This is a genomic window from Mucilaginibacter sp. P4_D1 (genome assembly GCF_056401935.1).
This window is the reverse complement of sequence record NZ_JBFUIJ010000018.1, coordinates 1-57,671: the sequence shown is the minus strand read 5'-3', so window position 1 is coordinate 57,671 and position 57,671 is coordinate 1. Positions and strand designations below refer to the sequence as shown.

Annotated in this window: 41 protein-coding genes (1 of these 41 running past the window's edge); 26 read left to right on the top strand and 15 right to left on the bottom strand. The window is 44.0% G+C overall.

The genetic code is table 11. The features are described from left to right. From fucP to AC1DV1_RS16915, 10 genes are all read left to right on the top strand, one after another. Positions 1-280, top strand: partial view of an L-fucose:H+ symporter permease gene (fucP, locus tag AC1DV1_RS16960; protein WP_477361278.1) — the 3' end only. 953 nt of this gene lie to the left of the window's left edge; only the last 280 of its 1,233 coding nucleotides appear in the window; its start codon lies beyond the left edge, outside the window; it ends in the stop codon at positions 278-280. A gap of 137 nt (positions 281-417) precedes the next feature. Next, a complete protein-coding gene (locus AC1DV1_RS16955; RefSeq protein ID WP_477361276.1) occupies positions 418-1,446 on the top strand; it encodes a LacI family DNA-binding transcriptional regulator in 1,029 nt (342 codons plus the stop codon). Positions 1,447-1,648: 202 nt separating this feature from the next. Beyond that, positions 1,649-4,006 carry an alpha-L-rhamnosidase-related protein gene (locus AC1DV1_RS16950; protein WP_477361274.1) on the top strand — a complete coding sequence of 786 codons (2,358 nt, stop codon included), beginning with the start codon at positions 1,649-1,651 and terminating at the stop codon, positions 4,004-4,006. Positions 4,007-4,293: 287 nt separating this feature from the next. Beyond that, the gene (locus tag AC1DV1_RS16945) at positions 4,294-5,241 is read left to right on the top strand and encodes a BT_3987 domain-containing protein (protein ID WP_477361272.1); all 948 of its coding nucleotides are present in this window, start codon (positions 4,294-4,296) and stop codon (positions 5,239-5,241) included. A gap of 246 nt (positions 5,242-5,487) precedes the next feature. Continuing rightward, a complete protein-coding gene (locus AC1DV1_RS16940) occupies positions 5,488-6,060 on the top strand; it encodes an RNA polymerase sigma-70 factor (RefSeq protein WP_477361270.1) in 573 nt (190 codons plus the stop codon). Between the two features lie 279 nt (positions 6,061-6,339). Then, on the top strand, positions 6,340-7,305 hold the full coding sequence (locus AC1DV1_RS16935) for a FecR family protein (RefSeq protein WP_477361268.1): 966 nt from the start codon (positions 6,340-6,342) through the stop codon (positions 7,303-7,305). 202 nt (positions 7,306-7,507) lie between these two features. Further along, on the top strand, positions 7,508-10,855 hold the full coding sequence (locus AC1DV1_RS16930; protein ID WP_477361266.1) for a SusC/RagA family TonB-linked outer membrane protein: 3,348 nt from the start codon (positions 7,508-7,510) through the stop codon (positions 10,853-10,855). A gap of 30 nt (positions 10,856-10,885) precedes the next feature. Then, the gene (locus AC1DV1_RS16925) at positions 10,886-12,700 is read left to right on the top strand and encodes a RagB/SusD family nutrient uptake outer membrane protein (protein ID WP_477361264.1); all 1,815 of its coding nucleotides are present in this window, start codon (positions 10,886-10,888) and stop codon (positions 12,698-12,700) included. A gap of 243 nt (positions 12,701-12,943) precedes the next feature. After that, positions 12,944-13,879, top strand: coding sequence for a hypothetical protein (locus AC1DV1_RS16920; protein ID WP_477361262.1), 936 nt, complete (start codon positions 12,944-12,946; stop codon positions 13,877-13,879). Between the two features lie 266 nt (positions 13,880-14,145). Then, positions 14,146-16,728 carry a BamA/TamA family outer membrane protein gene (locus AC1DV1_RS16915; RefSeq protein WP_477361260.1) on the top strand — a complete coding sequence of 861 codons (2,583 nt, stop codon included), beginning with the start codon at positions 14,146-14,148 and terminating at the stop codon, positions 16,726-16,728. Between the two features lie 216 nt (positions 16,729-16,944). Here AC1DV1_RS16915 and AC1DV1_RS16910 read toward each other — a convergent pair whose 3' ends face one another. The 4 genes from AC1DV1_RS16910 to AC1DV1_RS16895 form a co-directional block, all read right to left on the bottom strand. Continuing rightward, positions 16,945-17,988, bottom strand: coding sequence for an adenylate/guanylate cyclase domain-containing protein (locus tag AC1DV1_RS16910; protein WP_477361258.1), 1,044 nt, complete (start codon positions 17,986-17,988; stop codon positions 16,945-16,947). Then, a complete protein-coding gene (locus AC1DV1_RS16905) occupies positions 17,988-18,365 on the bottom strand; it encodes a response regulator (protein WP_477361256.1) in 378 nt (125 codons plus the stop codon). The genes AC1DV1_RS16910 and AC1DV1_RS16905 overlap by 1 nt, the downstream gene beginning before the upstream one ends. A gap of 80 nt (positions 18,366-18,445) precedes the next feature. Further along, the gene (locus AC1DV1_RS16900) at positions 18,446-19,816 is read right to left on the bottom strand and encodes a sensor histidine kinase (RefSeq protein ID WP_477361254.1); all 1,371 of its coding nucleotides are present in this window, start codon (positions 19,814-19,816) and stop codon (positions 18,446-18,448) included. Between the two features lie 104 nt (positions 19,817-19,920). After that, positions 19,921-20,796, bottom strand: a complete 876-nt coding sequence (locus AC1DV1_RS16895; protein WP_477361252.1) for a helix-turn-helix domain-containing protein — start codon at positions 20,794-20,796, stop codon at positions 19,921-19,923. Positions 20,797-20,940: 144 nt separating this feature from the next. On the opposite strand from AC1DV1_RS16895, the gene AC1DV1_RS16890 reads away from it, so the two are divergent. The 3 genes from AC1DV1_RS16890 (at position 20,941) to AC1DV1_RS16880 (ending at position 26,315) form a co-directional block, all read left to right on the top strand. Continuing rightward, positions 20,941-24,174: a DUF1553 domain-containing protein gene (locus AC1DV1_RS16890; RefSeq protein WP_477361250.1), complete on the top strand. Its 3,234-nt coding sequence runs from the start codon at positions 20,941-20,943 to the stop codon at positions 24,172-24,174. A 6-nt stretch (positions 24,175-24,180) separates the two neighbouring features. Further along, complete coding sequence (locus AC1DV1_RS16885; protein WP_477361248.1) at positions 24,181-25,683, top strand: DUF1501 domain-containing protein; 1,503 nt, start codon at positions 24,181-24,183, stop codon at positions 25,681-25,683. A gap of 146 nt (positions 25,684-25,829) precedes the next feature. Next, a complete protein-coding gene (locus tag AC1DV1_RS16880) occupies positions 25,830-26,315 on the top strand; it encodes a DUF4126 domain-containing protein (RefSeq protein WP_477361246.1) in 486 nt (161 codons plus the stop codon). Here the strand turns inward: AC1DV1_RS16880 and AC1DV1_RS16875 are convergent. Beyond that, positions 26,312-27,430, bottom strand: a complete 1,119-nt coding sequence (locus AC1DV1_RS16875; protein ID WP_477361244.1) for a mechanosensitive ion channel family protein — start codon at positions 27,428-27,430, stop codon at positions 26,312-26,314. The genes AC1DV1_RS16880 and AC1DV1_RS16875 overlap by 4 nt on opposite strands. A 171-nt stretch (positions 27,431-27,601) precedes the next feature. On the opposite strand from AC1DV1_RS16875, the gene AC1DV1_RS16870 reads away from it, so the two are divergent. Beyond that, entirely contained in the window at positions 27,602-28,222 is a 621-nt protein-coding gene (locus AC1DV1_RS16870) for a TetR/AcrR family transcriptional regulator (protein ID WP_477361242.1), read from the top strand. A 278-nt stretch (positions 28,223-28,500) separates the two neighbouring features. Here AC1DV1_RS16870 and treY read toward each other — a convergent pair whose 3' ends face one another. The 3 genes from treY to glgX are packed head-to-tail and all read right to left on the bottom strand — an operon-like array spanning position 28,501 to position 35,141. After that, positions 28,501-31,188: a malto-oligosyltrehalose synthase gene (gene treY, locus AC1DV1_RS16865; protein WP_477361240.1), complete on the bottom strand. Its 2,688-nt coding sequence runs from the start codon at positions 31,186-31,188 to the stop codon at positions 28,501-28,503. Then, complete coding sequence (gene treZ, locus AC1DV1_RS16860) at positions 31,181-33,016, bottom strand: malto-oligosyltrehalose trehalohydrolase (protein WP_477361238.1); 1,836 nt, start codon at positions 33,014-33,016, stop codon at positions 31,181-31,183. The genes treY and treZ overlap by 8 nt, the downstream gene beginning before the upstream one ends. Then, positions 32,994-35,141, bottom strand: a complete 2,148-nt coding sequence (gene glgX / locus AC1DV1_RS16855) for a glycogen debranching protein GlgX (RefSeq protein WP_477361236.1) — start codon at positions 35,139-35,141, stop codon at positions 32,994-32,996. Before glgX ends, treZ begins: the two co-directional genes overlap by 23 nt. Before the next feature lie 218 nt (positions 35,142-35,359). Here glgX and AC1DV1_RS16850 point away from each other — a divergent pair, with 218 nt between their 5' ends. Next, positions 35,360-35,725 (top strand): response regulator, encoded by a 366-nt coding sequence (locus AC1DV1_RS16850; RefSeq protein ID WP_477361234.1) that lies wholly within the window; start codon positions 35,360-35,362, stop codon positions 35,723-35,725. Positions 35,726-35,840: 115 nt separating this feature from the next. Here AC1DV1_RS16850 and AC1DV1_RS16845 read toward each other — a convergent pair whose 3' ends face one another. Further along, positions 35,841-36,449 (bottom strand): DUF2238 domain-containing protein, encoded by a 609-nt coding sequence (locus AC1DV1_RS16845; protein WP_477361232.1) that lies wholly within the window; start codon positions 36,447-36,449, stop codon positions 35,841-35,843. 114 nt (positions 36,450-36,563) lie between these two features. Here AC1DV1_RS16845 and AC1DV1_RS16840 point away from each other — a divergent pair, with 114 nt between their 5' ends. Continuing rightward, positions 36,564-36,770, top strand: coding sequence for a helix-hairpin-helix domain-containing protein (locus tag AC1DV1_RS16840; RefSeq protein ID WP_477361230.1), 207 nt, complete (start codon positions 36,564-36,566; stop codon positions 36,768-36,770). 9 nt (positions 36,771-36,779) lie between these two features. Here AC1DV1_RS16840 and AC1DV1_RS16835 read toward each other — a convergent pair whose 3' ends face one another. Next, entirely contained in the window at positions 36,780-37,298 is a 519-nt protein-coding gene (locus tag AC1DV1_RS16835) for a DUF2306 domain-containing protein (protein WP_477361228.1), read from the bottom strand. A 113-nt stretch (positions 37,299-37,411) separates the two neighbouring features. Next, a complete protein-coding gene (locus AC1DV1_RS16830) occupies positions 37,412-38,125 on the bottom strand; it encodes an SGNH/GDSL hydrolase family protein (protein ID WP_477361226.1) in 714 nt (237 codons plus the stop codon). A gap of 269 nt (positions 38,126-38,394) precedes the next feature. On the opposite strand from AC1DV1_RS16830, the gene AC1DV1_RS16825 reads away from it, so the two are divergent. Beyond that, a complete protein-coding gene (locus AC1DV1_RS16825; protein WP_477361224.1) occupies positions 38,395-38,706 on the top strand; it encodes a hypothetical protein in 312 nt (103 codons plus the stop codon). Positions 38,707-38,790: 84 nt separating this feature from the next. Here the strand turns inward: AC1DV1_RS16825 and AC1DV1_RS16820 are convergent, their stop codons facing one another. The 3 genes from AC1DV1_RS16820 to AC1DV1_RS16810 all read right to left on the bottom strand — a co-directional run bounded on the left by AC1DV1_RS16820 (position 38,791) and on the right by AC1DV1_RS16810 (position 41,386). Then, positions 38,791-39,543 carry a glucose 1-dehydrogenase gene (locus tag AC1DV1_RS16820; RefSeq protein WP_477361222.1) on the bottom strand — a complete coding sequence of 251 codons (753 nt, stop codon included), beginning with the start codon at positions 39,541-39,543 and terminating at the stop codon, positions 38,791-38,793. Positions 39,544-39,601: 58 nt separating this feature from the next. Then, positions 39,602-40,342 (bottom strand): SDR family oxidoreductase, encoded by a 741-nt coding sequence (locus tag AC1DV1_RS16815; protein ID WP_477361220.1) that lies wholly within the window; start codon positions 40,340-40,342, stop codon positions 39,602-39,604. A 108-nt stretch (positions 40,343-40,450) separates the two neighbouring features. Next, positions 40,451-41,386, bottom strand: a complete 936-nt coding sequence (locus AC1DV1_RS16810; protein WP_477361218.1) for a helix-turn-helix domain-containing protein — start codon at positions 41,384-41,386, stop codon at positions 40,451-40,453. Between the two features lie 167 nt (positions 41,387-41,553). Here AC1DV1_RS16810 and AC1DV1_RS16805 point away from each other — a divergent pair, with 167 nt between their 5' ends. The 9 genes from AC1DV1_RS16805 (at position 41,554) to AC1DV1_RS16765 (ending at position 57,413) form a co-directional block, all read left to right on the top strand. Further along, positions 41,554-42,180, top strand: a complete 627-nt coding sequence (locus AC1DV1_RS16805; RefSeq protein ID WP_477361216.1) for an RNA polymerase sigma factor — start codon at positions 41,554-41,556, stop codon at positions 42,178-42,180. Between the two features lie 73 nt (positions 42,181-42,253). Continuing rightward, positions 42,254-43,291: a FecR family protein gene (locus AC1DV1_RS16800; protein ID WP_477361214.1), complete on the top strand. Its 1,038-nt coding sequence runs from the start codon at positions 42,254-42,256 to the stop codon at positions 43,289-43,291. 18 nt (positions 43,292-43,309) lie between these two features. Then, the gene (locus tag AC1DV1_RS16795) at positions 43,310-46,759 is read left to right on the top strand and encodes a SusC/RagA family TonB-linked outer membrane protein (RefSeq protein WP_477361212.1); all 3,450 of its coding nucleotides are present in this window, start codon (positions 43,310-43,312) and stop codon (positions 46,757-46,759) included. A 17-nt stretch (positions 46,760-46,776) separates the two neighbouring features. Beyond that, a complete protein-coding gene (locus AC1DV1_RS16790; protein WP_477361210.1) occupies positions 46,777-48,306 on the top strand; it encodes a SusD/RagB family nutrient-binding outer membrane lipoprotein in 1,530 nt (509 codons plus the stop codon). A gap of 74 nt (positions 48,307-48,380) precedes the next feature. Then, positions 48,381-50,003 (top strand): alpha-L-fucosidase, encoded by a 1,623-nt coding sequence (locus AC1DV1_RS16785; RefSeq protein WP_477361208.1) that lies wholly within the window; start codon positions 48,381-48,383, stop codon positions 50,001-50,003. A 151-nt stretch (positions 50,004-50,154) separates the two neighbouring features. After that, positions 50,155-52,128: a sialate O-acetylesterase gene (locus tag AC1DV1_RS16780; RefSeq protein ID WP_477361206.1), complete on the top strand. Its 1,974-nt coding sequence runs from the start codon at positions 50,155-50,157 to the stop codon at positions 52,126-52,128. 488 nt (positions 52,129-52,616) lie between these two features. Next, positions 52,617-53,006 (top strand): BlaI/MecI/CopY family transcriptional regulator, encoded by a 390-nt coding sequence (locus AC1DV1_RS16775; RefSeq protein WP_147052007.1) that lies wholly within the window; start codon positions 52,617-52,619, stop codon positions 53,004-53,006. Between the two features lie 3 nt (positions 53,007-53,009). Beyond that, a complete protein-coding gene (locus AC1DV1_RS16770) occupies positions 53,010-54,731 on the top strand; it encodes a M56 family metallopeptidase (protein ID WP_477361204.1) in 1,722 nt (573 codons plus the stop codon). 243 nt (positions 54,732-54,974) lie between these two features. Beyond that, positions 54,975-57,413 carry a TonB-dependent receptor gene (locus tag AC1DV1_RS16765; RefSeq protein WP_477361202.1) on the top strand — a complete coding sequence of 813 codons (2,439 nt, stop codon included), beginning with the start codon at positions 54,975-54,977 and terminating at the stop codon, positions 57,411-57,413. A 142-nt stretch (positions 57,414-57,555) separates the two neighbouring features. Here the strand turns inward: AC1DV1_RS16765 and AC1DV1_RS16760 are convergent. Beyond that, the coding region (locus AC1DV1_RS16760) for a transposase (RefSeq protein WP_477361339.1) at positions 57,556-57,671 on the bottom strand (116 nt) is incomplete at its 5' end.

Below are 57,671 nucleotides of genomic sequence, written 5' to 3'. Positions count from 1 at the left end.
TGGCTGGCCATCGTTCATCGCATTGCTATTTATCAACTTCTTTTTTAGTATCATGTTCCCTACTATATTTAGTTTAGGACTTAAAGACCTGGGCGCTAAAACGAAACAAGGATCATCATTTATTGTGATGGGCGTTGTTGGCGGTGGTTTATTCCCACTGGCAATGGGCCTTATCGCCAACCACAACGTGGCTACTGCATATTATTTGCCTATTATTTGTTACCTTGTTATATTTGCGTTTGGTTTTAGCTATCCAAAATTAAATAAGCGGTCGGCATAGAGGCCAATTTCATTTGTACTTTTCGGGCAAATCCTTTTCAGTTAATCGATTTACTATCAAAATAAATCGATTAACTTTTGGCTATACTCTTATAATTTAATATATTCCCCGATATTTGAAATAACTAATATAAACGGGTGAAAAAGAAATTATCTATCGTTGATATCGCGAACGCGTTAAACGTATCAAAAACTACGATATCATTTATTTTAAACGGCCGGGCCCAGGAAAAACGTATAGGTGCCGACCTGGTTGAAAAAGTGATGAAATATGTGGCCGAAGTAGGGTATAAGCCAAACTCCCTGGCCAAAAGTTTACGAACCGGCAAATCAAATACCATTGGGTTGATGGTTGAAGATATCTCCAACCCCTTCTTTGCAAGTATAGCGCGCCTGATTGAAGACCGTGCCTACAAAAACGGCTACAAAATTATTTATTGCAGTACCGATAATGATACCAGCAAAACCCAGGACCTGATTAACATGTTTCGCGACAGGCATGTAGATGGCTATATCATGGCTCCGCCTGAAGGGATAGAAGAGGATATTGAATCGCTGATAAAAGATGGGATGCCCGTGGTTTTGTTCGACAGGCACCTGCCCGGAGTTAAAACCGATATTATTGAGGTTGATAATCTTTTCAGTACCTATAATGCCACCAGGCATTTAATGGATCAGGGATTTAAAAATATAGCCTTTGTAACCTTCGCATCGCACCAAACCCAAATGATGGATAGGGTAAGGGGTTACCAGGACGCTATGAAAAGCAACGGACTTAGGCCAACGATTGTGAAAGAGATCGTCTTTAACCAAGATGAAGAGCAGATTATGGGCCCGCTTCGCGACTTTTTTAAAGGCAATCCCGACGTAGACGCCATCCTTTTCGGCACCAACCACATCGGCACCTGCGGATTAAAGATCATGCACGAAATGGGCCTTAAAGCACCCACCGATATAGCTGTTATCTCCTTTGATGACTACGATGTGTTTAAACTCCACTCGCCGCCCATAACAGCAATAGCGCAACCCGTGGAGGAAATAGCGGATAATGTGATAACCGTGTTGTTAGAAAAGCTTAACGACCGCTCATCATCGCCTAAGCTGCAATCGATTATCCTGAAAACGGATTTAAAAATCAGGAACTCGTCGCTAAAAAACGCCGTCTGAATTTTACCGGCTCACCAACACAAAGGTTTTAAATGAAAGCCTTTGTGTTGGCTTTACGCCTGATTTAAACCGGTGCCGGGTAATTACCCTTTGTATTATGCAGTGGTTCTTCTTCCAAAAATATAATTTAATGCTAAAACGATTTATTTTGTTTTTTATGCAGTAAATGTATATTATTGTTCAATCAATCAGATAAACCATAATGAAACTTTTTTTTGTTACCATAGTATTTGCCCTGGGCTTATTGCCGGCAGAGTACGTCCATGCGCAATCGTCGGTTAGCAATGCCGCCCCAAGGCAATGGAATGCAGCCTGGATAGCTTTGCCTGGCGACAATGGTGTAAACTACGGCATTTATTACTTTCGTAAAACCATTGATGTTGCCGGTAAACCCGCAACTTTCATCGTGCACATATCGGCAGATAACCGTTATAAATTGTATGTTAATGGTAAGTTAATATCATTGGGGCCGGCACGGGGCGATACCTATTATTGGAATTATGAAACGGTTGATCTGGCACCGTACCTGTCGGCAGGAAAAAACACCGTAGCTGCGCTTGTTTGGAATGAGGCCCAATACAGCCCCGCGGCGCAAATAAGCGTACGCACAGGTTTTATTTTACAGGGTAATTCGACGAAGGAAGAGATATTAAACACCAACAATACCTGGAAATGCATGCGCGATATAGGGCATCAGCCTGTACCAGGGTATTTTTTTGCTGCCAGCAGGGGAGAGATGGTAGATATGCGGCAGGCCGTTAAAGGCGATTGGACGGCCACTGGTTACGATGACAGCGCCTGGTTTGCCGCCGGTAAAGTGGCCGACGGAAGGCTAAAAGGCACAGCCTGGGGCATAGAATGGGCATTGGTGCCATCGTCCCTGCCCCCAAGGGAAATGACCTACCAGCGCCTTGTTCAATTGCGAAGAGCAGACGGGGTAACCGTTGCGCCAGGCTTTCCGGAAAAAAAGACGCCGTTAACCATCCCCGCAAACACTACGGCTACGCTGGTGCTCGATCAAACTTTTGAAACCAATGCCTATGTAACGTTAAATTTTAGCGGCGGCAAGGATGCAGGCATATCGCTCGGTTACGCCGAATCGCTTTACGCAAAAGGCAGCAAGGGCGTTATTAAAGGTAACCGTAATGATGTGGAGGGCAAGGAGTTTGTAGCCAGGATAGACAGCCTGATTGGCGATGGCAGCCAGGGGCAGTCATTCACCACGCTGAATTTTCGCACGTATCGTTACATCAGGCTCATCGTACAAACCAAGAACGACCCATTGGTAGTTGATGACCTGTTCGGTACTTTCACGGGTTATCCTTTTAAACGCGCATCGGTATTGAATACGGATAATACCGAAATGAAGCAAATGCTGGATATTGGCTGGCGCACCGTAAGGCTTAATGCCTGGGAAACTTATACCGACTGCCCGTATTACGAGCAGTTGCAATACATTGGCGATACACGTATACAGGCCATGATATCGTACTACAACACCAGCGATAACCGGCTGGCGCGCAATGCACTTAACCAGATGGATCATTCCCGCTTACCCGAAGGTGTAACTGCCAGTTGCTATCCATCAAGAGGTACACAGGTTATATCTACGTTTTCGTTGTGGTATATCTGTATGCTGCATGATTACTGGATGTACCGTGGCGATAACGACTTTATTAAGAATAAGCTGCAGGGCGAAAGAGGCGTACTCGATTTTTTTAGTAAATACCAACAGGCCGATGGCTCGTTAAAAGACACCCCTTACTGGGCGTTTGTTGACTGGGCCGGTAACATGTGGGGCGAGGTGAAAGGCAAAGATGGCAGCGCCGCTATTTATGACCTGCAACTGCTATGGGCATACCAATGGGCGGCAGAAATGGAAGCCAAAATAGGTTTGCATGACTATGCCGTTTTATACAATAAAAAAGCCGCCCAGCTAAAGGCTACCATACAGCGTAAATACTGGGACGCCGGCAGAAAATTGTATGCCGATACCAGGGAAAGAAAAGGCTTTTCGCAGCATGTTAATGCTTTGGCCATACTTACCGGCATGGTGAGCAACGCCTACATACCTGCGGTGGCGAAAGGATTGCTTAAGGACACCAGTTTAACCCAATGTTCGGTTTACTTTAAATATTACCTTAACCAGGCGCTGGTAAAGGCAGGTTTGGGTAACGATTATATGAACTGGATGGGTATTTACCGGCAAAATATAGCCATGGGCCTTACTACCTGGGCCGAGTATTCTGATGTTAACACTACCCGTTCAGATTGTCACGCCTGGGGAGCAAGCCCCAATATTGAATTTTTCAGAACAGTTTTAGGTATTGATAGCTACGCACCGGGTTTTGCCAAAATAAAGATAGAACCCCATTTAGGCACTTTGAAGGATATCAGCGGCGAAATTCCCCATCCAAACGGAAAGGTTTTTGCCGGCTATAAATTTGAAAAGGGCCACTGGCAAATACATGTTAATTTACCGCATACAACCAGCGGCATACTGGTGTGGAAGGCAAAGCAATATATATTAAAAGCGGGCAATAATTCTTTTGTTATTTAATTGATAGGTGAGAAGGGCCTCTAATTTGGGGCTCTTCTTATTCAAACATTTGTAGTACGCTCCCGCGTACTTAGCGGCTTTTTATATTGCAAGCCTTAATTTCCGACATCCCACTATAGCCGTGTTCTTCTGCCGTCCGGGCATCCTTTTTACCTGCCGGGTGCGAATTTTCGATCCCGATAAATTATTTACAGCTTTTTGTTCAGGTAACTAAGGGTATAGGCCTGTTTAATGTACTCCCCTATAAATAAGGCAAATCACAAATCCATAAAATTTACAGTTAACCCATGAAAAAAAACTTTACTAAACTTTCTTTGGCCATTATGGTGCTTACGGTACTTTTAAATTCCTGCTCAAAAGTTGCAGATAATTACGATTATAAAAAGATGGCTACCTCAATAGAATTACCTATTGCTGCCCACGCCGGCCCTGCGTCATTCGAAAACGGGGGCTTTAAATACAATATTTCACAGTTCATCAGTTCAACGCCGCAGCCATTGGCTACCACCGTATTGGTATCGGCAGTAAAGCCTTTAACCAGCGCGGTAACAGTTACTATGGCTGTTGATAATTCGGTTGTAACGCAGTTAAATACGTTACACAGGTCGCTTTATATTGCCGATAGTACCGCGGCGGTAGCAAATGCCGGCAGCCTTCCCGATCCGTCTGAATCAAAATACGATACTTATGTACCGCTGCCCGCAGCCGACTTTACCATCCCCAGTAACACCGTTAATATCCCGGCGGGGCAACTGACGGCCAGTTATGTTATTAATGTTACCACTGCAAACCTGGTGTTGGGCACAAAATACATGTTGCCTGTGGCCATAAAAGATGCGCAGGGCCAGGCCATCAACTATTATAAAGCGGTATATTATATTATTAATGTAGCCAGCAAATACCAGGGCGATTACACAGCTAACGGCTCAATTGCATTCCCCAACCCGGCCAGCGACAGAACATGGAGCGCACGTGCCAAATCATTAACTACCATTGATGGCAATACTGTACGTTGCGAAGCTGCCGATTTGGGCGGCAGCAATTACTTTATGAATTTGAAAGTCAACAGCGATAATACAGTTACGGTAACATCTGCAGCCGGCGCGGCAAACCAAACCATCCAAAATAATGGCGTTTGCGTTTATGATCCCGCCACCAAAACGTTCACCTTAAACTATAAATATGTTGGCGGAACCGGCGACAGGCGAATTGCCGAAACCATTGCTTTAAACTAAACCAGTTAATAATAAGTTAATAGGCTGCCTTGTGGTATACAAGGTGGCTTTTTTACTTTATGGCCAATTGCAGTTTGTAACCGTGTTGGTATCAACATTAAAAAAACAGGCAAATAAAAGGGGTCGGGAATTTTTTGCAAATATTAAATGTTAAGCTTTTCGCGGTCAACCGATTGAAAAAACAAAAATTATGCGGTATTCTTAACAAATTATTAATAATTTAGGCAATAAGTTTGGTAACACGTAATGAACTCGACCATAGGTTTTGCTGATAATGAGTTGCTCAATCTTCTTGCCGAAGGTAAAGAGTTTGCATTTACTGAAATTTATAACCGCTACTGGAAACGTCTGGTTGCCCTGGCATATAGCTATACCAAAGATAAATATGCCGCTGAAGAAATTGTACAGGAGGTTTTTTTTAGTTTATGGAACCGCAAAGGCACCCTTAAAATAGAAACCTTAAGCTCATACCTGGCCACGGCAATCAAATTTTCGGTTTTTAAAAGTGTATATACCAGGAACCGGCAAGCCCAGATCATTGAAGGGATAGCCAAAACAATGATGGCCGACTTACCCGAAGATTTGGTGCATGCCAAATTTTTAGAAGAATACGTTAACGGCATAGTTGAGCAATTGCCCGAAAAATGCCGGCAGGTATATAAATACAGCCGCCAGCAAGGCCTGTCGGCCCAGGAAATAGCCGCCGAGATGAATATTGCCGAAAAAACGGTAGAAGCCCACCTTACAAAAGCCCTTAAGGTGCTGCGCTTAAATTTAAAGGAAATTATGCTGCTCATTATTTTCCTTAAGCACCATTAGTGTTAAGTTAATAGTACTAAGTCTTAAGTCAAAAGCCCAATTTATTCTTTTTGACTTAGAACTTAAAACTTTCAACTTCGGAATATCCGTCATTGCATGATTAACATAACACTAATTGTTCACTCACATTGCGCTTAATTACAATCATTTCAATTTGCCTTATGCGTTTACGCTGATTAGCCGCTGCTTTTTTATTTAAAAATGCTTTTTATCACTTTTTTTTAAATGCACTAAGGGTAAATGTCTTTTTAGTGTACTCCCTTTTAATTGCTGCTTAATATGGACGAGCTTTATCAGAAGTACTTAATAAAAAAATACCTTGACGGAACGGCTACACCAGCCGAGCGGGACGAATTGTTGCTGTGGTACCGGGCCAAAGGCGAGGAAGATTTTGAGTGGCCATATGAAAGCCAGCTGGAAGAGGATGAGGCCAAGGCACGGATATTTGACGGTTTACAGCAACGCATAAAGGCCGCCAAAGCTGCGGAACCAACAACGAGAAATTATTTTTATAAAATAGCCGCCGCAGCTTCTGTTATACTGGCCGTTTGCTTGGGGCTGCTTTGGAATAACAGCAGCAAGCCAGTAAAGCCGCAAAACAACACCGTATTTACCAAACCGGGCGAACGCAAAATAATTAACCTGGCAGACGGATCGGTGATTTGGTTGAGTTCCGGAAGCTCGGTTACTTATCCTGTGGCCTTTGTGGGCACAACCAGGGAGATTAGCTTTGAGGGTGAGGCCTTTTTTGATATCGCCAAAGATAAGCACCATCCGTTTATAGTACACACAGGCACAACAAGCACCAGGGTTTTAGGTACCACCTTTAATATCTCGTCATTTAAATCGCATAAAGAAATTGTGGTTGCATTGGTAACAGGTAAGGTTTCATTTACCGATGGTGGTTCGGGTGTTTTACTATCGCCTACTAACATGGTGGTGTATAATAAACTCAAAAAAACAACCAAAGTATTGCCAATTCCTGATTTGGCGGCGGTAATGGGCAGGCGCAACGGGTATTACGAATACCGCAATGTATTGGTGAAGGATATTGCAGAAGATGTGAGCAGAAACTTTAACATGAAAATACAGGTAGTTGGCAACGTGAAGAACACGCTGTTTTTTGGGCGGATAAAGCCGGGTGAAAGTCCTGTGCAGTTTTTAAAGAAAATGGCGCTGGTTGTTCACGCATCGCTCATCAGCAAAGATAATTTATGGATCATTAAAGGAGGAGGAGACATTTGAGTTAAAATTCTTACGCTCTATAAATCAGTAATGCCCCGGGCAAGGGGGCATTGTACTGATAATCAAAAAACGTCATAGTCAAAAGCATTACCCCATGGATTGGAAGCCCCGGAGGTACCTGCTGTTTTTTTAACATTTTTATTGAAGTGAATATATGAAAATTAATGTATCCCGCAATAGGGGACACAAGTATATGCTTTTTATGAGGATTAGCACAGTAATTATAGCGTTTTTGTGCAGCACAAGTTTATCAATGGCGGCAAGTTTTGCAAAAGGCCAGGATGTACTGAAGAAGCACGTAAGCGTCAATTTAAAAAATATTACATTAAGCAAAGCGCTTGATAATATTTCTGCTGCATCTGGTGTAAAGTTTACTTACAACGGCACAGTGGCTAATAGTAAAATGAAAATATCGGCAAAGGTATCTAACCAGGAGCTGGGCAAAGTGCTGGATAATGCACTAAAGCAAACACCCTATAAATACACGGTGCTTGGTGATGAGATATTAATAAGGTACGTGGAAATAACCCCCGAACCTATCCAGGCAGTACAGCGTATTTTAACAGGTAAGGTTGTTGACGAAAAAGGCGAACCRTTGCCCGGCGTAACCGTAAGGATTAAAGGGACCGACCGTGGCGGTATTACCGATAACAGCGGTAAATACCAGATACAGGTTAATAATGACGCCGAAATTGTGGTATTTGCATTTATTGGCTATCAAAACCAGGAAATAACGGCGAAGGACAGCAAAGTTATTGATGTTAAAATGGTACCTATGCCGCAAAACGAGTTAAAAGAAGTTGCGGTGGTTGCCTATGGTACACAGCGCAAGGTGAGTTTGGTTGGCGCGCAATCAACAGTTGATGTGGGCGAACTTAAACAACCGGTTGCCGATATCAGCACGATGCTGGCTGGCCGCCTATCGGGTATTGTTGGTGTTCAGCGTTCGGGCGAACCGGGTAGTAACCAGGCTGATATCTGGATTCGTGGTATATCTACGTTTACCAATAACAACACTGGGCCGCTGGTATTGGTTGATGGTGTTACCCGGTCAATCAATAACCTCGATCCGCAGGATATTCAATCATTTACCATCCTGAAAGATGCATCGGCAACAGCTGTATACGGTGTGCGTGGTGCAAACGGCGTTATTTTGGTGCAAACCAAAAGGGGCAAAGTTGGCAAGCCGAAGATAGATGCAGACTATTATGAAGGTTTTACCTCATTTACCCGCAAGCCCGAAATGGCCGATGGCATTACTTACATGAATGCTGTAAATGAAGCCAACATCACCAGGGGTGGCGTTGCCAAATACTCGCAGCAATATATTCAAAACACGCAAAACAATGTAGACCCATTGCTTTATCCCAACATCAACTGGATTGATGCTGTATTTAAAAATACCAGCCGTAACAGGCGGGCCAATGTGAACATGACAGGTGGCGGGCCAAATTCAAGGTATTACATATCTGCAAGTTATTACAACGAGGGCGGGCTTTTAAAAACAGATAAGCTATCTACCTATAATTCAAATATTGATTACAGCCGGTATAACTTTACCAGTAACGTTGATGTTGATATCACCAAAACCACCAAGGTGGCATTAGGCGTTCAGGGCTATGTAGGCAAGGGCAATTATCCTGCAATATCTGCAAGCGATATTTTTGGCCAGGCCATGATCGTATCGCCGGTAGTATTCCCTATTGAGTATCCGGGCGGCTATGTTCCGGGCGTAAATCCTAATGGCGACCAGCGTAACCCGTATGCCGATTTAACCAGGCGCGGATACAGCACCACTTTTACCAACCAGCTGTACTCCAACATTAGGCTTACACAGGATTTTGGCTTTTGGCTACCAGGTTTATCTTTCAACACTTTATTTGCGTTTGATGCCAGCAACAGCAACAGTATTTTACGCCAAAAACGCGAAGATACCTGGTACCCCGACCAAAATACGCCCTATAATGCCGATGGTACTTTAAACCTGGTACGCACCTATACAGGTAACGGAAATTACCTCAGCTACAACGCATCCAGCGGCGGATCAAATAAAATTTATACCGAGTCGTCTTTTAACTATGATCATGCCTTTGGCAAACATCGTGTAGGTGGCTTATTGTTATTTAACCAGGAAGACCGGTCGGATTTTCCTGCCGGTAGTTTTGCTACCTCAATTCCTTACCGCATCCGCAGTTTGGCGGCAAGGGCAACCTATTCATTTGCCGACAGGTATTTTGCCGAGTTTAATGTGGGGTACAACGGATCGGAAAACTTTGCGCCCGAAAAACGTTATGGGTACTTCCCCGCATTTGGTGTGGGATGGCTGGTGTCTGAAGAACACTTTTTTGAGCCTTTAAAGGACGCTATATCGTTCTTCAAATTCCGTTACAGCAACGGTATTGTGGGTAGTGGCGATATTGGTTTAGGCCGTCGTTTCGGTTATCTTACTTTGTTGTCTGATGGCTCATCGGGTTTCACGTACGGTTTGGGCAATACCAACGGTATAAGCGGTATCAGCATAACCGATTATGGAGTTGATGTAAGCTGGTCGCGGTCTCATAAACAAGATCTTGGTTTGGATATCCGCGCCCTGCACGATTCGTTTTCACTTACCTTCGATTTGTTTAAAGAGCACCGTACAGGTATCTTCTTACAAAGGGCTGCGGTACCCGGATATGTTGGTTTGTCATCGTCCCCCTACGCCAACCTTGGTATAGTTAATAACAAAGGCTTTGATGCAACCATCGAACAGCGCATTAACGTAGGTAAAGTTGTATTAAATTTACGCGGCAACATCACCTACAACAAAGATGTTGTAATTGAAAACGATCAGCCTACCCCCAAATATCCATGGAATGATCAGCGTGGTCATAACGTGCTGGCAGATTTTGGCTACATAGCCGAAGGTTTGTTTACCACCCAGCAAGAGATAAACAGCAGTGCTACCCCTGGCGCAAAAGCCAGCATTAAACCAGGCGATATCAAATACAAAGATTTAAATAACGATGGTATCATTAACGCTTATGATAAAACAGAAATAAGCAAAGGCGATGTTCCATTCCTTACCTATGGTTTAGGCTTTAACGTAGCTTACAAAGGCTTTAACCTGGGCGCGTTTTTTGTTGGAACCGGGCATGCATCGCGGTATATATCGGGTAATGCTATTCAGCCATTTTCAACCAATGGCGGCATCAGTAATGCCTATGCCAACATCACCGACAGGTGGACAGAAGCAAGCCCGCGCCAGGATGTATTTTATCCCCGCTTAGCTTATGGCGATGGCGACAATACCAACAACACGCAGCATAGCTCATGGTGGGTAAAAGATGTACAGTTTATCCGCCTTAAAACGCTTGATTTTGGTTACACCTTCTCCAAAGCTTCGCTGAGCAAAATTGGCATGAGCAACCCGCGTATTTATATTATGGGTTACAACCTGCTTACTTTCAGTAAGTTTAAACTTTGGGACCCCGAGTTGAATACGGGAAATGGTACTGCATATCCAAATGTTAAAACCATATCATTAGGCCTGAGCGCTCAATTTAATTAACAGAAGTAACATTTAATTCAAGATAATAAAATGAAACGAATTATAGTAGCCTTAACGCTGGCATGTATGTTAACTGTTAGCTCATCATGCAAAAAAGGCTTTTTAGACCAGGTGCCCGATGACAGGCTTACCCTTGATGAAACCTTTAAAAACCGTAACACAGCCGAGAAGTTTTTAGCCAACGTATACTCTGCCATACCCGATGAAGCATCACAACGTTTTCCCGGATCAGACAACAGCATTGGTGAATGGACAGGCGGATCTGACGAAGCGGAGTACGACTGGGGTTTTGTGGCCACCCAAAACATCAACAACGGTAATTACGATGCATCAAGCGGTTTTATAAGCGGTTTTTGGACAACCTATTACCGCGGTATCCGCTCGGCCGGTATCTTTATGGATAATGTAGATAAGGTTTCTGATATGCCTGCCTCGCTAAAAACGCAATACAAAGCCGAAGCAAGGGCGTTAAGGGCCATCTATTACTTTTGGCTGATGCGCATTTACGGCCCTGTTGTGATCACCGGCGATAAAACAATAGCCCCTGATGCTTCATTTGCCGATGTACAATTACCCCGCAACTCGTTTGATGAGTGCGTAACCTATGTTACCACCGAGCTTGACGCGGCCATTGCCGATTTACCTTTAAAAGCCGCAAATAACAATAACCTTGGCCGTATAAATAAAGCTTTTGCAACAGCAGTAAAATCGCAGGTGTTGTTGTATGCTGCCAGCCCGTTGTTTAACGGCAATACAGACTATGCCGGTATGGTAAATGCCGATGGTAAAAAGCTTATTAACCAAACTTATGATGCCACCAAATGGCAAAAAGCAGCCGATGCGGCAAAGGCTTTCCTTGATCAGTTTGTACCGGGCACCTTTGATTTGTACCGCGAAAACGATGCTTCGGGTAACTTTAGCCCATACCTGTCATGCCGTGACGTAATGCTGGTTGATTGGAACAAAGAGATTATTTACGCCCGGATTGATGCCGGTGTAACCAACAGGCAATATGAAACTACTCCTTACCACTCCGGTTATGCCGATGAGGTGAGGGGCAGTGGCGGCTTAGGCGCTACGCAAACCATGGTTGATGCATATTTTATGGCAAATGGCCGTTCAATAACCGATAACGGCTCGGGATATGTTACTTCGGGTTTCTCGAATTTTCAGGCCCCCTACGATAGCCAGGCCCGGAGTACCTATAACCAGTGGACAAACCGCGAGCCGCGCTTTTATGTAGGCATTACCTATAACGGCAGCAAATGGCTAAACAGCAACAGCGGTGAGGTTATTACCCAAACCTATAACACCGGTAACTCGGGCAAGCAAACAGGTGGTAATGATTATTCGCCAACGGGCTATATTGTGCGCAAAAACGAGCCGATAGGCGATTGGCGCACAGGCGGCCGCTCATGGGTAATGTTAAGGCTGGCCGAAATTTATCTGAACTATGCCGAGGCCTTAAATGAAGCATCGCCAGGCAATGCCGATATTTTAAAATATGTTAACCTGATCAGGAACCGTGCAGGCATCCCCGAATACGGTAGCCCAACCCTGCCGGCACCGGCAGGGCAGGCTGCCGTTAGGGAAGCCATCAGGAAAGAGCGCCGTGTGGAGCTTGCTTTTGAAAATACCCGTTTCTTTGATACCCGTCGTTGGAAAATTGCCGAAACAACCGATAACGGTCCGTTTAAGGCGTTAAACATCAGCACCAATCCGCCCGAGTTTTATAACGTGGTAACTTTTGAAAACCGTGTTTTTGAAAAAAGGAATTACCTTTACCCCATACCGCAAAATGATGTGGATAGCGATAAGCAACTGGTACAAAATACCGGTTGGTAACCGCACCTAAGATTTTTTCTATACCTATGAATCCGGGGCCGGCTGTAATGGCTGGTCCCATTTTTTAATCCTTGTATCTGCCTTTATATAAGGCCTAGGTGTTTATAAAGTTCTTGTGGTTCTTAATCTCTTGTAAACATAAACTACTGTTAATTTAATAGTACTAAGTCTTAAGGTAAATTTATTCTCTTCTGACTTAGAACTTAAGACTTTCGACTAAAGACTCCCCTTCATTACACTACTATGAAATTTAAAAAAATAATACTGCTATGCACGTTAATAACGGCAGCCACGGTGCATAATTCGTGCGGTAAATCAAAAAACAATGCCGTCCCTGCGCCTGTAACTATTATTAAACCCGATACCAATAAAATAGGTGTACCGCCTAAAACATGGCAGGAACATTGGTTTGAGCATAAGCTTTTGCTGCACCTGGTTTATTATGATAAAAATACTGCCGTTTATTATGACGATAACATGGAAACGTCGGTTACCTGGCCATATAAAACGATGTCGGCAGTTTGGGCCTATGCCAAAAAAACTTACGGCTTATTTGGTGATTCTACAAAACTATATTGCGTTTTTCATAAAGGCACCTATGGCGGTGGCCATCCCGCTTCATATTTTGACGATAGCCACGATTACCGGAATACCATAGATTGCGGCCTTGACGATTGGACAGCGCCTACCGGCCAGCAAATAGGCATGCCCATTCACGAAACCGGGCATATTGTTAGTGGTGCCAGCCACGGCGTTAAAGGTTCTCCGTCTGATGCGCTTTGGGGCGACAGCAAATTTATGGAGATTTACAACTACGATGTGCTCATGAACATTGGTATGAAGGATGAAGCAGGCCGGGTTTATGAACAAATGCAATCGCAGTATGATGATTTCCCGGTGCCGCATGTGCAATGGTTCAAAAACTGGTTCTATCCAATCTATTCCAAATATGGCAAGGCTCAATTACTGAACAAATATTTCGACCTGCTGGCCAAATACTATCCTAAAAATGGTAAAGAATACGCCCACGACCTTAATTGGGGCGAGTTTATCCATTTTTGGAGCGGTGCTGCCGGCGCTAATCTGAAAGCGCAGGCCACCATCGCCTTCGGCTGGAAAGACGAATGGGAAACCCAGTTTAAACAGGCCCAGGTAGATTTTCCGAACCTGAAATATTAAGTGGCCCAGTCCTGGCTGTGCTTCAAACGAGGCCTATAAGCTGCATGGGTACTTATCCTTTACCGAAATAAAAACAATATTTTAATCAAATGGCGAAATATCGTTACGTATATTTCGCCATTTTTTTTAATTTGTTGATTTTTAGCAACTTATGATTGGGCTCGGATTTTGTAGTTTTGCTATAACAAACTACCTCCAATTTTTTTCCGGATTGTTAAGTTCAATTCGTAACTTAAACGGAGATTGGCGACAATACCTACACTATCATGTTGAAAAAACTACTATTGATCCTATTATTAGTTGCGGGCTCCTTAGCATGTAATGCACAAATAACCAGCAGCACGCGCGCAGATAAAGCCCGGATGACCGGCGACAGCATAATTATAAGTGCACATCCGGAATACGATCAGGTAAGCGGGGTCCATCGCTGGCTGTTCGGCGAAAATTTCCGTAAAGACTGGGCCCAACCGGTAAAGCTGCCCATTATCCGGCTATCAAAATTTAAAGGAGGCCTTTCGCCGTTAAAACAGGGTGGGGGGATGGAATCAAAATCGCTGCGGCTGGAAGATAAAGATGGTAAAGAGTGGGTGCTTCGCAGTGTAGAGAAAGCCCCGGATAAACTGCTGCCCGAAAATTTGCAGGGAACTTTTGCTGTTGACTGGATAGGAGATGAGTTTAGTGGGCAGCACCCTTATTCGGCGCTGATTGTGCCGCCGCTGGCCGAAGCCGCTCATGTGCCGCATGCCAACCCCGTAATAGGCGTAGTTGCAGATGATGTTGCCCTGGGCCAGTATAGCAAAGTTTTTACCGGCCTGATATGTTTGCTGGAAGAGCGCGAGCCCGCCGGAACGTCAGACAATACCCTTAAAATGGAGAGGGCGCTCAATAAAAGCTATGACAGCAGGATAGATGGCGAAATGTTTTTGCGCGCCCGGATGCTCGATCTGTTAATAGGCGACTGGGACCGTCATGAAGATCAATGGCGATGGGCAGGCGATATCAGCGGTAAACAAAAAGCTTATATACCGGTACCGCGGGATAGGGACCAGGTGTTTCACGTTAACCAGGGCTTGTTGCCATCCATCGCCGCGCTACCCTGGATAAACCCTGTTTTAGGTAATTTTACAGCTCAAATTCCCAACGTAAAGTATTCTATCTTCAAAACAAGATTTTTGAATGCCATACCCGATGTACAGTTTACCTATGCGCAATGGATGAATATTGTTAATGATTTTGTTAAGGCCGAAACAGACGACGTTTTGGAGGCTGGCCTAAAATTGCTCCCTAAAGAAAATTACCGGTTACGGCATGCCGAACTGCTGGCGATACTAAAAAAACGCAGGGATAATATTCCGGCGGCTATGAGCCAGTATTTTTATTTTATAAACCGGATTGTTGATATTCATGTAACCAATAAAAACGAACTGCTCACTATCACCGGTGCCCCGGATAAAACCCTGCGGGTTAAAATTGATAAGTTTAATAAAAGCGACGATGTAAAAGGATCATATATGGATATAGCCTATGATCCGGCAGTTACTGAAGAGATAAGGATTTATGTTTCGGGGGGTGATGATCATATTGTGGTTGATAACAGTACATCGCCTATAAAATTAAGATTTGTTGATAGTACCGGCCATAAAACTTACGATATCAAAAACTCGGTAAGTACCATACCTGTTTACGGCTCAAAAGATAGTATTACTTTCACCGGCAAAACCAATCGTTTAAGCAACCGCTTGTCGGCCGATACCAATGCCACCAGGTTTAGGCCAACTAATTTATATAACGTTTGGATGCCGCTGGCAACAGCCGCAATTAATGCCGATGATGGCTTTCTGTTAGGATTGGGCTTTAAGTATACAGGGTATGATGGTTTTCGTAAGCTGCCATATGCTACCCGGCAACAGTTGCTGATTAGCCACGCATTTGCCACCAACGCGTTTAGGGCTAACTACAGTGGCGAATGGTCGCAGGTTGTTGGCAAAGCCGATTTTGTAATGAAAGCCAATATCCTGGCGCCCGATAATACCACCAACTTTTTTGGCCGCGGAAATGAAACCGTATTGGTTAAAAACGAGGGATATCGTAAATATTACAGGGCGAGGTTTAATACCCTTGAATTTGATGCCGCTTTGCGCTGGCAAACCGGTAAAGGGAGCTTTTTAAGTGCAGGCCCGTCTGCCCAGTTTTATCACTATAACCCCGACGATAATGCAGGCAGGTTTATTTCGCAGCCATCACTCATCAATTCTTATGATAGTACAAGCGTAAATAAAAACAAATTTCACCTGGGTTTGATGCTGAATTTTACCAGCAATAAACGCAATAACAACGTATTGCCATTTAAAGGGTATTATTTTGAAGTTACTTTGGCGGGTTATGAAGGGCTTAACACCTATTCAAAGGCGTTTGTACAAATTAAACCCGAGTTTACGTACTACCTGCCACTGGATGCCAAAGGAAATATCGTACTATCCGACCGCGTAGGCGGAGGCATCAGCTTTGGCAAGCCGGCGTTTTATCAATCGATGTTCCTGGGTGGCCAGGGAAACCTTTTAGGATACCTGCAAAACAGGTTTGCTGGCCAAAATATGTTTTTCAATAACCTGCAGGGCAGGGTAAAAATTGCCGATATAGCCAGTTATATTTTACCGGGCCAATTGGGCATCACCGGTTTTTACGATACCGGCCGGGTATGGATCAGTGGCGAACATTCAGATAAATGGCACACAGGCGCAGGCGGAGGCCTCTATTTTGCACCCGCAAGCCTAACGGTATTGCAGCTGCTTGCCGGCCATTCAGACGAAGGCTGGTACCCTTATATCTCGCTTAATTTCAGGTTGTAGGGATAGTGTTAACGAAAATGTCATTTCGATAGATCCTGGGATGGAAAAGAGCGGGGCGCTTAAGAGATAGCTTCTCCTCACTCCCTTCACTCAATCCATCGTCGGTTCCTTTGAAATGACATCGTTTTTGTTTAGTGATATACTTCTAAAAATTGTATATACAAAGTAGATGACAGCGGAGGCAGTTTCTTGATACTATGTACTTGATACTTGCTACTAACTCACTACCTCATAAATCTCCACCGGTTTCGCTTTGTTCTTCAACGTCACTTCGCCAATTTTTTTGAGCTCGAAAGATTCTTTGGCTTTTTGATAAACCTCTTCGGTAACAACAATCTGGTTGGCCTTTGCTACCCCTTGCAGGCGTTGGGCAAGGTTTACGGCATCGCCGATTACAGTATAATCCAGGCGTTTCAGAGAGGCAGAACCAATGTTGCCTGATATCATTTCGCCCGAGTTGATGCCGATTGATACATCGGGTTTAAATGTTTTATCGCCGTAAACTATGGTTTCGGTGCTGTGCATTTTTTCGCGTACGGCAAGGGCTGCATCAATGGCGCGGTCAAGATGATACTCTCCGCGGAAAACCGCCATCACAGCATCGCCCATAAACTTATCTATATGGCCGGTTTGCGCTATAATTTCCTGCACCATCATATCAAAAAGCTTGTTTATTAAACTTACAACGGCATTGGCCGGTACATGTTCGGATATAGCCGTGAAGCCGCAGATATCGATGAATAAAACAGTGGCATCAACAGTTTCGTTGCTCAGCAGGCTTGTTTCAAACTCCTTATGGGTCATAAAGTTAAGCACGTTCTCATCAACATACATTCTCAGAATGTTATTCTCTTTAATGGCCTGCATGGTTTTTTTCAACTCCAGCACATGCATCAAAGTTTTTTCGATGGTGATATCCAGGTCGTCGAAATTTACCGGTTTAACCACAAAGTCAAATGCTCCGCGGTTCATGGCAGTGCGAATATTGTCCATATCGCTGTAGGCCGATACCATTACAGCTTTTAAAATAGGGTTGGCTTCGGGTAGTTTGGTAAGCAGTGTAAGGCCGTCCATTTCGGGCATATTGATATCACTCAAAATCATATCAATCTCCGGGTCTTCTGCAAGTTTTACCAGCGCTTCAAAACCATTGTGGGCGAATACAAAATCATATACTTTTTCACGGATCTTTTTCCTGAATTTTTGTTTTATCAATAATTCCAGGTCCAATTCATCATCAACCACCAGTATTTTGGCCATTATTGTTCTATGTGTTTTAGTTTTTCTTTTAAATTATTAAAATCAAGGGGCTTGGTTAAAAAGTCATTAGCGCCCAGTTCCATCGATCTTTGGTAGTTTTCATCATCGCCATAAGCAGTAATCATCATAACTACCGGTGGCGGTTTTTCGTAGGTATGCCTTATTTTGTCAAGCAATTCTAACCCCGTCATGCCAGGCATGTTAATATCAGACAGGATCAGGATCACTTCAGAATGGTTAATTGCCAAAAATGACATGGCTTCCTCGCCCGATTGCGCGAAATTAAATTCGATTTCGCCATTTTTTATCTCTTTGCGAAAGCGTTGCAAAAACAATGGTTGTACATCAGCCTCGTCATCAACAACAAGTATTTTCATAGTTTTATTCTCGTTTCAAATTTAGGTTTTGTATTGATTTAACAGGCAGCTAAAACGCGATTATTGCGGCTGTTTTGCCATTAATTAGCTTTTACATCCGGAATAGTGATAATAAACCTGGCAAACTCACCTTCGGCCGTTTCTACCTTCAAATCGCCGCCATGCCCTTTTGTAATGATATCATAACTCATGGATAGGCCAAGGCCGGTTCCCTGCCCCGTTGGTTTGGTGGTAAAAAATGGCTGGTATATTTTGTCCAATACCTTTTGAGGGATGCCCGTACCATTATCGCTTACGGTAATTTCAACGGCGTTTGCCAATTTTTTGGTAACCACGGTTACAGTTGGCTCGTAGCCGGCAATATTTTGCTTTTTCTTTTCGGCTACTGAGTAAAACGAATTGTTAAACAGGTTTAGTAATACCCGCCCCAGATCCTGCGGAATGGCATCAATTTTACCAATGTTTTCATCGAAACTGGTTTTCATGCCGGCGTTAAACATTTTGTCTTTGGCCCGTAAACCATGGTAGCTTAAGCGCAGGTATTCATCGGCAAGCGCATTAATATCGGTTGGCTCTTTTTTACCTGTAGTAGTACGTGAGTGCTGCAGCATCCCTTTTACTATGGCATCAGCGCGTTTGCCGTGTTGGTTTATTTTGGTTAGATTTTGGGTAATATCGCTTATAATATCATCCGCTTCCTGTTTAATATCGTCGGGCAGCTTGCTTAGCACCTCATCTTTAAGTTCGTCCAGTAATTCAATACTCACTTCGCTAAAGTTATTTACAAAATTAAGCGGGTTTTGAATTTCATGGGCTATACCTGCGGTAAGCTCGCCCAGCGATGCCATTTTTTCCTGCTGTACCAGTTGCGCCTGCGTGCTTCTCAGTTCGGATAGGGCGTGCTGCAGTTCTTCCTTCTGGTTGGTTAGTTCGGCGGTACGTTGCTTTACTTCGCTTTCCAGGTTAACTTTCATCGCAGCCATCATGCGGTTCTGTTCTTCTTCATTGCGGCGCTTTATTCGTTCTGTTTCAAGTGCTTTGGCTTGCTTGCGGTTTATCCACCACATGGCAAAAAGCCAGAGCACGGTAAATCCTACCGAGTTTTCAAAAAGGTCGTTATGCTCGTCATAAAAGCCGGATGCAACCAGCCGTACCAGGTCGCTAAAAATTACGGCCACCGCAAATGGCAGTACCCAATTGATAATAGAGCGATTTGCCTTAAACTCTTCTTTTGTAAAGGGTAATGATATAAGCCATGCTAAAAGAAGATGCCCAAACCACCTGATCAGCCCTTCTTTTTCAAGAAAAATGCTCCCCATCATTACGGCCACAGCGCCGTATAATACATACAAAAGGTATTTATCCCATTCGCTAACGATGCCCCGGTCTTTTAAACTTTTGCGTAGTTGGGTTGTAAGAAATATGGTTACAGCAGGTTCTATTCCTATCATAGAGAATCAAATTTTCAGTTTGCGCCCGATGTTTAGGCAAACAGTTTTAAAACTAATATTTTATTTGCATTAATCAGAATTTAATAGCGAAATGAGGAAGACTGTTACATCACCAGGCTGTTTTTTTTATATGATCCGGGTGTTTGCCCGGTAATATTCCTGAACACCCTCGAAAAATAGGCGAGGCTCTCAAAACCTGTTTCGGCGGCTATTTCATAAAAAGGCAAACTGGTTGTGGTAAGCAACAATTGCGCGCGTTCAATGCGTTTTGATTGAATGTAGGTTAAGGGCCGTTCGCCGGTGTTCTCAAAAAACAGGCGCGAAAAATAATCGGCATTATGGTTGGCGCGTTTGGCCAGTTGGGCAACCGTAATGTTTTGGTGCAGGTTGGTTTGTATATAATTGATAGCATCAGATATTTTGGAGTGGATGATGCTTTTATCTTCCATCAAAAAAACATCCGGTTTTAAAAACATCGATACCAATTGCAAAAGCAAGCCGTAAGTTTCCATATAAGCCGATGCATGCATCAGCTGGTTCAATTCCTCAAAGTTTTTTTGCACCGGACGCTTCTCGTAAACTTTGGGATTGTAGGATATATACAAACTCCTGTTAGGGTTTAGTTGTAGTATTCGTTTAAAACATGCCAGGGCATTATCGGCGGCTTTTAACTTGAATATTTTACGGTTTGATGAAAACAGCGAAGCCCCGTCAGCAGATTCCTCGGCAAAGCAGATGTAGTACTGGCTTAAATAGTTGTCGCAATAATAATTGCAGGTGGTAAAACTCGGCACCAGGTATATAAAGCCGGGCTCCAGTTTAATGCTGCTATCGGCATTATATAGCACACCTTCACCGCCGTCGATATAATACAGCCGGTAAAATGTACTGGTCACGTTTTTATAGTTCCAGTTTTTGTTCAGCTCTACATGATCAATATTCAGTAAATGGAATGTCGATCTTAAAACGCTTTTGTTCATACCTGTAAGGGGATGCAATTTAATAAATTTATCGTCAGAATGACCCGTAAAAGTCGGATTTGTGCAAATTGATGTGGCCTTTGTGAAATTTTTAATCCCCGGCTCCGCGTAGCTTTATCCAGATTATCAAACCGGATAAATTGTATGATGCTGAGGTCTTTTTTAGTAACGCTGAGTGCCGTAATGGTAACGAGCGGCGGTTTATTTTTTTATTCATCGGCTGTTGACTTGCCCGCTGATGTGCAAAAAGCATATGATGCCTTGCCGCCAACGGTTGATTATAACATTGATGTTAAGCCCATACTATCCAACAAATGCTTTGCCTGCCATGGTCCCGATAAAAACAAACAAAAGGCGGGTTTAAGGTTGGACATAGCTGCAAATGCCTACGCCGAAATACCCGACGATATAGGCGTGGTAGCCATTAAACCCGGCGACCTACAGCATAGCGAGGTGGTAAAACGCATTTTATCAACCGATTCAACCTACCTGATGCCTGCTCCCGAATCGCACCATACATTGTCGGCTTATGAAAAGGCTGTAATTATAAAATGGATAAAAACAGGGGCTGTATACAAACCCCATTGGGCCTTTGTAAAACCTGTAAAGGCGGCTGTACCGGTGGTTGACGGCCTTGTGAATAACCCTATTGACAACTTTGTGCTGGACAGGCTTAAACGGCAAAATCTGCTGCCATCTAAAGAAGCCGATAAAGAATTGCTATTACGCAGGCTTTCGCTTGACCTTACCGGCCTGCCGCCAACGCTTAAAGAGATTGATGATTATTTAAAAGATGCATCGTCCAATGCTTATGAAAAACAGGTAGACCGCCTGCTGGCATCGCCCCATTATGGCGAAAAAATGGCTGTAGACTGGCTGGATGCCGCCCGTTTTGCCGATTCGCATGGGTACACGGTTGATAGAATAAGGGATATGTCGCCCTATCGCGATTGGGTGATTAAGGCTTTTAACAGCAACTTTAGCTACGATAAATTTATACAGTGGCAATTGGCCGGCGATTTGATGCCGCACCCTACAAAAGATATGATCATTGCTACCGCCTTTAACCGCAATCACCAGCAAAATATGGAAGGCGGCGTTGTTGAGGAGGAGTACCAAACCGAATATGTGATTGACCGCACCAATACCTTTGGCAGCGCTGTATTAGGCATGACTGTAGGCTGCGCCAAATGCCATGACCATAAATTCGACCCGATATCGCAAAAAAATTACTACCAGCTGTTCAGCTTTTTTAATAACGTAAAAGAGGCGGGGCAAATATCCTGGGATGATGCTTTGCCAACGCCAACATTAATGCTGCCAACGGCTCAAAAGGAAAAAATACTTACTTTTATTAATGACAACATCGCGCAGCAAAAAAACACCATAGCCCAAACAGAAAGTAAGGCTATAGCTGATTTTGATAAATGGCTTGCCGATGGTAGGTATAAAGAACTGGCCACCGAAAAAATCCCTGCCAATGGCTTGCAGGCCAGTTTCAATTTTGATAGGGGTGACCTGGCAAGCAGCGTAAACCCTAAAGATTTGGGCACCATGAAACGCGAAGGCGGCCAGGCCGGCGATGCACCTTTATTTGAGGCTAAGGGCGATGGTAAGGCATTGGCCTTAAATGGCGATACCTGGCTGGATTTAAATAAGATTGGCGTCTTCCGCAAATCGCAGCCCTTTAGCATTGGTATTTGGGTTAACATTCCTAAACAGTTGGGCGAAGGTGTTATTTTCCATAAAGGTAACTCCGAACGGCTGTACAATTTCAGGGGCTATCATTTATACCTCAAAAACAATAAGCTGGAACTCAACATGGCCCACACCGGGCCTTCAAATGCTATAACCCTGGTTACTGTTGATGATGTGCCCCGCGACAGGTGGATGCAGCTTACGGCAACCTATGATGGATCGGCAATTGCCGCCGGTTTTAAATTGTACCTGGATGGCAGCGAAATGAAAATGGAAACCACCATGGATCAGCTTACCAAGGATATTTTATTTATGGGCGACGGCCAGCCCGGTTTACAGGTTGGCGCCTGGGAACGCGGGCGTGGTTTTAAAGATGGCAAGGTAGATGATATTGTGGTATACAACCGGACCCTTACCGCTTTCGAGGTGAAAATACTGGCCCAAAAGGATAGCTGGCAGCAGGTGGCTGCAAAAAACAAGGGTGCCCTGGGTGCCGATGATATTGGTAAGCTAAAAGCCTACTACCTTACCGCCGTTGACCCGCTGATGTTGGTCGAAACAAAAAAGTTAACCGCTTTGCGCACTACTTTATCCGATTCGACCGAAAACGTGGCCGAGTTGATGGTGATGCAGGAAATGGCTAAGCCGAAAAACTCATACCTGCTTAACCGCGGCAATTACGATATGCCCGGCGAGCAGGTTTTTCCCAACACGCCCGAAGCGATACTGCCATTTGCTGCCGATTTGCCTAAAAACAGGTATGGCCTGGCGCAATGGGCTACAAATGCCGATAATCCGTTGGTAGCAAGGGTGGCGGTAAACCGTTTGTGGCAAAACTTTTTTGGAACCGGCCTGGTGAAAACCAGCGAGGATTTTGGCAACCAGGGCGAAATGCCCAGCCACCCCGAATTGCTGGACTGGCTGGCCACAACCTTTGTTGAGCAAGGCTGGGATATGAAAGCTTTGAATAAACTCATCGTGATGTCGGCTACGTACCGCCAGGATTCGCGGCCGGCAAAAGAGGCCGCCGAGAAAGATCCCGAAAATCGTTACCTGTCGCACGGCCCGGCGTACCGGATGCCTGCCGAGATGATTCGCGACAATGCCTTATTTGCCAGCGGGTTGTTAAATACCCAAATAGGCGGTAAAAGTATAAAACCATACCAGCCTGCCGGTTTATGGGAGATTAACAATACCACCTATACGCCGGATACAGGCAAGGCGGTGTACCGGCGCAGTTTGTACGTTATCGTAAAACGATCTGTCCCCAACCCAACATTGGCTACTTTTGATGCGCCATCGCGCAGCTATTGTATTATCCGCAGGCAAAAAACCAATACGCCATTGCAGGCTTTGGTAACCCTGAATGATCCTACGTTTGTGGAGGCCGCCAAAGTTTTGGGCGAGCAAATGACCCGAAACGCTGATGGCAAGGCAGCTATAACCACCGCCTACCGCAAACTAACCAGCCGAAACCCCACAGCCGACGAAGTAAGCCTGTTAATGGCCCTGCAACAGGTAGAACTCAAGAAGTTTAAAACACACCCCGAGAAACAAAAGGGCTGGCTTACCGCCGGCCAATACCAGGTAGATAAAAAACTGGATGGCGCTTTAATAGCCGCCAATACCGTGGTGGCCAGTGCCATTTTAAATTCAGACGCATCATTAACCAAAAGATAAAACACTATGTCAGATTTTCACCATGATGAGGAATTCAGGCTGCATACGCCGGAGTTTAATGAGCTTCACCTGAAGATGGACAGGCGCAATTTTTTAACCAAAACATCACTGGGTTTGGGTGCGCTTGCCGTTGGATCGTTGTTTGGCAACAGTGTTTTTGGCAGCCCGCTTAAACGCCAGGGCAGCCTGGAGGATGATATTTTGAGCGCCCTGCCGCAGATTGCCCCTAAGGCCAAAAGGGTAGTATACCTTTTCCAGGCGGGCGGGCCATCGCAATTTGAAACTTTTGATTATAAGCCCAAACTGGCTACCATGCTTGGCCAAAACCTACCCGACTCGGTAAGGCAGGGGCAAAGGCTCACCGGCATGAGCGCCAACCAGAGCGTGCTGCCGCTGGCGCCTTCATATTATAAATTTAACCGGCACGGCCAAAGCCAAACCTGGATGAGCGAATTGATGCCTTTTACCGCGCAGGTGGTAGATGAGTTGTGTATTGTAAAATCGCTGTATTCTGAAGCGATAAATCACGATCCGGCTATAACTTTCCTGCAAACCGGAAACCAGCTACCGGGCAGGCCATCGATAGGTTCCTGGATTAGCTATGGTTTAGGATCGGATAATCAAAACCTGCCTACTTTTATTGTACTGGTTTCAAAAAACGCACCTAAAGACCAGCCTTTGTACGCCCGGCTATGGGGTAACGGTTTCCTGCCATCTAAGTTCCAGGGAGTGCAGTTTGGTTCGGGTAAAGACCCTGTTTTGTTCCTGAATAACCCCGAAGGCTATGATGGTGCCGATAGAAAGGAAATGCTGGAATACCTGTCAAAACTGAACAACCTCCAAAACGCCGCGTATGCCGATCCGGAAGTTGATGCCCGCATAGCGCAGTATGAAATGGCTGCCCGCATGCAAACCTCGGTACCCGAGGTAATGAGCACCGCCAACGAGCCCAAAGAAATTTTTGACATGTACGGCCCCGATAGTAAAGACCCCGGCACCTATGCTGCCAATTGCCTGCTGGCGCGAAAACTGCTGGAAAAAGATGTGAAGTTTGTGCAGCTATACCACCAGGGCTGGGATCAGCATAGCAATCTGCCATCGGGCATAGCCGGCCAATGTAAGGCCACCGACCAAGCCACGGCTGCGCTGATTAAAGACCTGAAACAACGCGGTATGCTGGATGATACCCTGGTTATCTGGGGCGGCGAATTTGGCCGAACAGCATACTCGCAGGGCAAGCTAACTGCCGACAATTACGGCCGCGATCATCACCCGCGCTGCTTTACTATGTGGATGGCCGGTGCCGGAGTAAAACACGGTATCAGCTATGGCGAAACGGATGATTTTAGCTACAATATTGTAAAAGATCCGGTGCATGTGCACGATTTCCAGGCCACACTGCTGCACCTGATGGGTATCAACCACGAATTGCTTACCTACCAGTTCCAGGGCCGCCGTTTCAGGCTTACCGATGTGGAGGGGAAGGTGGTGAGGGATATTTTATCGTAGAATAGTATCAAGTAGTAAGTATCAAGTATCAAGATTTTTTTGCTTTTGACAGAAGGTTGAGGACAGTGCGATATCGTCTGTGTTTTATTGTTTTATAGAGAACATAATCGGTAATACATGGTTATTATCATATAATAAGCATCAACATGAAACTCAGAATATCACATCCTTTTTGGCAGGTTATGGGGTTGGGCGCTTTGGCCGGCATGCGGTCAGCGTCGGCACCGGTTATTGCCAGTCATATATTAAGCCATCATCAAACCAAACGACTCGATCACTCGCCATTAAAGTTCATGCAGTCCAGAAATGTCGCGCTGGTGTTGAAAATATTGGCAGTAGGCGAAATCATCGGCGATAAACTGCCCTCGGCTAAAGACCGGATTAAACCGGTTTCGGTTGTGTTCAGGATGATGTCCGGAGCGCTTGCCGGCGCCAGTGTGTATAAAGCCACAGGAGGCAACCCGGCTACCGGCGCTTTAATTGGCGGCGCGGCGGCATTTGCATCAACATTTGGTAGTTTTTGGTTACGTAAAGATGCTGTAAAAGCAAGCAATGTAACCGATCCGTTTGTTGGCGCTATAGAAGATGCCCTGGTAATTGGCAGCGGTATTGAATTTTCAAATGCAGCTTAAGCCTCGGCTTTAGGCTGCAAATATTTTTCAAGGTTACTAACCTCGTTCCTGATTCTTGGCAAGCTGCCAGGGTAGTTTTGCTGGATAAAGCCAACCAGGTTTTCGCGGATATAGCAGCGCAGGTCAAATGCTTCTGAAGAGTTGCGGGCGCTCATGAGTACCCGTACCTCAATGTTGTTTTCTTTGGTATCCGTTACCTGTACCACCTGCACTTTTTTATCCCACAGCGGGCTCAAATTAATCAGCCGCTCAAACTCCGTACGGATAGCATCCAGCGGAATAGTATAATCCACATACAAAAACACCGTGCCCAAAATTTCGGATGAGGTGCGTGTCCAGTTTTGAAAGGGCTTGGTGATGAAGTAGTTGATAGGGAGTATCAGCCTTCTTTTATCCCAGATGTTAAGCACCACGTAGGTTAGCGTAATCTCTTCCACGCGGCCCCATTCGCCTTCCACCACCAACACATCATCAATACGGATTGGCTGGGTAAACGCTATCTGAAAACCCGCCAGCAGGTTACCCAATGAGGTTTGCGCCGCAAAACCAACAATTATACCGCCTATACCAACTCCCGTTAACAAACCTGTACCAATTTTGCGCATGCTGTCAAAACTGAGCAGTATGATGGCAATGGTTACAAACACAATAAGCACCACCAAAAACTTGCGGATAAATTGTATTTGCGTGCGCACTTTACGCTCAACCAGGTTATCGGCCTTGTTCAGGTCGTACGTGTGGTAGATGTAATCTTCGAGTACCCTGATGGAGCGTACCAGGATACCGGCGAATGATATGGTCAGGAAAATCTCGATTGTTTTATCAAGCGGACTAAGGTAGGCCTTATCCATCCGCATCAGCGGGATAAACAGGTTAAACAGGAATAAAGGGATGAAATATGTGATGGCCTTGCCCAGGTTGACAATAACCGACCTGAAGAAAGAGTAATCCGTCTCTTCTTTTTTTGCATATACCCTAAACAAACGTGTAACTGCAAGTTTTATGAGTAAACCTACCAGGATAGCTGTTACTGTTATAATAAGGTTCCATACGAAGGCAGGGATTTGTTTAGAAAATTCAAGCAGATCTGGGGGGAGTCTGTTAATGATATTCATGCTTATAACGTTAGTTAATTACTATCATAAATACTACGAATGTAAAATTGTTTTAACAACACGTAATCAAAGGGGTGTTGCTACATTTATGTATAGATTTTTTGATAGATTTGTTTAAAAAGTCAGGAATTTAGTTTTTATGCTGACTGGAATTTAATAATTGATACGGCAATGGCTACAACCCACGACCATCAGGACATAAAAAGGGAAAAGATATTAGAGGCATCGTACGAGCGTTTTTTACATTATGGCTATTCAAAAACCACGATGAATGAAATTGCCGGCGACCTTTCAATGTCAAAAGCACTGCTGTATTATTACTTTCCGGATAAAAGCCAGCTGTACATGGCCGTAATGCGAAAACTGGCTGTCGACTACCTGAAAAAACTGGAAGAAAAGGCCGATACATTCGGCAGCCTTAAAGAAGCTTTTGTTTTTCAGATCAATACCCACCACGATTTTATTGTAAGTAATTATAACTTTTTTGACTTTTTCAGGCTTAACGAGCAGAATTTGCCAGATACCATTTGGGAAATTGTTGAGCAGGTGCACAAAGCCGAACTCACTTTGTTAACCAATGCTGTTAAAAATGAGATGGAAAAAGGCTGCATAAACCCGATTGAAAACCCCGAGGAATTGGTTGACCTTTTATTGGATGCCATGCACGGTATCAGGGTAGGCCCGGTATCTCAAAAGAAAAACAGTTTCCCCCGCAAAGAGCACCTGGAAGAGATCAGGAGCAAGAAGCTTTTGCTTACCGATATATTTATCAAAGGGTTGCTTTATTGTTAATACAACCTATTAAATACCGGTTAGTATTAAATGTCAGTATCCCGTAAAAATGACCGGGTTATCACACGCTTGCTGTATATTATAGATACCTTTGTTGTAACATTTAATTAATAGTACTTGTTAAAGTATCTATATATAATTTGTTTATACTTCCTATTTAATTAAGAGGTGATTGTTTTAGAGTGATTTAGCCGGATGGAGATTTATTTTCATCCGGCTTTTATATTTATAACCTGTTGGGCGGGTGATCTGCTTTAAAATTTCGCTCCGTTTTGTTATCAACCCTCAACCGATTTAAGTACAGCAAGCGGCAGTTGTTTAAATATTGTACTTATTTCAATTTGGTTGGCAGCTGTAAATGTTTTCCCTCCGGTTATTGCCCGCCATTGGGAAGGTGCAGCAGGCGGTAAAACAACCCGGGTGTTTTGCCAATCCAGCTCATGTGGCCTGGTGCTGTCGGTGTTAATTAGGGCCAGGTGTAAAGGCAGGGCTACAATATACCAGCCATCGTGGCTGCTCCGGGCAAAGGCCATCACATTGTCCTGGTATTTGCCATTAACTGTCAAGGGAATATAATCACCATTTTTAAATACCTGCGGATTATCTCTGCGTTGGTTAAATAATACGCTGGTAAGCCAAAGCTTGATGTGGCCGCTGTAGCGGTTTTTCCAAAGCGCTTTAATAGTGATTTTATTACCGGCTATAGCATCCAGTGCTTTCGCCCTTAAGTTATAGTCCACCGGGCGGCGGTTGTCAGGGTCAACCATGCTCAGGTCCCAAAGTTCGCAGCCCTGGTAAACATCCGGCACACCGGGGCAGGTAAATTTTAAAACCGTTTGTGCAAGCGAATTGATAATGCCATAATCTGCAACCTTTTTCAAAAATGGCAAAAAGCTTTTCATAAAATCGCTCCTGGGTTTCAGTATGGCGTTTACAAACTTTTTGGTGCCTTCCTCATAAATCTCATTGGGCTCGGCCCACTGGGTATGCAGTTTGGCTTCGCGCAGGCCTTTTACCAGGTATTCTTCAATGCGGTTGGCAAAGTCATCGTGGTCTTCGCCGGGCATGGGGTAGCTGCCGGTAATGGTTTGGTAAAGCAGGTATTCGTCGTTGTCGTCGGGTGCGTTGTTGGTTTTGGCCCCGCTGTTAATAGTTTGCCAGTGTTTTACAATGGTTATCCATTCGGCCGCCATATCGGTGATGGCGTTTAGCCTTGCCCTTACGCCTTCGCCGCGTTTGGTATCGTGCGTGGCAGTGGCATTTATAGCCAGCGGCCAACGTAGTTGCCGGTTTACCATCATAGCATGAAATTCATCAACCGGCAGGCCAAAGGTTTCCGGGGTATCGCCAACCTCGTTGTGGCCTATAAACCTGTCGTACGTGTACATCAGCGTGTCCTCAACTCCCTTGGCCATTATGGGGCCAGTAAACTGCATACAGCGCTGGTAAAATTGCAGCGCGCGGCTGTTATAATCCGCATTGCCGTTTTTCAATAATACGTTTTCTAACAAACGGGCGGCTGCTTCAATTTCGGGTTTTGCTTCGCGGATGTTTTTGAATATGTCTTTTATGCCCTGCTGATCTTCTGCAGCTAAAGGAAAACTATTGCCATAATAACGGTACACGGGGCAACGGATCAAAAATTCGGCTATAATAAGCTTAATATTGTTTTCTTTGATGGATGATGCATCGGCCAGCTCCAGGTCGCAAAACAGTTGGTAAAGGTTTTGCAATTCGCCGGCCATGTGCTCATATAATATCAGCGATTTCTTTTTTTGGATAGCCTTGTTTACGGGTAACTTATCCCGGGTAATATCACGGTAAAAGGCGGCAAATTGCTTTTTACTTTCGGCCTGGGTAAACAGGTTGTTCACAGCGGCCAGGAAGTCGTACCCGGTAGTGCCCTCAATGGGCCAATCTGCGGGCAAGGCCTCGCCATCTTCCAGTATCTTTTCAACTACTATATAAGTTTCTTTACCTGCAAAAGTACGCAGGCGTTGCAGGTACCCTGCGGGGTCGTATAAGCCGTCGATATGATCTAAACGCAGGCCCTGGATAATATTTTTATCCAACAACTCCTTAACCAGCTCGTGGCATTTATCAAATACCTTAGGCAATTGCATATTAAGGCAGATAAGGCCGTTCACCGTAAAAAACCTGCGGAAATTGATCTGCTTTTCGGTTTCCTGCCAAAAGCAAAGCTGGTAATATTGCTGGTTGGACAGTTGGCTGAGCAAATCTTTGTCGCCATTAATATGGCTTACGACGGCCCGGAATATCTTTTTTATTGCGGGTTGTTTATGCAGCGATGCCAGTTGTTCTTTAAGTTCGGCAAAACTTAATGCGAACGATACATCGTCATCTGCCTGCTGAATCTGTTTAGCTTCTTCAACCAGTTCGCTGATGATTTGCGTAGGCTGCCGCGCCACCTCCAGTATGGTAATGTAGGAGCGGAGGTTTAACGGGTATTGCTGATCGCCGCAGGCAAAAGCAAAACCGTTGCCGGCAAATACCATTTTAATTTGGCCCTGTAGCAAGGCCTCCTCAAACGGAACGCCTAAAAACGGTACCATTACCCGGCCGTCATAAACGCGGGCCGGCCACGAGATATCAAAAAAATCGGCATGGGCAGATCGCCTCCCTTTTTCCAGCACATCCATCAGCCACTGGTTATTGGCGTGGTAGGCCATGTGGTTGGGTACAATATCCTGCAGCCAGCTGATGTTTAATTTTTTAAGTTTTTTGCTGATGCTTTCCAGTTGCTTCAGCGTGCCAATTTCGGGATTGATGCGCAGCGGGTTAACCACATCATAACCGTGGGTGCTGCCCGGCGTTGCTTCAAAAATAGGCGAGGCATACAACGTGCCGATGCCCAATTGCTGCAAATACGGAATAATGGTATCTAAATGCTTAAAGGTAAAATCCTTATTGAACTGAATTCTGTACGTTGCAGCCGGGTTATGCATAATATTGGGTGTATATCAATATAGATTCGGGCGGTACCGATATCTCGCCTGTATTTATTATTGCCGGTGACGCTACCGGCCCGTTCCATTTTGGCTCGGCAGAATCAAAGAGCTTTTGCCATTGTTGGTTGTTGCTGCCTATATTCAGCTCCTGGTCCTTTTTACTGAAGTTGAGCAGGCAAAATACGTGCTGCTCATCCGTCCATCGCTGGATGATGAGTGTTTGGGCGGCCTCATCAACTTTTACACTCATATTATTCCGATCGGTATTTTTAAATGCAGGCTGTTGTTTTTTAAAGCTGATAAGTGTTTTATAATAACTCAGCATCAACTGATGTTGCCCTTTGCCAGGCAATGTCCAGTTGAGTTTGGAGTTTTCAAAGGTGCTTACAGCCTGCGGGTCTGGTGCCTCGCCTTTGGCATGGAAATCGGCAAATTCGGCTTTGCGGCCTTTGCGCACTGCCTCAATCAGTTTTTTATCGGTGTGGCTCACAAAAAACTGGAAAGGGTTAGTTTCGCTCCATTCCTCGCCCATAAACAGCATAGGTAAAAACGGGCTTATCATGACGGCTCCGGCCATCAGTTTTTGCATCCCGAAGCTAAACAGCTGGCTTGAACGTTCGCCCAGCATACGGTTGCCCACCTGGTCGTGATTTTGCGAGAATACCACAAACTGCCGCCCGTTAATGCCATCGGTTTGGGTGCCGAAGGTTTTTTGCCGCTGTTCTGAATATTGGCCATGGTATACATAGCCGTTTTGGTAGGCATTGGCTAAATCGGCTATGCCATTAAAATCGGTATAGTAGCCGTTGCGCTCGCCGCCTGCTGCAACCCGCAGGGCGTGGTGAAACTCATCTATCCATTGGGCATCAAAGCCATAACCACCCTTTTGTACTGGGGTAATATACCGGGCGTCATTCAGGTCGCATTCGGCAATTAAATAGTGCGTTTTACCGCTTTGCTGCGCCAGTTGGGCAACATGTTCGGTTATCTCCTGTAAAATATGTACAGGGCTAAAATCCCTGATAGCATGTACGGCATCCATCCGCAACGCATCTATGTGAAAATCGCGCAACCACATGAGCACATTTTCGATAAAATATCGTCGCACCTCGTCGCATCCGGCATCATCAAAATTAATGGCTGCTCCCCAGGGCGTGTGGTATTTATCGGTGAAGTAGGGGCCAAACCGGCCAAAATAATTGCCCTCGGGACCTATGTGGTTATAAACTACATCAAGAATAACTGCCAGTCCCTTATTGTGGCAGGCGTTTACCAATTGCTGCATGCCTTGCGGGCCGCCGTAGCTGTTTTGCGTGGCAAACGGAAAAACGCCGTCGTACCCCCAGTTTCGGTCGCCGGGGAACTGCGATACCGGCATAATTTCGATGGCTGTAATCCCCAGGTCAATTAAATAATCCAGTTTTTCTTCAATGCCCTTAAAATCACCTTCGGCGCTAAAAGTTCCGGTGTGTAATTCGTAAATAATATAATCGCTCAATAACGTATTTTGCCATTGCTGGTCTGTCCAGTTGAATGATCTTAAATCAACAGCTTCAGACGGGCCGTGTACGCCTTCGGGTTGCAGCAGCGATGCCGGGTCGGGCAATTGTTTACCATCCACCTTAAACCAATAGGTAGTGCCTGCTTTTATTTTATCGGTATCCAGCGCCCAGTATCCGCGTTCCTGTTTGGTTAGGTTAAGTTGCGCATTGCCTGTTTGCAGTGTTACCTCTTTAGCATCCGGTGCCCAAACGTTTACCGTGGCAAATTTATCGTTGTTAAAATTAACCCCTAATGTTCTGTTAATGATGTTTTGTTTCGCCATTGTGGATAAGCTGATGCTGAAGCAGTACTACCGACCGCCCTTCAACCTGTATAGTTTCATGTGCTTTAAATGTACCTTTGGTTTCTTCGTTGGGGTTTTTATTGCTGTCTATCAGCAAGTCCCAATCGTCGGCATACTCTGACGGTGGCAGCTGGTAGCTTAAAGGCTGGTCATGCGCGTTAAATATGATATAGAAGCTATCGTCTACCACCTTATTTCCTTCGGCATTAACGCTGTGCAGCCCCAATCCGTTTAAAAATACGGCTACCGATTTGGCAAAATTGTGATTCCAGTTATCCTCTGTCATTTCCGAACCATCGGGCAAAAACCAGGCAATATCGGCTACGCCGCTTTTCTTTTCAACCTCGCCCTTAAACCAGCTTTTGCGCGAGAAAGCCGCATGCTCTTTCCTCAGCTTAATCAGTTTGCTGGTAAATACCATCAGGTCTTTATCCATGGTTTCCCAATTTATCCAGCTTAGTTCATTATCCTGGCAGTAGGTGTTGTTGTTACCTTTTTGAGTACGGCTCATTTCATCGCCGGCCACCAGCATAGGCACCCCTTGTGATAAGAAAAGCGTGGTTAAAAAATTTCTTTTTTGCTTTTCGCGCAGTTCGTTAATGGCTTTGTCGTCAGTTGGGCCTTCAACCCCGCAGTTCCAGGATCGGTTATGGCTTTCGCCATCGTTATTGTCCTCGCCGTTGGCTTCGTTATGTTTTTCGTTGTAGGTTACCAGGTCGTTAAGTGTAAAGCCATCATGGGCGGTTACAAAGTTGATGCTGGCAGTTGGCCTGCGGTATGATTTGTAAAGATCGGAGCTGCCGGTGATCCTGTCGCCAAATTCGGCCAGTGAACTTTCGGTACCACTCCAGAAATCACGGATGCTATCGCGATATTTGCCGTTCCATTCGGCCCATCCCGGTGGAAATTTGCCTACCTGGTAGCCGCCTTCGCCAATATCCCAAGGTTCGGCAATCAGTTTTACCTGCGATATGCAGGGATCCTGGTGTATAATATCAAAAAAAGCGCTCAGCCGGTTTACCTCGTGCAACTCGCGCGCCAGGGTAGCGGCAAGGTCAAACCTAAAGCCATCCACATGCATCTCCAGTATCCAGTAACGCAGGCTATCCATCATCAGGCGCAATACATTGGGTAGGTTGGCATTCAGCGTGTTACCGGTGCCGGTGTAGTCCATATAATACCGGTTATCATCGGCCAGGCGGTAGTAACAACAGTTATCAATACCGCGGAACGATAGGGTAGGCCCCATTTCGCTGCCTTCGCCGGTATGGTTGTAAACCACATCAAGTATTACTTCAATGCCCGCTTTGTGCAGCTCTTTTACCATGGTTTTAAACTCGGTAACCTGCTCGCCGCGTACACCGCTTGATGAGTAGCGGGCATCGGGTGCAAAAAAGCCGATGGTATTATAGCCCCAATAGTTGGTTAAGCCTTTTTCAACAAGGTGCCTGTCATTTAAAAAATGGTGAATAGGCATCAGTTCGATAGCGGTTATGCCCAGCTCTTTTAAATATTTGATAGTTACCGGATGACCGATGGCGGCATAGGTGCCCCTGATCTCTTCCGGGATTTCGGGATGCATGTTGGTGAAACCTTTAACGTGGGCTTCGTATATCACCGAGTTATAGTACTCTACACAGGGGGCTTTATCGCCCTCCCAATCAAAATTATGATCAATAACTACCGATTTGGGTACAAAGGCGGCATTATCGGTTTCGTTAAAACTCAGGTCTTTTTCATCGTTGCCTATCTGGTAGCCAAAAAGGGAGTCGTCCCAGTTAATGGTGCCCGATATGGCTTTGGCATATGGGTCAAGCAAAAGCTTATTGGGGTTAAAACGGTGTCCGTTTTCGGGCTCGTAGGGGCCGCTTACCCGGTAACCGTAAAGCTGACCGGGTTTTAAACCGGGAATATAGATGTGCCAGATGAGTTCGGAATATTCGGTAACCGGGATCCTTTCTGTTTCTATTTCGTCTTCGGGGCTGTGAAACAGGCAAAGTTCAACGCCGGTAGCGTTCTCGGAATATAGTGTAAAATTTACGCCCTTGCCATCCCATGTTGCGCCAAGTGGGAATGATTTACCGGGGTACGTTGTTATTTTCATAGGGGATAGTGTCCGTTATTAAAAACTTAAATTGTCAGTTATTTAAGGAAATTGCAATGGATTTGTTTGGTTGTTAAAAAATATTTTACCACCTGTTTGTTGATAATGACATTGTAAAAAAATGAACACAATGGTTGCTTAGGGTTTAAAATTGTTAATTTATAATTGATGGTTACAAATTAACTTATGTAGCTTTGTGTATCTATTATAATAAACCTATGAGTAAAAAAATATTTGTTGTTGAAGACGATGCAGATCTGTCTGATGCGATACAGATGATCCTGCATGAAGAGGGCTATCGAACCGTTGCCTCTTTTGATAAAAACTCCATAAAGGGTGTTATATTACACATGCCAGATATGGTATTGGTTGATCATAAGCTAAAAGACGGCTTTGGCAGCGAGCTTTGTGTTGCTATCAAAAAGCACCCTTTAACCTATCATATCCCTGTTATCCTGATTTCCGGTTATCCTGATTTGGCAGATATTGCTAAGGCGTGCGGTGCCGACGCATGGTTAAGCAAGCCGTTTGAACTTACGGATTTAACCCGCCTGGTTGATCATTATTTAAAACGCGCCGCTTAATTAGTAGTTAAGCTTAGTTTCTTTTTGAGGCTGGCAATGTTAAGCAACCTACACTGGTTAGCCCGTTAATAATAGCAACCGTTAGGGTTAAATATTAAATAAGCTGTGGTTGCCTTTACTTTGTCAAATCTAAATCCCTTATCTGCTTATCCTGTAGTTTTGCAAAAAATATAACCATACAGGTTGCGCCAATCATCGCGAAAAGCATATCTGATTGCGTATCCCAGATATCGCCCTGGGTGCCTAAAAATGAATCGCCGGATGAACCGGAAGCCACGGATACAAACCACTCTATAAACTCATATAATACGCTGATGGTGGTACAAACGCAAACCGTTAGTACGGCCAGCCAACCGCGTTTTTGGATAATATTTTTCCTGATAAATAATTCCCGGGCTATCAGGGCTGGTACAAAGCCCTGGGTAAAATGACCAACTTTATCGTAGTTATTACGCGCCTGGTGAAAAAGGTCCTTTACCCAATCAAACAGTGGCACCAGCGCGTAGGTATAATGGCCACCTATAAACAAAACATAGCAATGCGCCAGTATCATGATGTAGGTAAAATAGCTGAACCTGAATTTGTTGAATGTTAAAACCAGGGCGATAAAGCCCAAAATTGCCGGAAAAACTTCCAATATCCAGGTGAAATAATCATGCGGATATATGGCCGAGCCTATTAAGCCGGCAAAAAACAGGAACACTAACAGGTAGTATTTTTTCATGTTACAATATGGGTATTAATTTCGGATAGTCGCAACCTACCCGATAATTTGTCGCGCCGGTACCGTGTTGTAAAGAAATACAGGTGTTAAATTTGATTATTAAACCTAATGAAGATGAAAGAGAAGAACAACAGCAATCCATTGCATAAACTTTCGAACCCGGCACAGCGCGCCTTAGCCAACGCCGGAATAACGGATATAAACCAGTTATCGGCCTGGCACGAAGCTGATTTTATGAAACTACATGGCACGGGCAAAAAGGGCCTGCAAATACTTAAAGCATTAATGGCCGAAAGGAATATTGCGTTTAGGCAAGCGTAAATTGCGCTATCAGCTTAAATTAACATCGGGTGTTCCGGCTGCTTTTCTTTTTGACCTGATTTTCAATAACTGGTATAAAACGCCGATTACAAATACGGCAACAAGTGTCATTAAGCCCATTTTAGCCACGGGATCATTAGGATCTGCGGCCAGCGGATGACTGATGGGTAATCTGGTTAAGGTTTCGATGGTAGCCGGTATCATGGAAAAAAACAAGGTGAGCGACATGATGAAAACCTGTACATATTCGGCCGATTTTCCTAAAAAACTAATTGATTTGGCGTAAATGCCCAAAGGTAACGCTGCTAAAACGATAACAGCCAAACCATGACCCGCGGTAAAGTGCCCGGTTTTCATGATGGGCAAGGCTGTAAGGCAACCGATGACAGTAAACAAGATATATAATTTACCGGGACCGCTTTTCGGGTCGATTTTCCCCTGGCGAAATAAAGCATAAAGGGCAACAAGTACGGCAAGGATACTGATAGCAGTGTGGAAAATTCCGAGTGGAGACAGGTGATTAGGCATAATGTGATGTTTTAAGGGTAAGTAGCAATGTATTTAAAACTGCCGGTAGTACAACCGGTGGTTCTAAACTACACAAATGCCATTATATTTGCAAGCGGCTATAAAACAAGTGTTTATTTTAAGGCTTTGGCTATGGCTTCTTCGGTAACCTTTGCCATAATTTTATAACCTGCCACATTGGGGTGTACACCATCGGTTGTTAATTCGGCCTTTTGCCCGTTGCGCTCGTCGACCAGTGGCGAAAAGTAGTCGAGCAAGGTAAAGTTATTAGCTTCGGCATAGGCCTTAATTTCTTTATTTAAGCTGATAATCTTATCGGCTGGTTTAAGGCCTTTACGCCATGGATAATCAAATACCGGAAGGTACTGGCAAAGGATTACTTTGATACCATGCAGCTTAGCCAATTCGGCCATCGAGCGTACATTATCCATAATAGTTTGGTTGCTCACATGCCCGGTATTCGCGGCAATATCGTTACTGCCGGCCAGTATAATAACCGCTTTGGCTTTTAAATCAATTACATCCTGCCTGAAACGGATTAACAACTGCGGCGAAATTTGACCGGCAATGCCGCGGTCGAGATATGGTCGGCCGGAAAAAAATTCGGGCACCCTGGCCTTCCAGAACTCAAATATCGAACTACCTAAAAAAACCACGCGTTTTTCGCCGGGTTTGGGTTCGCCTAACTGCTGGTTTTCTTTTTTGTAGTGCGATAGGGCAGCCCAATCGTCTTTAAAGTCTTCTTTTGCGGTATCAGGTTTGCTTTGCTGGGCAAACAGGTTCATGGCAAAAAAAATAGCCAGTGCCAGGGAATAAATACGTTTCATAACTGCGTTTTTCGGTTTAAACAAAAATAGCAGAAATATCTCCGCCGCACTGAGCTATTGTCAGGTGTATGAAATGTGGCTGTAAGGTAATATAAAGGTGTTGCAAAGCGGGCGCCAACGGTATGCGAAAAGAACTGTTTTATTTTGATGAAGGATAACGGTTTTAATGCTGTATCCTTAATTAATTAAGTTTGTTTAAAATTAAATTAATTAATAGTTATAAAACCTTTGCTTTGTTTTCTTGTTATCAAAATATATCTACCAACACTATGAAAACTTTTAACGAACATGAGTCAGTAATTTACACCGATGCGCGGGGCAACACAGTTGATACATTTGTGATATTTGATACCGATAAAACTACCGGCCTTACGCACATTAATCACATGAATTTAAGGGTGCAAACTGATAGTTTGCAACTACATCCGGCATCCATTGCCAAATGGAATTTACCAATGAAGGACGCCTTTAGTTTCCAGATATTTAAAAAACTGAAAGAAAAATACCAGGAACCTGCTATCCCAACTGTAAAGCGTACATTAACTGCCGAACCTGGTTACAAACTGGCAAAGGCCTCTTAATAATTAAACCAAAATATCATTCAATAAAAAACTCTGCCCTTTTATAATAGGCGGAGTTTTTTTACGATCTGTGCGGTGGTTTAATTAATTTGTTGCACCGCCATTTACCAGCAGGTGCTGTCCGTTAACAAATGACGAAAGGTCGCTTGCAAAAAATTCAGCGGCGTTGGCTACGTCTTCCACTTCGGCCAGGCGTCCCATCGGGCAGCTATCAAGCAATTGTTTCCTTAATTCGGGGTAACTGCCCGCTTCGGCAAATATGCCCGAATGGTCAACCGCAAACGGAATGATAGAGTTAACGGTAATTCCTTTATGACCTATCTCTTTTGATAATATATCAACCAGGTAACGTGGCGTTGTTTTGCTGCCGCCATACACAGCCATCCCTGGTACCGGAAATGATGTGGTGCTGGATGCTATGTAAATGATACGGCCATTATCCTCTACATTTTTGGCTGCCTGTTGCATTGTAAAGTAAGTTCCTTTAGTGTTAATGGAAAATACCCGGTCAAACTGTTCCTCGGTAAAATCAACTACCGGAGTTTCTACCAGCTCGATACCTGCGTTGGCCACTACAATATCTATTTTGCCAAATGCCTTTTTAGCTTCGGCAAACAATCTTTCAATATCAGCCACTTTGCTTACATCGGCTTGTACCGCTATAACCTTTGCACCCATGGCGGCTATATTACTAACAACTTCATCGGCCGATGCTTTGTCCCGCGAATAATTGATTACGATATCGGCGCCTAATGCGGCATAGCGCTCGGCTATAGCCTTCCCTAGTCCACGTGCTGATCCGGTTATTAATGCTACCTTATTATTTAATGAGTTCATGATTTCTATTTTTTGACGTTTTTGTCTTAATTCTTGATTCTAATCTCTTGACTCTATTTTAAGCCATTGCGCCATTTGCGCCAATGTTTTGCGCGCTTATCCATTTGGCATCGTCGCTGGCCAGGAATACAACTATTTTGGCAATGTCTTCAGGCTCGCCGATGCGGTTAAAGGCCGAAAGCGATGCCAGGCGGTCAATTACCTCCTGTGGTTTGCCCTTGGTAAACAATTCGGTATTTGTAGGGCCCGGAGATACGGAGTTTACATTGATGCCTCTTGCGCCAACCTCTTTGCTAAATACGCGGGTTAGTTGTTCAACTGCTGCTTTGGTGGCAACATAAGTACCATAAGTTGGCATTATTACCCGGGTTGTTGTTGATGAAAAATTTATGATGCTGCCGTTATTGGCCAGCTTGGTTGCTGCCTGGCGCATTGTATTAAACGTGCCGCGAACATTGATATCAAACTGGCGGGTAAAATCGTTGTCGGTAGTATCTTTCAACAGTTTGGTTATCATGATGCCAGCATTGTTTACCAATACATCAATTTTGCCGTAGTGGGCAATGGCGGCATCAAACATCGCGGCTACTTCATCGGCTTTGCTTACATCGGCTTGCAGGGCTATAGCATCGCCGCCGGCTGCTTTAATGGAGTTTACGGTTTGCGTGGCTGCTTCAAGCCCGCCGGCGTAGTTAATTATTACTTTTGCACCGGCTTGTGCCAGTTTGTGGGCTACTGCTGCTCCAATGCCTCTTGAGGCTCCGGTTACTAAAATTACTTTTTCTGCTAATGTGTTCATGGTTTCCTTTGTTATTTTATGTTGATGTCTTGTTTGTTTCGACATAACAAAGGTGAGGCTTGGGGTTACCTCAAATGATACACATATTAAAGCATTACATATAAATATCTAAGATGCGGCGGCTATGTGCTGTTTCCTGAATAAAACCGGCGACAGACCCGTGTGTTTTTTAAAGTAATTGCTAAAATGGGTCGACTCCGAAAAGCCCAACCGGTAGGCAATCTCCTTAATAGATATAGTTGAGTTTTGCAGCAATGCCCTGGCCTCGGATATCGTTTTTTCTGTTATCCAGGTACCAATGGGCCTACCGGTTTTTATTTTGATAACATTGCTCAGGTAATTGGGGTGCAGGCTTTGGGCATCGGCGTAATCCTGTACCCGGTATGCTTTTTCAATCAAGCCATTGCCCAGGTCGCGGTAATGTTTTTCCAGCAGTCGTTTAAACTCTTTTACAATTTGCGAACTGCGGTTGCCTTCATAAATGGGGTTATAGTCCTTCCAAAAGTATTCCTTTATTTTTAACAGCAATACCACAAACAGGTTCCCGATGATACGATTGCGGTAGGTACTGTGATTTTGATACTCCTTATTTATCAGCAGGTACAGTTGCTCAAACTCCGAAAATGCATCGGCAGCCAAAACGCGGGGCTGAACAGTTTCGGCAAGCAGGAATGGGAATTCTTCAAAAATATCCAGGTGAACATTTTCTTTCAGGAATGATTCGCTAAGTGTTACCAGGTATATTTCTTCTATCGTATACCAGTTATATGATTTGTAATGCCCCGGATTTGTAAAATATATAGTGCCAGGTACCGTATCAAAAACGAGTTCGTCGGTAGTATATTTGCCGTATCCGTTCTTAACAAATACAAACGAGAAAAAGTTAGGCCTGAAAATGAGCGATTGGTAGGGCAKGGTAGCATGCACATCCTTAAGGTTATGGATGGCAAAATCGGTTTTATCATCAATGCTATCCGCGGGCAATCCAAAATGGATGTATTGCTCTTTCAGATTGTTAAAAATTAGTTTCTCTTCGTCTTTCATAGTTAACTGCCAGCCTCTAAGTTAATGCAATCAGGCTATTTAATAGTTTCAGTTTCATCGATGAAAATTTTAATAAACATAATTTAAAGTTTATGTAAAATGATTGTTATAATTATTACATTGTACTTAAATTCATTTTTTAAAAAGTAGATGATTTTAGCTTAATTATGTCCGAAAGTATTGTAGGTATTTACGACGACAATGTTGCAACATGGCTTGCCTTTAAAGAGGGCAGCTGGGATGCCTACACACAACTTTACAACAACCATTTTAAAGTACTCAATAATTATGGTTACAAATTTACCCGCGATGTAAACATTATTGAAGATGCTATTCATGATCTGTTTATTAAACTTTGGACAAACAGGGCAACGCTTGGCACGCCGGCATCGGTAAAAAATTACCTGTATAAATCGTTGCGTGGTATTATTTTTCGCAAAATGCAGGGACAATCACGTTTTGTCGATTTAGAATCGGAAACCGATTATAATTTTTCGTTCGAGATATCCTTTGATCACCAGATTATTGCCAATGAAGAGGAACGCGAGCTTCAGCATAAAATAAAAACGGTAGTAAAAACTTTGCCGGCCAGGCAGCAGGAAATCATCTATCTGCGTTTTTACGAAGGCCTGGGCTATGAAGAGATATCCGATATTATGGAAATCAACATCAACTCTACCTACAAACTGCTTTATAAAGCATTCAACAACTTGCAGGGTGCGCTAAAAACTTCAAAACTGGTCATCGTTATTGGCCTTTACAGTTGTTTAGGTACCCATATTCACTCAAATTAAATTTATTTTTATTTAGGAGGGATAATTCCCGTATGCTCATGTATATAAGGTTTAAATCAGAAACTTATATAGCATGGAGATTGCAAAATACGGCACTTATACCCTACAGGATTTTTTAGATGATGACGATTTTCTTCAGTTTGTTATCAGCCCCACTAAAAATAACACCAACTTCTGGCAATCGGTTACAGCTATGTATCCTGCTCAAATGGAAATTATTGATGAAGCTGCCCAAATTATATTAGCTTACCGTAAGCAGGATGTTTTTACAAACGAAGCAAATCAACAAAAAGTTTGGAACCGTATTGAAGGTACTTTACACGGTAAAAGAGCAGTAAAACAAAAAGTATTCCGCTTAAACACCTTCCTGCGTGTAGCAGCCATGATCTTATTGGTATCATCGGTAGGGATAGCTTTCTGGATGCTGAAATACAACACAAAAAATGAAGTAGTTACCGCTTTTGGCGAATTGCGTACCGTTACCCTGCCCGATAATTCGATAGTGATACTTAACGGTAACTCCAAATTATCGTACGCCAACAACTGGGATAAAAAGKCGAGAGAAGTTTGGATTAGCGGTGAAGGCTTTTTCAGTGTAAAACATATTAATAAAGATCCCCGCCATATAAAAGCTACCGAAAGATTTATTGTGCATTGCAACGATGTTAATATCGAGGTGTTAGGTACCTCCTTTAATGTACGTAACAGGCACAATAAAACCAATGTGGGCCTGGTAAGCGGTAAAATTATGCTCCAATACCTTGACCTGGCATCGCATAACAACAAGTTGCTGGTGATGAAGCCGGGCGATTATGTGGAATACGCCCACCGGAAGGTGGTAACCCAAAAGAAGCTTGCTGTGCCCGAGAAATTAACACAGTGGACAAACCACCAATTACTTTTTAACAATGCTACGTTATCACAAATCGGCGAGGTCATGACCGACGACTATGGATATCACATTGATTATACCGACCCGGCTATTGCCAACCTGAAAATTGAAGGAGAGATAAGTGTATCAAACGTTGACGAACTTTTGGAAACAATCTCAACTACGTTATCGGTAAAGGTCACCCAAACAGACAAAAACATCACAATCACAAAAAATTAACCCCTAAACAACTCATTTATGCGAAAATTTGACTTTTCAACTTTTTTAAAATGTTGCTGTTTCTTGTTGGTGTTGCTCGGCCAGTCGGTTTACGGCTATGCCCAGCTGGCGCTTACCAGCAATAACAGGTTTCATACAAAAGCCCCGGGCTATGCCATGCAGCAGGTTGCCGAAAATAAAGTGCTGTTGAAGGATGCGCTTGAAAATATCAAAAAGCAATTCAATGTGCAAATTGCTTACCAGGAAGGGTTGCTGGATAATAAATTTATACCGGTAAGCTTATTTAACAACGCTAAGCAGTTTAACCTTGATGATAACCTGAAACAATTATTATCATTTTTTCAGCTGGAATACCGTAAAATCAGTAACAGCCAGATCTCTATTTATTCGGTAAAAGAAACTGTCGTTAATACGGCGCCTGTAGTTGCCGCTGTGTTAATAGGTAAGGTGGTTGACGAAAAAGACGGCTTGCCGGTTATAGGTGCATCGGTATATCTGAAAGCCGATCCTAGAATTGGCACATCAACTGATGTATTGGGTAATTTTAAACTGGTAGTTCCGGATAAATTTACCGGGAAACCACTAACCTTATTGGTTGCTTATATTGGTTATAATAAAGAGGAAGTTACGGTAACTGATTTAACATCGCCTGTTCAAATAAAATTGAAACAGAATAGCAGTACGCTTAACGAGGTTGTAGTAACCGCGCTTGGTATTAGTAAGCAAAAAAAATCATTAGGCTACTCGGTTACCGAGGTTAAAGGAACAGAATTTACCCAGGCCCGCGAAAATAACGTGGCTAACGCGCTGACTGGCAAGGTAGCCGGTGTAAACGCCGCTGGTTTATCAACAGGTCCGGGTGGTTCAAGCCGGATAGTTATACGTGGTAATGGCGGCCTTGCAGGCGATAACCAACCGCTGTACGTGGTAAACGGCATGCCAATTGACAACAGTGTACCCGGTGGCGCACCAACTGTAAACGGCATTACCAATAACGTTGACCGTGGCGATGGTATAGCTGCCTTAAACCCTGATGACATCGAGTCTATCAGTGTGTTAAAGGGAGGTACGGCAGCGGCTTTATATGGTTCGCGGGCAGCAAATGGTGTTATCCTTATCACTACTAAAAAGGGACGGATTCAAAAAGGAGTAGGAATCGAGTTTAATTCAACCGCTACTTATGATAATGTAGCAGTTTTTCCGGATTACCAGTATGAATACGGGCAAGGAGACGGCGGTGTAAAACCAACCACGCTCGCAACCGCCCAAGGAACCGGCAGGCGTTCATGGGGCTCAAAAATTGATGGTTCGACAGATTATGTTGCCGTTGATGGTAAAACACACCCGTACTCGGCTCAAAAAGATAACCTTAAAAACTTTTATCAAACCGGGAGTACCTATACCAATAGTCTTGCATTTTTAGGCGGCAATGAGGCAATCACTTACCGTTTCTCGGCAGCCGACCTGAGCAGTAAAGGTATTTTGCCGGGTACAACCTACGATAGGAAGACGTTTAACCTGGCATTAACCAGCAAGCTAAGCAATAAAATCTCTATCGAGGCCCTGGCGCAATACAATATTGAAACCGGCCATAACCGAACAGGTGCGGGCGATGCTTTAGGTAATCCTAACTGGACACCACTTGAAGTTGCCAACACGGTTGATGTACGCTGGCTTAAACCTGGATACGATGCTAGTGGCAATGAGATGGTTTGGAATGACGCGGCCATCGCATCAAACGGATACTTTGTTATTAATAAGTATAAGGAAGACGATGTTAAAAACCGCTTTATTGGCCAGGGATCTGTTTCTTATACCCCTATAAAGGACCTTACATTTAAAGCTACCCTAAGCAGAGACTTTTTTAACTACAATTATTCTAACGTACTGCCTACGGGAACGCTTTATGTGCCAAACGGGCAATACCAGGCCATTAAATCGGATGTATCTGAAACAAATGAACTGGTAACCGCTACTTATAAAACCAAAATCATCAGTGATTTAAATGTAGGGGTATTAGGAGGTGTTAACAGCCGTAAAAATATCACCAATCAGCAAACCTTAAACGGATCGCAGTTTGTGATACCTTATTTTTACAGCTCAACCAATCTTTCTACGGTGTCAACCACACCTTATAATGCTCAAATAGTAACCAATTCGGTATTCGGTTCGGCCGATTTTGATTACAAAAGCCTGTTGTTTTTATCGTTTACCGGTCGTAAAGATTGGTTTTCGACGCTTAGCGCTAAAAACAACAGCATATTTTATCCAAGTGTAGGTGGTAGTTTCATCCTTTCGGATGCTGTTAAACTGCCAGAGCTTTTTAACCTGGCAAAATTAAGGGCATCATGGGCCCAGGTAGGCGGCGGCGCTCCTGATCCTTATGTTATTAACCTCACTTACAGTAACGTGCCAAGTGCGGGCCAGCCTTTACAAAACGTAACAAGCAATAATATTACAAATAGTAACCTTAAACCTTATACTTCAACAACTTTAGAGGGAGGGATTGAACTGCAAATGCTGCAAAACCGCTTAGGGTTGGATGTTACAGTGTATGACCGTAAAACCACAAATGATATTGTTAATACGGCCATATCATCAACATCGGGTTATAACAATGTAATCCTTAACGTAGGCGAGGTAAGCAATAAAGGTATTGAGGTATTGCTGAACGGCAGCCCAATAAAATCAAAGGACTTTACCTGGAATACCAGTTACAACGTTGCTTATAATGATAACAAGGTAGTAAAACTTGCACCGGGCTTATCTACCATACAGCTTGCAAATTCTGTGGGCAACTGGGGGCTTTTAAATAATACCGAAGGAATGTCATTCGGAACCATATATGGTACCCATATGTTAAGAAACAGTGCCGGCGACGTGGTTTTTAATGCCACTACAGGTTTACCGGTTGTAGCACCATACGCCCCGCTTGGTAAAAGTGTTGCGCCGCTTACTATGGGTTTAACTAACGAATTCAGATACAAACGGGTTTCGTTAAGCTTCCTGCTCGACGGTAAATTCGGTAACAAAGTGTTTTCGGTAATGGAAGTATATGCAACCCGTTTAGGTTTGATGAAGTCAACATTGCCCGGTCGCGAAAATGGCCTGGTTCTAAATGGTGTTGACCAAAAGGGGGCACCGTATACCCGCACGGTACCCGTTAGCGGCCTGCGTACCTATTATGACAACTATAAAACGTATTCAGATTTGTTTTTGCATGATGGCAGCTTTGTTAAGCTTCGCCAGGTTATATTATCATACAATCTGCCTGCTATCGATTTAAAGGCCGTGCATATTCAGTCGGCAAGTATCTCGCTGGTATCACGTAACCTGTGGACTATCTATAAAAAGACAAAAAATTTCGACCCGGAAGAAAGTTTTACCAACAGCAATACCCAGGGGTTCGAATCCATTGGTTTGCCGCGTACCCGTTCTCTTGGTGTAAACCTTTCAGTTAAATTCTAATATTAAAGTTGAATACGATGAAAAGACATATAACAAAATATACCCATTGTTTACTGGTCATGCTCGGCATTATCGCTATACAATCGTGTACCAAAAATTTCGATACCCTTAATGTTAACCCCAACGCGTCGTCGAAAGCTGTTCCTCAATATATATTCACTAAAGCCGAATATGATGGCACAAGCCGGATGCTCGATCTTTTATTGGGTACCATGCAGTATACCACCAGCTTTAATGATGTTGCCGGTTTTGGCAGTAAATACGTTTTAGCCCAAAGCCAGCAATCCGCAGCCGCGTTCAGCAGTGCTTATCCTAACGAGATCAATGAGCTGGTTGAAGTAATTAAAGCGGCAGGTACTGATGCATCGCAGGTTAACCTGGTTGCCGAGGCACGTATCTGGCGGGTATATTGCTTTAGCAGGCTTACTGATTTGTATGGCGATATCCCATATTCCCAGGCAGCGCAAGGTTATAACGGATCAATTTACAAGCCTGCCTATGATGCGCAAAAGGATATCTATGCCGACATGCTGAAAGAACTTGACCAGGCTGCCACATCGCTTGATGCCAGCAAAGCAACTTTTGGCGCCGCCGATTTGATTTACGGTGGAAGCACTGATAAATGGAAAAAATTCGCTTATTCGCTGATGTTAAGGTGTGCTATGCGCATGACCAAGGTTGATTTAACTTCGGCGCAATCATGGGCAACTAAAGCTATTGCCGGTGGTGTTATATTAAACGATGCGGATATCGCCAAAGTTCCTTATGTTGGTTCTGGCCAGGATATCAATAAAAATCCAATGGCAAATGACCTGTGGAACAATGACTATATTGCCCAGAACGGAACAACCAATACCGAAGGCGGTAAATATCAGGATGTTTTTATCAACTACCTTAAAGCCAATAAAGACCCCCGGCTGGGCGTAATATCAATTGTGTACAATAGCGGGGCTGCCGATACTACATCAGCTATACAAAAAGGGATGTCGTCAGGATTGAACGCCAAACCGGCCGACTTTGTGACCTACTCTGAACCTAATCCAAAAACGATATTACTTTTGAATTCTCCGCGGCTGGTATTTACTGCAGCCGAGAGCTATTTTCTGTTGGCCGAGGCAGCATCAAGAGGATGGTATAGCACTGCTACAGCAGCTTCATTGTATCAAAATGGTATAGCAGCCTCCATGCGCCAGTGGGCAGTTATAGGTGGCAGCGCAGGTGCAATCAGCGACGTGCAGATTAATACGTACATCAATTACCATCCTTTTAACGCTACCGGTACCCTTGATCAAAAACTGGCGCAGATATATACTGAGTTTTGGATTGGTATTTTCCCGGATGCGCAGGAAGTATTTGCTACTTACAGGCGTACAGGATACCCGGCTTTGGTGCCTAATAATTATGTAGGTAATGCCACCGGCGGCAAAATATTCAGGAGGATGTTGTACCCTATATCCGAGCAAAATCTTAATGCCGCATCGTACGCAGCTGCAATTGCGCGGCAGGGTGCAGATGAGTTCCTGACAAGGATGTGGTGGGACAAATAATGCATTCGTGTTAATAAATTGATAGATTGGTTTAAGGAAGGGTTTGGTTGCCCTTCCTTTTTTAATTTTTACTGATGACGAGATATTTTTATTTGTTAGTGCTGGTGATATGTTGCAATGGAGCCATTGCACAAAACGACCTGGTGAAAGACGATAATGCCAGTAATTATAACCTGAACAAGCCCGAACGGGAGCTTTGGCTTAAAAATACAGGCTTGGGTTTGTTTATCCATTTTAGTATGGATGGGCAGTTGGGCCTGGTTATCAGCCACTCGCTGGTAGGGGCAAGTGATGACTATGTAAACCGGTATTTTACCGAATTGCCGAAGACCTTTGATCCATCAAAATTCGACCCGCACCAGATAGCTGTATTGGCTAAGCTTGCCGGCATGAAGTATATTGTTTTTACCACTAAACATCATTCGGGCTTTTGCATGTGGGATACCAAAACTACCGGTTTTAATATCACCCATACTCCTTATAAAAAAGACCTGTTGAAAGAATTTGTTGATGCCACGCGCGAGGTCGGTCTACAGGTGGGTTTTTATTTTTCGCCGGAAGACTTTAGTTTTTTGCATGACCATCACATTACAATAAGCCGGACGGATGTTAAAATGGATGCAGCCACCCGCAAAGCCTATGATGATTATACCCGGCAGCAATGCGAAGAACTGATGACCAAATACGGCAAAATAGATGTGCTTTTTATTGATGGCGACCCCAAAGAAATTGTAAAGCAAACCTGCTGGAAATTGCAGCCCGATTTGCTGATCACCCGCGGGGCTATCAAGACGCCCGAGCAGATTATGCCGGGGGCAATGATCAACGAACCATGGTTATCATGCATTACCATGGGTACCGCATGGGGCTACCAGCCAACTAACGAGCGTTATAAATCGGGCAGCCAGCTGATTGGTTTATTGATAGAAGCCAGGGCTAAAGGCGGATCGCTGTTACTGAACGTTGGCCCAAAACCTAACGGCGAACTACCTATAGAACAGGAAGAACGGTTGCGCGAAATGTCGGCATGGTATTTTATAAACCGCGAATGTATTGACGATGTTCGGAGTTGGGTTGTAAGCAAAGAGGGAAATATTTGGTTTACCCAAAAAGACGGGCATACACTTTACGCCATAGTAACCGATGCCGCCGACTGGAAGGAAGGTACGCGTAAAACTTTCACTATTCGCTCGGCAATCAGTACGCCCGATACCAGAATAAGCGTTTTGGGGCAAAATAGCCAGGTAATTGAATATAAAAGTGATGACGTAAGCTGCAGGTATACCCAAACAGGTAAAGGATTGGAAGTATCGGTTGTGAAAGCGCAACGTATTTATGACGATCATCGCTGGCCAAACCCGGTTGTTATTAAGCTGGATAATGTAAACCCCGCTTTTAAAGAAGCGGTTATTGTTGAAACCGGTGGTACTACATTGGCGAAAGGCCCGGTGGTATTAAAAGGCCGGATAGTAAACTACAAAACACCCTTGGTTAAACTGGCCCGTTTTGATTACAGGCCTTACCGTGGCCAGGTTGAAACCCTATACGCCGGTAAATGGACTGCCAGCGCCTGGGTGCCCATTAAGCCCGATGGCAGCTTTCAACTTACACTACCCCTGAAAGGTAGCTATGAGTATAAAGCCATAGTACAACAGGAAAACGTGGAAATAGAGGGGGAGAACAAATTGCTGAGATAAGCTAAACGCCAGATGGTTAATCGTAGGTGGATTGAATTGGTTTCACGATACCAATCAGTTGTTTTGTAATAAAGTTAACGATTGATAAAAAATTTGAATTAAGGTGCTATTTTTATCCGCAAGGAAAAGTAAACCTCCCATAAATCAAGTTATGTTCAAATCATTATTGTTAACCGTGTTTTCATTTTTGGTTGCTGCGCAGTTAAGCAGTGCCAAAGTAAGCCTGCCATCTGTTTTTAGCGATAATATGGTTTTGCAGCAAAAAACCAAAGCTGCTATTTGGGGGAAAGCCGAAGCCGGTAAAAAGGTAGTGATAACAACAACCTGGTCTGGCAAAAAATACAGTACCATCGTTGACCCCGACGGAAACTGGAAAATAAAAGTTGGAACCCCATCATATGGCGGGCCTTTTACCATCACCATTTCGGATGGAGAGGCGCTGGAGTTGAAGAACGTGATGATAGGCGAAGTGTGGTTATGCTCTGGTCAGTCGAACATGGAAATGCCGGTGGCGGGATGGGGAAAAATAAATAATTATGAAAAAGAAATGGCCGGGGCTAATTACCCGAATATTCGTTTGTTGCAGGTTGAGCATATAACCAGCAGTATACCCTTGGCCGATGCAAAAGTAACCAAAGGTGGGTGGGTGCCCTGCACACCCGAAAATGTGGCCGAATTTTCGTCGGTTGCCTATTTTTTTGCAAGGGAAATTTATAGTAAAACAAATATACCCATCGGCTTAATCCATACCTCATGGGGCGGAACTATTGCCGAGGCCTGGACAAGCGGCACTGCTTTACGAACTATGCCCGAGTTTGTTGAACCTGTAACCACCGTTGAAACAGAGAATAAAGAAGAAGCCCAAAAAGCTTATGTGCTTAAGGCGCAGCAATGGCAAAGCCTTATTGCCGAAAAGGATTCGGGGTATAACCAGGGCAAGCCGGTTTGGCTGGCGGCAGATCTGGATGTTTCTAAATGGCACGATATGGTTTTGCCATCTATTTTGGAGAAAACCTTGCCAAATTTTGATGGCGTTATTTGGTTACATAAAAAAATAGTTGTTCCGGATGATTGGGCGGGCAAGCCTGTTAAGTTAAGCCTGGGCGCGGTTGATGATGCCGATATCACCTGGTTCAATGGCGAAAAAGTAGGCGAAACCGCAGTTTATAATACGCCAAGGATGTATACCATACCCGGTAACCTGGTTAAAGCCGGCGAAAATATAATTACCATCCGCGTGTTTGATGGCATGGGCAATGGAGGCCTTTACAGTGATGCCAAATTACTATACCTGGCTAATGATAATGGCCAGCAAATCCCGTTAAACAATGCCTGGCAGTATCGTATAGGTATGAACATGAAAAACATGCCGCCTTTTCCAACCGATCCTAAAAGCCCCAACCGGCCTTCGGTATTGTTTAATGCAATGATTAACCCATTTATACAGTACGCTATTAAAGGCGCTATCTGGTACCAGGGCGAATCAAATTCGGGCAGGGCGTATCAATACCGTCAATTGTTCCCCACCATGATCAACGATTGGCGTGCCAGGTGGGGCGAGGGTAACTTCCCTTTTTATTTTGTGCAACTGGCCAATTACTACATCACCGAACCGCAGCCCTCAGCCTCAGATTGGGCCGAATTGCGGGAAGCCCAACTTAAAACACGCTCGCTGCCAAATACAGGCATGGCCGTTGCTATTGACTTGGGCGGGTACGATATTCACCCAAAAAACAAGCAGGAAGTAGGACGCAGGCTGGCATTGGCCGCCCTTGCTAAAACCTATGGTGAAAAAATTGATTATTCGGGGCCTATATTTCAAAAGTATGCCATCAAAGATGATAAAGTAACGCTTTCCTTTAAATTTGGAGACGGCCTTAAAACCACCGACGGGCAGCCGCTAAAAGGGTTTGCCATTGCCGGTGCCGACCAGAAATTTTATTGGGCGGATGCTGTGATTGTTGGCGATAAAGTTGTAGTAAGCAGTACACAGGTAAGCAACCCGGTAGCAGTTAGGTACGCCTGGGGAATTAACCCGGTATGTAATTTGTACAATGCCGCGGGTCTGCCTGCGTCGCCCTTCCGTACTGATGAATGGCCGGGTGTTACGTTGAATAAGAAGTAGTTTAGGAGCAGGGCGACTCATGTAAAGTGGGTTAACATAACTTAACACATTTTGGATTTTATTTTTATAACTGTTTGATAATAAATATTTTGTGTTTTATCATGGTTAACACTAAACTGATGTTTTACACAACTTAAGCATACCCAAATGTTTGTCCTTTTGCCGGCCAAACAGGTGGCACAAGGAAACTCTGAAGGGGAAATTAGATACTAAAGAGCGTTGTCATACTGAGCCTGTCGAAGCATAGCGGGCAAAGGCCTCTCCGCGCGACCCTTCGACAGGCTCAGGGTGACAGGCCTGCGCACTTCAAAAATTCAAACATGTCATGGGTTGCCTGTCGAAGCATACCAAGCAAAGGCCTGTTTGTGCGACCATGCCATTTATTTTTATAAACTTCCTGGCACATTTATACACCTTTTTCAAAAGGTACGAAAAATTTATTACCTAAAATTTGTTTCGTACGAAAATATTCCTACCTTTGAATTGTTATGAGTGAAACACAACAAAACAAGCAACTGGAACCTACAAAATCCGAACTGGAAATATTACAGGTTTTATGGGAAAAAGGCCCATCAACAGTTCGTGCGGTTAATGATGAGCTGCTGAAGCAAAAAGAGGTAAATTATACTACCACGCTAAAGCTGATGCAGATTATGGCCGATAAAGGTATCCTTAACCGGGACGAAAGCCAGATGAAGCACATTTACAGCGTGGCCGAAGAAGAGCAAAAAACCAAGTCGCATTTGCTGGATAAGTTTGTTGATTCGATGTACAAAGGATCGGCAAGTAAACTGGTAATGCAGTTGCTGGGCAACAAAAAAACAAGCGACCAGGAATTGCAGGAGATCAAAGAAATTTTAAGAAAACTGGAGGAATAAACCATGACTTACCTGAATGAATTACTGCCCCAGGGCTTCACCACAGCCTTAAGCTACACGCTGCTGCACTCGTTGTGGCAGGGCGTTATACTTGCTGTAATCACCAGCCTTATATTGGTGTTTACCCGCAGGCAAGCAGCGGCAAAACGCTACACGTTAATGGTAGGCGCACTGATGTTGTTTGCTTTAACGGCCATAGGTACATTCATTTGGGAAGTTAACCAAACAGCAGCAGGTAAAATATCACCGGCCAGCTACAATTCAAATAATCAAACACCGCATCTGCCTGTTTTGGGGGTAGCCGGGTTTACGCAAGGTTCGGTAATTGATAAGAGTATAAACTATGTGAACACCCATGTCCAACCGATAGCTTTCGTATGGTTTTTGGTGGTTTTTGCGCGCAGCTTCCAGCTATTGGCCGGGCTACAGGGCCTGCATCACTTGCGGCGCAGGTCTGTTTTTACGGTTGATGAATATTGGCAACAACGGGTTGCTTTGTTGTCGCAGAAATTGGGGATAAAGCAAATGATAGGCATTGCCGAATCGGGCATAGCAAAAGTACCTATGGTGATTGGCCACTTGAAACCATTGATCCTGATCCCGGTTGGTTTGTTAACCGCCTTACCGCCTGCCGAAGTTGAAGCTATCCTGGTACATGAGTTGGCCCATATCCGCCGGAGAGATTATTTGATAAACCTTTTACAAAGCTTCATCGAGATCATTTTCTTTTTTAACCCGGCCGTGCTATGGCTGTCGGCCCTGATCCGTACCGAGCGGGAAAACTGCTGCGATGATATAGCCGTACAGGAAACAAGCAGCAAGGTAAACTACATCAGGGCGCTGGTAAGCTGCCAGGAGTTCCAGCTATCGGCACCGGCCTACGCTATGGCTTTCCCCGGCAAGCGCTATCAGTTGATTAACAGGGTTAAACGCATGGCATCGGGCGATAACAAAAGTTTAAATATTCGCGAACGCTCTGTTTTGGCCGTGTTATTATTAAGCGCCGGCTTGCTCACCATGGCTTTTAGCAATGCCAAAAGGATTGATAAAATGTTGATTAATACCAGCAAAACGGTATCACACGCGGTTGTTTCTGTAAAAAAAGAGCTGTTTCCTAAAGAAGATATCTCATCGCATCATGCTGATTTAAAACCAGGTGAAAACAATAAAGAAGCAAAAGCAACACTTGCCGCGTCTTTAAAGGCAACTGCCCCGATTTTGGCAGATACGCCTGCTAAAGCAAAACCATTGGATACCCTAAAAGGTAAATTAGGCAGATTGCATGGTGGTCTTGGAACACTAAGCAAACTTGATGAACAAAAGGACTTGGCAAAAGCCGATTCTAYTAATCAAAGCAGAACGCAAACTACAAAACCAACGGCGCCTGCAAATAACGCTTATAGTTATGGCAGCAAGCCCTATAATAAACAAGACTATAAGTCAGTGTACAAAGCCGATTATAAACCTTACCATGCACCAACCGAACCAAGTATAGGCGAGGTGGTTACTGCCGAATTGAAAAAGGACGGGTTGATTGATGCTGATGCCCCTAAGGTTTCTTTTAAACTTAGCCAAAGTGAAATGATCATTAACGGTGTAAAACAGCCGGATGATGTTTTCCAGAAATACAAGAAGAAGTATGTGCCCGTTACCGGCAAAAACCAATGGACGTTGTATAATAATTACGATACCGATACCAAAGTAACCACCACCGACAAGCCTTAGTGTCGTGTCATCGATAAAATGACGGATAGTCTTTAGCCAAAAGCCTTAGTTCCAGGTCAAAGAAGAAAAAATCAACTTTAGGCTTACGACTTAGTACTGTTGACTTAACACTAAATTATCCTGACTGCATGAATTTTAACCCGCCCCAAACAGGCGAACGGGTATTGCCATGCCCAAAATTTGAAAAATATTTAAGATTAAATAACAGATCAACCTAAAAGAAACCTCTTAGCACCCATCAATATGAAATTAACAATTGCAGCTTTTTTAGCCGCCTGGCTTTCTATTGCCTCGACTTTGGTAAACGCCCAAAAATTGATAACGATAACAGGTAAAATTAAAAGCACCGATGCCAAACCGCTGGATGGTGCTACAGTTTACTTATATAAGGTTACAGACTCGGCACTGGTAAAAACAGGTGTGGCAGATGTTATGGGGACTTATGTTTTAAAAAATTTAAAAGCCGGACAGTATAAGATGGCCGTTAGCATGATAGGCTATCGAAATTATAAGAGTGCACCTTTTACGTTTGAAAAAGATATGGTGCTACCGGATATTATTTTGCAGCTTGCCGGTAAAGAATTAAAAGAAGTAGCCGTTGTTGGCCAAAAGCAATTGGTTGAGCACAAAATTGACCGCACTGTTGTAAACGTAGATGCCATGATTGGTAATGGTGGCAATACGGCTATGGATGTGCTTGATAAATCGCCGGGCGTAATCGTCGATCAGAATGGGGGGATCAGCCTTAACGGCAGCGGCAGCGTGAAGATTTATATCGACGATAAGCCCACCTACTTATCAGGGGTAGATCTGCAGAACTACCTGCGCTCGTTACCGGCATCAACTATCGACCAGGTTGAATTAATGACCAACCCGCCAGCCAAATACGATGCCGCAGGGAACGGCGGAGTAATCAACATCCGCATCAAAAGGAATAAAGCAAAAGGCTTTAACGGTGGCCTTAACATGAATTATACCCAAGGCAAGTACGGCAAAACCATCAATAGTTTTAACTTTAATTTCAGGGACAACAAAATCAACGTATTTGGCAACCTGGCCTATAGCACCTTTAATTCGTTTAATGACCTGGTTATTAACAGGTACTTTTTGAACGATGATGGCAGCCCGGCTTCCAATTTTTTGCAACACTCATTTATCCGCAGGCAAACAAAAAACCTGAACCTGAGGCTTGGGGCCGACTATTACGTGTCTGATAAAACTACAATCGGCATCAATATATTTGGCTTATTAAATCCCGGCGATATCAATACCCGTAATACCAGCAAATTACTTGATGCCGCCAACGTTTTGGATTCGACTATTGTAGCCGATAATAAGGAGCATATTAACTTTAAGAACGGCAATGTAAACCTTAATTACCGCCACCAGTATAACAAAAAAGGGCAGGAGCTTACAGTCGACTTTGATTATTTGAACTACAATAACAGCACAAAGCAATCGTTTTTAAACACCGGGTATTTACCGGATGGAACAGTGATAAGCAACGACCTGCTCACAGGTAACCTGCCCGAAAATATTCACATCTACTCGGCCAAAACAGATTATACACACCCTTTAAATAACGGCGTTAAACTGGAGGCCGGGCTTAAAATCAGTAATACCCAAACCGATAATATTGCCAACTACTTTTATACCATTAACAATGTAACCAACCCCGATTATGGTAAAACCAATCACTTTATTTATAAAGAACAAATAAACGCTGCCTACATTAATACAAGTAAAGATTGGAAACGATTTTCGGCGCAGGCCGGGTTGAGGTTTGAAAACACCGCATCAAACGGGCACCAGTTAGGTAATGTGCAAAAATCCGATTCAACATTTAAGCGAAATTACAATGGTTTGTTTCCAACTGTTTACCTGCAATATAAGCTGGATACAGCAGGCAGCCAAAGCATCAGCCTGAATTATGGACGGCGGATTGACAGGCCGTATTACGAGGACTTAAATCCTTTTTTGTCGCCCCTGGATAAGTTTACCTATTATACCGGTAATCCATTCCTTAAGCCATCGTATACCAACAACATTGAGTTGGCCTATAACTGGAAAAACGTTACAGTAACCCTAAACTACAGCAATACGCAGGACGATGTAAACGAAACTATCGAGATATTAAATGGTATTTACTATAGCCGGCCAGGCAATTTAGGCAGTATAACGGTAAAGGGTATCGCAGCCGACGCGGGTTTCGATCTTGCCAAATGGCTTAACTTTCATTTGTATTCAAGGGTTTCCAATATACACTCGGTAAGCGAGTTTTATACCGGCACGTTAAACACACAGGGAACATACTTTTTTGTACGGCCGGTATTCAAGTTTAAACTACCGCATGATTGGACAACCCAACTGGATGGCGGTTATCAAAGTAAAATAACAAACGCCCAGTTTGTAACTGTGAGTAGGGGTCGTGTTAACGCGTCGGTATCTAAAAAGTTTTCGCCGTCCTTTACCGTCAGCCTGGTGGCCAATGATATTTTTTATACTTTCAATGGTGGCGGCGTTATCAATAACCTGGCAAATACCCGCGCCAATTGGACAAACCTTGGCGATAGCCGCAACTTAGCATTATCGTTAAGCTATCGCTTTGGCAAAACAATTTCCGGTTTGCGCAAACACGATGCAAACGGTGCCGAAAGTGAGCAAAACAGGGTGAAGAACTAAAAAAAGAATTAAGAGGCCGTATCATAAATCAAATGATGCGGTCTTTTTATTTTACGGCGGATAAATCGATTTCAAGTAGTTTTTTGATGTTGATTTCGAACTAACGAATATTATTGATTAAGAACGAGTGAAAAGAAGGCCTTTAGGCAGCTTTTTTTCTTAGGTTTTGTGCGATTGAAAGTAAGCCCCATTCTATCGCTACTTTTTCTTTCCCACGGAGCATGAAGCGTCGGAACCCGTGGTTCTGTTTGATATTTC

Bases quoted from the DNA above. Each gene is read 5' to 3' on its own strand.
- AC1DV1_RS16945 (WP_477361272.1), top strand. From the start codon at position 4,294: ATGAAAAAAAACTTTACTAAACTTTCTTTGGCCATTATGGTGCTTACG.
- AC1DV1_RS16880 (WP_477361246.1), top strand. From the start codon at position 25,830: ATGAAACTCAGAATATCACATCCTTTTTGGCAGGTTATGGGGTTGGGC.
- AC1DV1_RS16885 (WP_477361248.1), top strand. From the start codon at position 24,181: ATGTCAGATTTTCACCATGATGAGGAATTCAGGCTGCATACGCCGGAG.
- AC1DV1_RS16920 (WP_477361262.1), top strand. From the start codon at position 12,944: ATGAAATTTAAAAAAATAATACTGCTATGCACGTTAATAACGGCAGCC.
- AC1DV1_RS16805 (WP_477361216.1), top strand. From the start codon at position 41,554: ATGTCCGAAAGTATTGTAGGTATTTACGACGACAATGTTGCAACATGG.
- AC1DV1_RS16785 (WP_477361208.1), top strand. From the start codon at position 48,381: ATGACGAGATATTTTTATTTGTTAGTGCTGGTGATATGTTGCAATGGA.
- AC1DV1_RS16915 (WP_477361260.1), top strand. From the start codon at position 14,146: ATGTTGAAAAAACTACTATTGATCCTATTATTAGTTGCGGGCTCCTTA.
- AC1DV1_RS16845 (WP_477361232.1), bottom strand. From the start codon at position 36,449: ATGAAAAAATACTACCTGTTAGTGTTCCTGTTTTTTGCCGGCTTAATA.
- AC1DV1_RS16890 (WP_477361250.1), top strand. From the start codon at position 20,941: ATGATGCTGAGGTCTTTTTTAGTAACGCTGAGTGCCGTAATGGTAACG.
- treY (WP_477361240.1), bottom strand. From the start codon at position 31,188: ATGCATAACCCGGCTGCAACGTACAGAATTCAGTTCAATAAGGATTTT.
- AC1DV1_RS16830 (WP_477361226.1), bottom strand. From the start codon at position 38,125: ATGAAACGTATTTATTCCCTGGCACTGGCTATTTTTTTTGCCATGAAC.
- AC1DV1_RS16820 (WP_477361222.1), bottom strand. From the start codon at position 39,543: ATGAACTCATTAAATAATAAGGTAGCATTAATAACCGGATCAGCACGT.
- AC1DV1_RS16940 (WP_477361270.1), top strand. From the start codon at position 5,488: ATGAACTCGACCATAGGTTTTGCTGATAATGAGTTGCTCAATCTTCTT.
- AC1DV1_RS16765 (WP_477361202.1), top strand. From the start codon at position 54,975: ATGAAATTAACAATTGCAGCTTTTTTAGCCGCCTGGCTTTCTATTGCC.
- AC1DV1_RS16900 (WP_477361254.1), bottom strand. From the start codon at position 19,816: ATGATAGGAATAGAACCTGCTGTAACCATATTTCTTACAACCCAACTA.
- AC1DV1_RS16790 (WP_477361210.1), top strand. From the start codon at position 46,777: ATGAAAAGACATATAACAAAATATACCCATTGTTTACTGGTCATGCTC.
- AC1DV1_RS16870 (WP_477361242.1), top strand. From the start codon at position 27,602: ATGGCTACAACCCACGACCATCAGGACATAAAAAGGGAAAAGATATTA.
- AC1DV1_RS16925 (WP_477361264.1), top strand. From the start codon at position 10,886: ATGAAACGAATTATAGTAGCCTTAACGCTGGCATGTATGTTAACTGTT.
- AC1DV1_RS16840 (WP_477361230.1), top strand. From the start codon at position 36,564: ATGAAAGAGAAGAACAACAGCAATCCATTGCATAAACTTTCGAACCCG.
- AC1DV1_RS16875 (WP_477361244.1), bottom strand. From the start codon at position 27,430: ATGAATATCATTAACAGACTCCCCCCAGATCTGCTTGAATTTTCTAAA.
- AC1DV1_RS16775 (WP_147052007.1), top strand. From the start codon at position 52,617: ATGAGTGAAACACAACAAAACAAGCAACTGGAACCTACAAAATCCGAA.
- AC1DV1_RS16950 (WP_477361274.1), top strand. From the start codon at position 1,649: ATGAAACTTTTTTTTGTTACCATAGTATTTGCCCTGGGCTTATTGCCG.
- AC1DV1_RS16780 (WP_477361206.1), top strand. From the start codon at position 50,155: ATGTTCAAATCATTATTGTTAACCGTGTTTTCATTTTTGGTTGCTGCG.
- AC1DV1_RS16935 (WP_477361268.1), top strand. From the start codon at position 6,340: ATGGACGAGCTTTATCAGAAGTACTTAATAAAAAAATACCTTGACGGA.
- AC1DV1_RS16825 (WP_477361224.1), top strand. From the start codon at position 38,395: ATGAAAACTTTTAACGAACATGAGTCAGTAATTTACACCGATGCGCGG.
- glgX (WP_477361236.1), bottom strand. From the start codon at position 35,141: ATGAAAATAACAACGTACCCCGGTAAATCATTCCCACTTGGCGCAACA.
- AC1DV1_RS16795 (WP_477361212.1), top strand. From the start codon at position 43,310: ATGCGAAAATTTGACTTTTCAACTTTTTTAAAATGTTGCTGTTTCTTG.
- AC1DV1_RS16905 (WP_477361256.1), bottom strand. From the start codon at position 18,365: ATGAAAATACTTGTTGTTGATGACGAGGCTGATGTACAACCATTGTTT.
- treZ (WP_477361238.1), bottom strand. From the start codon at position 33,016: ATGGCGAAACAAAACATCATTAACAGAACATTAGGGGTTAATTTTAAC.
- AC1DV1_RS16895 (WP_477361252.1), bottom strand. From the start codon at position 20,796: ATGAACAAAAGCGTTTTAAGATCGACATTCCATTTACTGAATATTGAT.
- AC1DV1_RS16835 (WP_477361228.1), bottom strand. From the start codon at position 37,298: ATGCCTAATCACCTGTCTCCACTCGGAATTTTCCACACTGCTATCAGT.
- AC1DV1_RS16910 (WP_477361258.1), bottom strand. From the start codon at position 17,988: ATGGCCAAAATACTGGTGGTTGATGATGAATTGGACCTGGAATTATTG.
- AC1DV1_RS16850 (WP_477361234.1), top strand. From the start codon at position 35,360: ATGAGTAAAAAAATATTTGTTGTTGAAGACGATGCAGATCTGTCTGAT.
- AC1DV1_RS16815 (WP_477361220.1), bottom strand. From the start codon at position 40,342: ATGAACACATTAGCAGAAAAAGTAATTTTAGTAACCGGAGCCTCAAGA.